65 protein-coding genes are annotated in these 44,559 nt (G+C 40.6%); 24 read left to right on the top strand and 41 right to left on the bottom strand.

Annotation, left to right across the window (positions count from 1 at the left end; genetic code table 11):
* From ACTH6U_RS19410 to ACTH6U_RS19245, 34 genes are all read right to left on the bottom strand, one after another.
* Positions 1-2,614: phage tail tip protein J-related protein (locus ACTH6U_RS19410; protein ID WP_441832965.1), on the bottom strand; the 2,614-nt coding region annotated here is incomplete at its 3' end.
* Positions 2,614-3,012 carry a DUF6950 family protein gene (locus ACTH6U_RS19405; RefSeq protein ID WP_441832964.1) on the bottom strand — a complete coding sequence of 133 codons (399 nt, stop codon included), beginning with the start codon at positions 3,010-3,012 and terminating at the stop codon, positions 2,614-2,616. The genes ACTH6U_RS19405 and ACTH6U_RS19410, both read right to left, overlap by 1 nt.
* A gap of 91 nt (positions 3,013-3,103) precedes the next feature.
* Positions 3,104-3,943 (bottom strand): hypothetical protein, encoded by an 840-nt coding sequence (locus ACTH6U_RS19400; RefSeq protein ID WP_441832963.1) that lies wholly within the window; start codon positions 3,941-3,943, stop codon positions 3,104-3,106.
* A 106-nt stretch (positions 3,944-4,049) separates the two neighbouring features.
* Positions 4,050-4,631, bottom strand: a complete 582-nt coding sequence (locus ACTH6U_RS19395; protein ID WP_441832962.1) for a hypothetical protein — start codon at positions 4,629-4,631, stop codon at positions 4,050-4,052.
* A complete protein-coding gene (locus ACTH6U_RS19390; RefSeq protein ID WP_441832961.1) occupies positions 4,631-5,227 on the bottom strand; it encodes a hypothetical protein in 597 nt (198 codons plus the stop codon). The genes ACTH6U_RS19395 and ACTH6U_RS19390 overlap by 1 nt, the downstream gene beginning before the upstream one ends.
* A gap of 2 nt (positions 5,228-5,229) precedes the next feature.
* On the bottom strand, positions 5,230-8,337 hold the full coding sequence (locus tag ACTH6U_RS19385) for a tape measure protein (RefSeq protein ID WP_441832960.1): 3,108 nt from the start codon (positions 8,335-8,337) through the stop codon (positions 5,230-5,232).
* 34 nt (positions 8,338-8,371) lie between these two features.
* On the bottom strand, positions 8,372-8,647 hold the full coding sequence (locus ACTH6U_RS19380; RefSeq protein WP_441832959.1) for a phage tail assembly protein T: 276 nt from the start codon (positions 8,645-8,647) through the stop codon (positions 8,372-8,374).
* Positions 8,648-8,652: 5 nt separating this feature from the next.
* Positions 8,653-9,045: a phage tail assembly chaperone gene (locus ACTH6U_RS19375; protein WP_441832958.1), complete on the bottom strand. Its 393-nt coding sequence runs from the start codon at positions 9,043-9,045 to the stop codon at positions 8,653-8,655.
* 5 nt (positions 9,046-9,050) lie between these two features.
* On the bottom strand, positions 9,051-9,500 hold the full coding sequence (locus tag ACTH6U_RS19370; RefSeq protein ID WP_441832957.1) for a phage tail tube protein: 450 nt from the start codon (positions 9,498-9,500) through the stop codon (positions 9,051-9,053).
* Positions 9,501-9,559: 59 nt separating this feature from the next.
* Positions 9,560-9,886: a hypothetical protein gene (locus ACTH6U_RS19365; RefSeq protein ID WP_441832956.1), complete on the bottom strand. Its 327-nt coding sequence runs from the start codon at positions 9,884-9,886 to the stop codon at positions 9,560-9,562.
* A 24-nt stretch (positions 9,887-9,910) separates the two neighbouring features.
* A complete protein-coding gene (locus ACTH6U_RS19360; RefSeq protein ID WP_441832955.1) occupies positions 9,911-10,246 on the bottom strand; it encodes a hypothetical protein in 336 nt (111 codons plus the stop codon).
* On the bottom strand, positions 10,243-10,692 hold the full coding sequence (locus ACTH6U_RS19355; RefSeq protein ID WP_441832954.1) for an HK97-gp10 family putative phage morphogenesis protein: 450 nt from the start codon (positions 10,690-10,692) through the stop codon (positions 10,243-10,245). The genes ACTH6U_RS19360 and ACTH6U_RS19355 overlap by 4 nt, the downstream gene beginning before the upstream one ends.
* Positions 10,685-11,011: a phage head closure protein gene (locus ACTH6U_RS19350; protein WP_441832953.1), complete on the bottom strand. Its 327-nt coding sequence runs from the start codon at positions 11,009-11,011 to the stop codon at positions 10,685-10,687. The genes ACTH6U_RS19355 and ACTH6U_RS19350 overlap by 8 nt, the downstream gene beginning before the upstream one ends.
* Before the next feature lie 8 nt (positions 11,012-11,019).
* Positions 11,020-11,346 (bottom strand): head-tail connector protein, encoded by a 327-nt coding sequence (locus tag ACTH6U_RS19345; RefSeq protein ID WP_441832952.1) that lies wholly within the window; start codon positions 11,344-11,346, stop codon positions 11,020-11,022.
* On the bottom strand, positions 11,346-11,531 hold the full coding sequence (locus tag ACTH6U_RS19340) for a hypothetical protein (protein WP_441832951.1): 186 nt from the start codon (positions 11,529-11,531) through the stop codon (positions 11,346-11,348). Before ACTH6U_RS19340 ends, ACTH6U_RS19345 begins: the two co-directional genes overlap by 1 nt.
* 46 nt (positions 11,532-11,577) lie before the next feature.
* Complete coding sequence (locus ACTH6U_RS19335; RefSeq protein WP_441832950.1) at positions 11,578-12,792, bottom strand: phage major capsid protein; 1,215 nt, start codon at positions 12,790-12,792, stop codon at positions 11,578-11,580.
* 14 nt (positions 12,793-12,806) lie between these two features.
* A complete protein-coding gene (locus ACTH6U_RS19330; RefSeq protein ID WP_441832949.1) occupies positions 12,807-13,658 on the bottom strand; it encodes a head maturation protease, ClpP-related in 852 nt (283 codons plus the stop codon).
* 5 nt (positions 13,659-13,663) lie between these two features.
* The gene (locus ACTH6U_RS19325; protein WP_441832948.1) at positions 13,664-14,977 is read right to left on the bottom strand and encodes a phage portal protein; all 1,314 of its coding nucleotides are present in this window, start codon (positions 14,975-14,977) and stop codon (positions 13,664-13,666) included.
* Complete coding sequence (locus tag ACTH6U_RS19320; RefSeq protein ID WP_441832947.1) at positions 14,977-16,494, bottom strand: terminase large subunit; 1,518 nt, start codon at positions 16,492-16,494, stop codon at positions 14,977-14,979. The genes ACTH6U_RS19325 and ACTH6U_RS19320 overlap by 1 nt, the downstream gene beginning before the upstream one ends.
* 9 nt (positions 16,495-16,503) lie before the next feature.
* Positions 16,504-16,980: a terminase gene (locus tag ACTH6U_RS19315; protein WP_441832946.1), complete on the bottom strand. Its 477-nt coding sequence runs from the start codon at positions 16,978-16,980 to the stop codon at positions 16,504-16,506.
* A gap of 122 nt (positions 16,981-17,102) precedes the next feature.
* Positions 17,103-17,315 (bottom strand): hypothetical protein, encoded by a 213-nt coding sequence (locus tag ACTH6U_RS19310; protein ID WP_441832945.1) that lies wholly within the window; start codon positions 17,313-17,315, stop codon positions 17,103-17,105.
* Position 17,316: 1 nt separating this feature from the next.
* Positions 17,317-17,655, bottom strand: coding sequence for an HNH endonuclease signature motif containing protein (locus ACTH6U_RS19305; RefSeq protein WP_441832944.1), 339 nt, complete (start codon positions 17,653-17,655; stop codon positions 17,317-17,319).
* Entirely contained in the window at positions 17,652-18,443 is a 792-nt protein-coding gene (locus tag ACTH6U_RS19300) for a hypothetical protein (protein WP_441832943.1), read from the bottom strand. Before ACTH6U_RS19300 ends, ACTH6U_RS19305 begins: the two co-directional genes overlap by 4 nt.
* 171 nt (positions 18,444-18,614) lie before the next feature.
* Positions 18,615-18,803, bottom strand: a complete 189-nt coding sequence (locus tag ACTH6U_RS19295; RefSeq protein ID WP_441832942.1) for a hypothetical protein — start codon at positions 18,801-18,803, stop codon at positions 18,615-18,617.
* A 472-nt stretch (positions 18,804-19,275) separates the two neighbouring features.
* Positions 19,276-19,749, bottom strand: coding sequence for a lysis protein (locus tag ACTH6U_RS19290; RefSeq protein WP_441832941.1), 474 nt, complete (start codon positions 19,747-19,749; stop codon positions 19,276-19,278).
* Positions 19,746-20,177: a structural protein gene (locus tag ACTH6U_RS19285; protein ID WP_441832940.1), complete on the bottom strand. Its 432-nt coding sequence runs from the start codon at positions 20,175-20,177 to the stop codon at positions 19,746-19,748. Before ACTH6U_RS19285 ends, ACTH6U_RS19290 begins: the two co-directional genes overlap by 4 nt.
* A complete protein-coding gene (locus ACTH6U_RS19280; protein ID WP_441832939.1) occupies positions 20,174-20,542 on the bottom strand; it encodes a hypothetical protein in 369 nt (122 codons plus the stop codon). The genes ACTH6U_RS19285 and ACTH6U_RS19280 overlap by 4 nt, the downstream gene beginning before the upstream one ends.
* Positions 20,542-20,958 carry a putative holin gene (locus tag ACTH6U_RS19275; protein WP_441832938.1) on the bottom strand — a complete coding sequence of 139 codons (417 nt, stop codon included), beginning with the start codon at positions 20,956-20,958 and terminating at the stop codon, positions 20,542-20,544. Before ACTH6U_RS19275 ends, ACTH6U_RS19280 begins: the two co-directional genes overlap by 1 nt.
* A 22-nt stretch (positions 20,959-20,980) precedes the next feature.
* Complete coding sequence (locus ACTH6U_RS19270; protein ID WP_441832937.1) at positions 20,981-21,229, bottom strand: hypothetical protein; 249 nt, start codon at positions 21,227-21,229, stop codon at positions 20,981-20,983.
* Positions 21,230-21,837: 608 nt separating this feature from the next.
* The gene (locus ACTH6U_RS19265; protein ID WP_441832936.1) at positions 21,838-22,170 is read right to left on the bottom strand and encodes a hypothetical protein; all 333 of its coding nucleotides are present in this window, start codon (positions 22,168-22,170) and stop codon (positions 21,838-21,840) included.
* 173 nt (positions 22,171-22,343) lie between these two features.
* Complete coding sequence (locus tag ACTH6U_RS19260) at positions 22,344-23,147, bottom strand: antitermination protein Q (RefSeq protein ID WP_441832935.1); 804 nt, start codon at positions 23,145-23,147, stop codon at positions 22,344-22,346.
* Complete coding sequence (locus ACTH6U_RS19255) at positions 23,147-24,124, bottom strand: DUF7146 domain-containing protein (protein ID WP_441832934.1); 978 nt, start codon at positions 24,122-24,124, stop codon at positions 23,147-23,149. The genes ACTH6U_RS19260 and ACTH6U_RS19255 overlap by 1 nt, the downstream gene beginning before the upstream one ends.
* Complete coding sequence (locus ACTH6U_RS19250; protein ID WP_441832933.1) at positions 24,121-25,686, bottom strand: DEAD/DEAH box helicase family protein; 1,566 nt, start codon at positions 25,684-25,686, stop codon at positions 24,121-24,123. Before ACTH6U_RS19250 ends, ACTH6U_RS19255 begins: the two co-directional genes overlap by 4 nt.
* Before the next feature lie 258 nt (positions 25,687-25,944).
* A complete protein-coding gene (locus ACTH6U_RS19245) occupies positions 25,945-26,199 on the bottom strand; it encodes a hypothetical protein (RefSeq protein ID WP_441832932.1) in 255 nt (84 codons plus the stop codon).
* 325 nt (positions 26,200-26,524) lie between these two features.
* Between ACTH6U_RS19245 and ACTH6U_RS19240 the strand changes: the two genes are divergently transcribed.
* The 21 genes from ACTH6U_RS19240 (at position 26,525) to ACTH6U_RS19140 (ending at position 34,542) form a co-directional block, all read left to right on the top strand.
* Positions 26,525-27,181 (top strand): LexA family protein, encoded by a 657-nt coding sequence (locus ACTH6U_RS19240; protein WP_441832931.1) that lies wholly within the window; start codon positions 26,525-26,527, stop codon positions 27,179-27,181.
* Positions 27,182-27,321: 140 nt separating this feature from the next.
* Complete coding sequence (locus ACTH6U_RS19235) at positions 27,322-27,804, top strand: helix-turn-helix domain-containing protein (protein ID WP_441832930.1); 483 nt, start codon at positions 27,322-27,324, stop codon at positions 27,802-27,804.
* Positions 27,805-27,814: 10 nt separating this feature from the next.
* A complete protein-coding gene (locus ACTH6U_RS19230; RefSeq protein ID WP_441832929.1) occupies positions 27,815-28,054 on the top strand; it encodes a host cell division inhibitor Icd-like protein in 240 nt (79 codons plus the stop codon).
* Positions 28,033-28,227, top strand: coding sequence for a hypothetical protein (locus ACTH6U_RS19225; RefSeq protein WP_441832928.1), 195 nt, complete (start codon positions 28,033-28,035; stop codon positions 28,225-28,227). Before ACTH6U_RS19230 ends, ACTH6U_RS19225 begins: the two co-directional genes overlap by 22 nt.
* On the top strand, positions 28,220-28,399 hold the full coding sequence (locus ACTH6U_RS19220) for a hypothetical protein (RefSeq protein ID WP_441832927.1): 180 nt from the start codon (positions 28,220-28,222) through the stop codon (positions 28,397-28,399). The genes ACTH6U_RS19225 and ACTH6U_RS19220 overlap by 8 nt, the downstream gene beginning before the upstream one ends.
* Entirely contained in the window at positions 28,399-28,794 is a 396-nt protein-coding gene (locus ACTH6U_RS19215) for a hypothetical protein (protein WP_441832926.1), read from the top strand. Before ACTH6U_RS19220 ends, ACTH6U_RS19215 begins: the two co-directional genes overlap by 1 nt.
* Before the next feature lie 2 nt (positions 28,795-28,796).
* Positions 28,797-29,069, top strand: a complete 273-nt coding sequence (locus ACTH6U_RS19210) for a hypothetical protein (RefSeq protein WP_441832925.1) — start codon at positions 28,797-28,799, stop codon at positions 29,067-29,069.
* Position 29,070: 1 nt separating this feature from the next.
* Positions 29,071-29,493, top strand: coding sequence for a hypothetical protein (locus ACTH6U_RS19205; protein ID WP_441832924.1), 423 nt, complete (start codon positions 29,071-29,073; stop codon positions 29,491-29,493).
* Between the two features lie 74 nt (positions 29,494-29,567).
* A complete protein-coding gene (locus ACTH6U_RS19200) occupies positions 29,568-29,909 on the top strand; it encodes a hypothetical protein (RefSeq protein ID WP_441832923.1) in 342 nt (113 codons plus the stop codon).
* A complete protein-coding gene (locus tag ACTH6U_RS19195; RefSeq protein WP_441832922.1) occupies positions 29,906-30,040 on the top strand; it encodes a hypothetical protein in 135 nt (44 codons plus the stop codon). Before ACTH6U_RS19200 ends, ACTH6U_RS19195 begins: the two co-directional genes overlap by 4 nt.
* A 71-nt stretch (positions 30,041-30,111) precedes the next feature.
* Positions 30,112-30,327 (top strand): hypothetical protein, encoded by a 216-nt coding sequence (locus ACTH6U_RS19190; protein WP_137021757.1) that lies wholly within the window; start codon positions 30,112-30,114, stop codon positions 30,325-30,327.
* Between the two features lie 2 nt (positions 30,328-30,329).
* Positions 30,330-31,160 carry an ORF6N domain-containing protein gene (locus ACTH6U_RS19185; protein WP_441832921.1) on the top strand — a complete coding sequence of 277 codons (831 nt, stop codon included), beginning with the start codon at positions 30,330-30,332 and terminating at the stop codon, positions 31,158-31,160.
* Entirely contained in the window at positions 31,160-31,732 is a 573-nt protein-coding gene (locus ACTH6U_RS19180) for a hypothetical protein (protein ID WP_441832920.1), read from the top strand. The genes ACTH6U_RS19185 and ACTH6U_RS19180 overlap by 1 nt, the downstream gene beginning before the upstream one ends.
* Before the next feature lie 12 nt (positions 31,733-31,744).
* A complete protein-coding gene (locus ACTH6U_RS19175) occupies positions 31,745-32,278 on the top strand; it encodes a hypothetical protein (RefSeq protein WP_441832919.1) in 534 nt (177 codons plus the stop codon).
* Between the two features lie 192 nt (positions 32,279-32,470).
* Positions 32,471-32,734 carry a hypothetical protein gene (locus ACTH6U_RS19170; RefSeq protein ID WP_441832918.1) on the top strand — a complete coding sequence of 88 codons (264 nt, stop codon included), beginning with the start codon at positions 32,471-32,473 and terminating at the stop codon, positions 32,732-32,734.
* Entirely contained in the window at positions 32,724-32,933 is a 210-nt protein-coding gene (locus tag ACTH6U_RS19165) for a hypothetical protein (protein ID WP_441832917.1), read from the top strand. Before ACTH6U_RS19170 ends, ACTH6U_RS19165 begins: the two co-directional genes overlap by 11 nt.
* Positions 32,930-33,115 carry a hypothetical protein gene (locus ACTH6U_RS19160; RefSeq protein ID WP_441832916.1) on the top strand — a complete coding sequence of 62 codons (186 nt, stop codon included), beginning with the start codon at positions 32,930-32,932 and terminating at the stop codon, positions 33,113-33,115. Before ACTH6U_RS19165 ends, ACTH6U_RS19160 begins: the two co-directional genes overlap by 4 nt.
* Positions 33,115-33,291 carry a hypothetical protein gene (locus ACTH6U_RS19155; RefSeq protein ID WP_441832915.1) on the top strand — a complete coding sequence of 59 codons (177 nt, stop codon included), beginning with the start codon at positions 33,115-33,117 and terminating at the stop codon, positions 33,289-33,291. The genes ACTH6U_RS19160 and ACTH6U_RS19155 overlap by 1 nt, the downstream gene beginning before the upstream one ends.
* A complete protein-coding gene (locus ACTH6U_RS19150) occupies positions 33,288-33,605 on the top strand; it encodes a hypothetical protein (protein WP_441832914.1) in 318 nt (105 codons plus the stop codon). Before ACTH6U_RS19155 ends, ACTH6U_RS19150 begins: the two co-directional genes overlap by 4 nt.
* 5 nt (positions 33,606-33,610) lie before the next feature.
* Entirely contained in the window at positions 33,611-33,862 is a 252-nt protein-coding gene (locus ACTH6U_RS19145; RefSeq protein ID WP_441832966.1) for a pyocin activator PrtN family protein, read from the top strand.
* Positions 33,863-34,248: 386 nt separating this feature from the next.
* Positions 34,249-34,542: a DUF5339 domain-containing protein gene (locus ACTH6U_RS19140; RefSeq protein ID WP_294110731.1), complete on the top strand. Its 294-nt coding sequence runs from the start codon at positions 34,249-34,251 to the stop codon at positions 34,540-34,542.
* 76 nt (positions 34,543-34,618) lie between these two features.
* Here the strand turns inward: ACTH6U_RS19140 and ACTH6U_RS19135 are convergent, their stop codons facing one another.
* The 6 genes from ACTH6U_RS19135 to ACTH6U_RS19110 form a co-directional block, all read right to left on the bottom strand.
* Complete coding sequence (locus ACTH6U_RS19135) at positions 34,619-35,056, bottom strand: universal stress protein (protein ID WP_294110732.1); 438 nt, start codon at positions 35,054-35,056, stop codon at positions 34,619-34,621.
* A 171-nt stretch (positions 35,057-35,227) separates the two neighbouring features.
* The gene (locus tag ACTH6U_RS19130) at positions 35,228-35,566 is read right to left on the bottom strand and encodes a hypothetical protein (RefSeq protein ID WP_294110736.1); all 339 of its coding nucleotides are present in this window, start codon (positions 35,564-35,566) and stop codon (positions 35,228-35,230) included.
* 140 nt (positions 35,567-35,706) lie between these two features.
* The gene (locus ACTH6U_RS19125) at positions 35,707-36,135 is read right to left on the bottom strand and encodes a universal stress protein (RefSeq protein WP_294110738.1); all 429 of its coding nucleotides are present in this window, start codon (positions 36,133-36,135) and stop codon (positions 35,707-35,709) included.
* Positions 36,136-36,295: 160 nt separating this feature from the next.
* Positions 36,296-36,745, bottom strand: coding sequence for a glyoxalase (locus ACTH6U_RS19120; RefSeq protein WP_294110941.1), 450 nt, complete (start codon positions 36,743-36,745; stop codon positions 36,296-36,298).
* Between the two features lie 16 nt (positions 36,746-36,761).
* The gene (locus tag ACTH6U_RS19115) at positions 36,762-37,676 is read right to left on the bottom strand and encodes a Gfo/Idh/MocA family protein (RefSeq protein ID WP_441832913.1); all 915 of its coding nucleotides are present in this window, start codon (positions 37,674-37,676) and stop codon (positions 36,762-36,764) included.
* Positions 37,677-38,049: 373 nt separating this feature from the next.
* Positions 38,050-38,829, bottom strand: coding sequence for a YaeF family permuted papain-like enzyme (locus tag ACTH6U_RS19110; RefSeq protein WP_294110742.1), 780 nt, complete (start codon positions 38,827-38,829; stop codon positions 38,050-38,052).
* A gap of 376 nt (positions 38,830-39,205) precedes the next feature.
* On the opposite strand from ACTH6U_RS19110, the gene ACTH6U_RS19105 reads away from it, so the two are divergent.
* The gene (locus ACTH6U_RS19105; RefSeq protein WP_441832912.1) at positions 39,206-42,460 is read left to right on the top strand and encodes a M66 family metalloprotease; all 3,255 of its coding nucleotides are present in this window, start codon (positions 39,206-39,208) and stop codon (positions 42,458-42,460) included.
* 56 nt (positions 42,461-42,516) lie between these two features.
* Here the strand turns inward: ACTH6U_RS19105 and ACTH6U_RS19100 are convergent, their stop codons facing one another.
* Complete coding sequence (locus tag ACTH6U_RS19100) at positions 42,517-42,927, bottom strand: hypothetical protein (protein ID WP_294110852.1); 411 nt, start codon at positions 42,925-42,927, stop codon at positions 42,517-42,519.
* A 212-nt stretch (positions 42,928-43,139) separates the two neighbouring features.
* On the opposite strand from ACTH6U_RS19100, the gene ACTH6U_RS19095 reads away from it, so the two are divergent.
* Positions 43,140-43,835, top strand: a complete 696-nt coding sequence (locus tag ACTH6U_RS19095; protein WP_441832911.1) for an aspartate/glutamate racemase family protein — start codon at positions 43,140-43,142, stop codon at positions 43,833-43,835.
* A gap of 347 nt (positions 43,836-44,182) precedes the next feature.
* Positions 44,183-44,425, top strand: a complete 243-nt coding sequence (locus ACTH6U_RS19090; RefSeq protein WP_294110855.1) for a helix-turn-helix domain-containing protein — start codon at positions 44,183-44,185, stop codon at positions 44,423-44,425.
* The last annotated feature ends 134 nt before the right edge of the window (positions 44,426-44,559 follow it).

Genomic DNA, 44,559 nt, shown 5'->3' with positions numbered 1-44,559 from the left:
CAGAGTTAGTTTCATTCACCTGTGCATTGGTTTGCATCAAGGCTTCAGTAAAGGCAAATTCAGCGTTAGTCAGTGATGTTTCAACGTGAGTGATATAGCCGCGCATTTCGCCAAATTCAGCGACTGTGGATTGCTCAAAACTTGCTTGCGCTTTTTCGAGATTAACTGTGGCTTTTTCAACTGTCGTCACTCGGCCTTTAATAATACCGACTTCTTCATTGGTGCTATTAATCTCAGCGCGAACTTGACCGATTTGTTGTGCAAAGGCTTCATTGGATTCCGCTAACGATTCCTGAACAGTTAAAACATCCGCTGCCGTAATCTCAAATTTTGAGGCTACTTCTTGCTGGAACTTGGCGTGAGACTCTCTATCATTCGCTTGCACTTGCTCAAGTCGAAAGATTTCTGCTTTTCCGTGGGCTGTTGTTTCGCTAAGTTTGAAGTGAAGTTCAGTAGTAAATTGTGTATTAGTCATTACCGCTTCGTTAACGGCTTCTATCTCGCGATCGATACCGATAATTTTTTGCTTAAAGTCATAACCATCAATTTCTAAATCAGTCACTTTGTCTTTATTAAAGTCGATTTGCTCCTGCATTTGTTGACCAGCTTCATTGCTGAGGAACTCATTTTTTAACTCATCCATCATGTCCTGTGGCGTTCCACTGGCTTGCCCTACCGCCTCAACGAACTGTGACTTTCCGTAACTGTTAACCGTGCGAACATAAAACCAATAATTGGTACCCGGCTTTAGATTATCTTTCGACCAAAATTGCCCCTGACCTTGGCGGTTTGCTTTTGTTGTTACATCAATATCATTGGTGCTGGCCAGCTTCTTGTCGCTGAACCAAAACTCAAACGTATAGCCGTGTTGTGCGGTTTCGCCACCATGCGGAATACAAGTTAATGAGAACATGCCGCCAACCATTTCAACGCTAACCGGTTGAGGTGGCGCCTGAATATCAAAATCTACAATGGCAGGGGCAGACATCGCGCCAGCGGCATTAATTGAACGTACTTCGGCACGATATGCGCCACGCACCAAACCGGATAACTCTACACGTTGCCCGGGTTCAGGCACCTGAATAGACTGAGCAACCTTACCGTTTTCAATAATGTTAACGGTGTTATAGCGAACATCTGCGGCGGCTGGTTGCCAGCTGAGATAGCCCTGAACCACTTCACCGATATTGGTCGGCATAAACGTAAGGTTAAGCGGTGGTGCGACGCCACCGGTTGGCAAGACAGTGAATGGCGGACGAACAAAAGGCTTGCCGATAATATCTTCATAAATATAAGCGCCGTCCTCCTCGAGGAGAATATCAACCCCTTCTTGCGGGTGAAACTTCCACTCAGCAACACGAAACTCAAGGTCTTGAATACCAATGTGTGGCAGATTTAATAGAACAACATCTCCTGGTCGATATGCGTAACCGTCCATGTTCATTTTTAATTGAACCCGACGACCCGCGCGCTTTTTACGTAAATATAAATTGGCTAATCGACTCGCTTGGTATGGACTAGTGACAAAGCGATAATCCATGTTCTCTTTAATCTCTAACCCGTCCTCTTCTATCCATTCATCAATGATGACCGGTTCAAAGTCAGTTTTAATGTATTGCTGTTCTGAATCAACAAATGTGCCATAAATCGCATTAGTGGCATCACGTAGCCCAAGTTCTGGCGTAATATTGACAGTATCGATAATTTGATTAGGCTCAATACGTAAAACAGCTGGTCCATTATAAGCCTGCATCAAAATACCATGTTTACCTGCCACATAGGTCGGCTCGGCTGCAATGCATTTATGCATGTGATCAAGAACGGATGAGGGCGATTCCGCTAATTCATACGCTCCATTAATGGTGTATCGAGGTTCGCTTATTCCCTCAGGTGACGTCACTGGCTCAGCACATAAATCAGCTGCAGCTTTAAATGCATCAAAATTGATATCGGAATCAGGGACGCTGAGGTAGCTGCGGTAGAAATCTAAAATAACTAACGCACCGTTATTGCTCCAAGCCGTCTTATCTGAACGCGGATCATAAATTTGCTTTCCCCACACTTCAATTTTCACATTAGGCACACCGTACGGGAACTTTTCAGCGTCATATTTTAACGCTAAGCGTAGCCACGCCAGCCCGTTTCCTATCATGTCCTCTTTCCAAGAGGGCGCATTTTTCAACATATAAGGGTCACTGTCCGTGCGGCCGTTATGAAATTCATAACTCGCTTTATCACCAAAAGTCCCTATCAAATCCTCGTTTAACCAAATCTGGCCAATATGATCGACCTTATGGGCGGCAATCGCTAACGCCATGAATAGCCGTTCATTCTCAGTCTGATCGCCTTTTTCCTCTTCAGCAAAAAATAGAAGCCCAGAACAGACCGTTTTACCCACTATAATCGTTTCGGGTGCAGTTGATGAGCGAAGCATCTGTTTGCGTTCGGACTGATCGCGATACTGCATTGAGGGTAATTTATCTTGAAAAATAAACGCACCGGCAGCCTGAACCGCAATACCTGCGACAATCAAGGCAGTCCCTAGCCCGCCCGTAGCAATAACACCCGCCACCATTAACCCAGCGGAGACAATGCTTGTTACTGTCTTACCCATTACTCCACTCTCCATGCTTTAACTGGTTGATGATTAACAGGCATTGCGCCACTTTCGGTCACAGCCCAGACTTTATTTGCCCAGATAACACCTAATGTTTTTCCGTCATCGCCATCAAACATGACAATGTCACCTCGCCCCACTTGAGCCACTGGAACTTCAACAAAAAAGCTCGATAATGCCGATTCAATATCGCCGAATTCAGATTTCAGTACACGCGCTGCGCCTGCACGGGTTTTGTATCTACCGCGAACATTTTCGCAGGGATCAAAATCACAGGCCGCAATCACACAATCGGCAGCAAATAAACAGCAATCATGCTCACCCCATGAAAACGGCTTTTGCATGGCTTTTTGTAATGCTTCAGGAAGTCTTGTTGTCCAATTTGGGTGTCGCATTTAATGATCTCCAGGCATAAAAAAACCCGCCGAAGCAGGTTTATGTATTAAATTGATTTAAAAAAAGGTTATAGGTGTTATCGCCCAGATCTTAATTGCATAAATCATTCCATTCATTGGCAAAATCTTTTGTTCCATCATCTATTAATGATGCAGTTCCTATTTGCACAAAATTCTTATGGCCTGTGTATGCACCAAAGCTATTTTTTGCATTTACCTGTCCGCATACCACCCCTGACTTTCCAAGCTTACTATTTCTTATATCTGCAGAGGATGGATCTTTAAGCGAGTTTTTCAATCGTTTTTCACCAAACGATATTTGATTCATTTCCTCTATAGCTTCTTTTCTTATTCTATCTTTATAATCTTCAGCCTTAATCCTTGCTTCAAATTTTTCACCAAATATAGGTGTAGATGAATTAACAAATATCAGACTAAAGACACAAATAACAATAACGCCGATAGATGAAGCTATAGCTCCGACCTTATCGCAAAGAGCCGCAACCATTAATGACAACGGTATAAGTAATAATAGAGAGATTGGTGATCTAAAAAGAAAATAAACGGATACAAGAAAAATAATTAGCGCTAACAAAGCGAAATATTTCCCTGCGCCATTTGATTCTTTTTTATTATATTTAATTTGCGTTCTGGTATATTTACTTGCATTGTTTATTGCCAAAAAATCACTATGAACATATTTATCACTAACTTTATATACTCCATTATCACTAATATCACCTACTACCCCATTAATGACCATTGTGGTGATAAGTTCACTGCAGGTATATTCGTCCAATTCAAATACTTTGCATAGCAATTCACTATCAAATGTTTTTCTATTCGAACAATACATAACAACGTCATCGTAAATTCGCTCTATGTGACTTGCCATATCACTATCAATATTTTTTGTGTTTGACTCTGCCACGGCTATCCATCCCATTAATTAGTTTTAATATATTAACTTAAGTAATAACCATACCAAACCAATAAGAACAATAGAATAGATGTAAACTAAATAACAGAGACACAGATCACTTATAGATAAATGTTGGGGCATCTTTTTTGCTCCCCCAGTATATAGCACGCTCAGCCATTTGCGCCACATAGCGAAATACACGATCGCCTTTATGCCGTTTTGTCCACGATTCATCCGTAAATCTATCTGGCAAGCCCTGAGACCAACGTTCAAAACGATTTGATACCGTAACAGCGATTTCGCACTTATCACCCACGCTAACGCCAATATTGCTAATCTGACCCGCAAATAACACCTCAGCGAGAATAGGCTGTCCATCCTCATTGAGCGCTACCATCATCAATCTCACGTCACGCCCTCGGCTGCGCTCATTCATCACATCACCCAATAGCGAGGAGTCAAAGCCGCTGAGCGACAAAATAAGTTGCTGCGGGCTAGTTGTATTTTCTTCTGATACGGTTTCGATTGCACCAAGCTGACCTACACCTTGATAGACCTCTCCGGCGATAACCAAATTACCGGTTGAGGTGTGTACTCTGGTTACACCTGACTTAAGCTCTAACTTAGCTGCTGCGACAATATAACAACCGTCATTAATTGCCTTGGTCATTTCATTTGAAAAAGGGTGATAAATCATTAGTAAAGCGCCTCCTCAAACGAAAGGGTCGTCGATGTAAATACGCCGGGAACTCGCCTTAGTCGACCTTGATTATTATCGGTTAATTTGAAAATGCCATAAGGATTTGCTGCTTCGATTTTTTCACCCATTACAGGGGAATAGCGCAACATAGGGGAAAATAAAAGCATGGCGTTTCCTTGGCTATCGCTCGTAATATCAGCGGTAACTTTTTTCAATTCATTGTTAATAGTGAAATTGTCTGCCGCTCTTAATATTAACGTATTGGGCTTCCAACCTTTAGTTTGTAGAGATCTTCCCATCTGGTTAGACAGACTTACCGTAGGGTCTCCCATTCCAGTTAAGCCGGTTCGAACCCAGTCAAACAATTTAATGCGCCCAGACTCTCCATCCAACTGTGCAAGAATAACTTCAAGCAGCCTTGATTTTTCATCCGTTAAGTTATTAAGGGTTAAATCACAGCGCCATCGACTACCGGGATAACGCACGGTTTGTGCGCTTCCGGTAAATGTAGAGACAAAGGTTTTAGAGTTGCTCATCAGTTGCCAGTCCATAGCGGAAGGCTCAAGTGCTTTAGGCCACGTTAAAATATCCATGGTTATTTTCCTAGTGTTTTTCGTATCTTACCGTTTGTCTGGAAGTCTCGCATAATATCAGCCTTAGCCTTTGCCGCACCGTCCTCTGCCCCTTGTCTAGCGGCTTCCCTTAGTGCAGCCTCCAGTGCCGCATCCCCATTACCGTGCACGTGAATTTCCTGCTGAATAACCGTGCCACCAGCAGACTTATCATTGACCGGCATATCTATCTTGGGAAGCTGTGCACGGACGCCTAATGAACCATCTTTACCCCGAGTTAGAGGCATAATCGCCTCAGGCCCCGCCTCACCCATTAGCCCGAGTGATGGAACTCCGCCCTTTGCAAACGGGAAGAATGTCGGCGCATCAACAACTTGACCGCTGTAAGCGCTTAATCCGGGGGTATTATATAGCCCACCTTTCGCGTTTGCGGTGTAACCCTGCCACCCCGTAGGCATTCCCATTGCACCGGTACCGGAAGTAGCAGCACTTGCACCCGCCCCCGAAGCTGCGCCTCCAGCAATGCCGCCAAATAAACCCGTTAAAGCATTCGTGATCATCGCTTGCATGGCTATGCGGACTAGGTCTTGAATGATTGACTGTGCGAGTGATGCAGAAAGCTCTTGTAACGTTTCAGAGAATGATTTTGAGCCGGTTAAAATGCCCGTCAACGCATTGCTTGTGCGTTGCTCGACAGTTTCAAGGAGATTCATTTGCATTTGCTGCCAGTTACCCTGAGCGGCATACAATTCTTTAGCAGCATCAAGTTGCGCATTTTTAGAGCGATTAGTGGCTGCTACCATTAGCTCTTGATAGCGTTCTTGGCTAATTAAGTCATTGTTACGGTAGGCTTCATATAGGGCTCGCTGTTCACTTAGTTGATTTTGAAGCTTAACGACAGGGTCAATTTCACCGGCTAAATCATAACTCGGTAGCGCCTTTTGGTTCGCTTCTTCATTCAACTTTTGCTTTGCGTAGTCATTGTGCAACTGCAAGCTAGCCGCATAATATTGTTGCTCATTGAGTAGTTTAGCCTGTCGAAGCTCGTTAAGCTCGCTGGCAATTTCACGTTCCTTGCGCACCAAAGCTGTATAAGGATCGTATTTTTCAGCTAAATCCAAACGCTTACGCTGATGATTTTCTTCATTCAATAATACTAAGCGCTGCATTTCGGTTTGGCTGATATAGCCTTTTTTATACAGTTCCGCTATTTTATCAATATTCTCTGACTCGCCTGACAGTATTTTTTGTAGGCTAGACGCGCTCTCGGACTCAATGGACTTCCTAAGTTGCTGATAATCATTAAGTGCCTTAGCTTTTCCTTTATCGCCTTTATCGTTATCGCCGATTAGCTTAGGTGGAGGTAAATTTTTCGGATCCGCTTCAGGTGGCGCATTAAAGATATTTCCCTTTAAAACTTGCTCCTTATTGGCTATTTTCTCCCTTAACTTCTGGAGTCCTTTTTCTCCATCCTCCATATCAGATAAAATCTGATCTCTTTCCTTTCGGTAATCGTTGGGATTTTCATAAGCACCAGAAAGCCATCCCTTGCTGCGCCGTTCTAATTTAGCTAATTTTTCATCAGAATAGTTTTCTAGTCGCCTTGCGTCATTTTTTTGCTGATCAAGTAGTTTTTCTAAGCTTTCCTTATCCTCATCTAGCGATAACTGAACCTTTACTTTCGATAGTTTTTGCAGCTCTGCAATAGTTTCAACAACTGAGTCTTTTAATGACAGTGCGCTCTGTCGAGCTTCATCTGATTTTTGAGAGAAATAAAATAATGCCCCACCTGCTAGCATTGCTGCGCCAACGGGCCCACCTAATAACGCCAACGTTCCTCTTGCTGCTCTAGCGGCAAAATTCAACCGCTTTTGTGCCTCAGTCAGTTGATTGGTACTGGCTTCTTCGGCTTTGTTGAGCGCTATAATCGTCGCTGAATTTTTAGCCATTTGCTGACGGATAGCGTTACGTTGAGTTTCAGTTTGTGCCGCTCTTAACTGCGCCGCTAATGATTCTTGAGTTGTGATGGCAAAAGCTTGCTCCGCCCTGATCTTGGAGAGGGTGATCTCCAATCCCTTGGCTTGCGCCGCATTTAACACATAGTTATCTTTAGCTGTACCGAGCATCTTCTTGCCAGCATCATAAGCACTTAGCGATAAATTACCCATGTAGCGCGATAAACCAAGTGCGCCTATCGCAGCACCTGCTACTGCAAAGCTACTAAAATTCTCCGTGACCGTCGCCAGCGTTGCAGACATTGAGCGAGTGATCCCCATGCTCGCATTAATTTCACCAAAATAAGACTTGGCAGCATTCGCGGCTTTGGCAAAACCATCCGCTACCGTATTATCCATGCTGTCCGCTAACGCATTGTTGGCTTCTTTCGCGTTAATCAATGAGTTAGTGAATAACGTCATTGAAATACCCGTTTTAGCTGCCATCTGTTTAACGTCATTTTCGGTAACTTTGACGCCGCCGCTCATGCGAGATAACTCAGCCGCAATATCTTTCACCACAGAAGGCATCGCATTAAGCACAGAGTGCCAATCATTACCTTTTAATTTTCCGATGACCATTGCACGATTTAATGCGGTAAAAGCCGATTCGGTTTGTTGTGCGCTCGTGGCGTTCGCCGTGAACGTCGACGATAGCGACTCGATGTAGTCCAGTGTGTTTGCCGTTGAATAACCTAGCTCTTTCATGGCTGAGGCTGAACCCACATACAATTCTTGAGTAGTTTCTATGGCTTTACCGTTTCGGTTACTGACCGTTAAAAAGCGTTGCTGGAGTTCTTCATAACGACTGACATCACCTTCAACTGACGTTAACGCCATTTTGATACGCGCGGACATTTGCCCCCAGTCATCAACGGCAGTGATCAGGGTTGAAACCGAAAAGAAACCGGCTAATGCACCCGACATCATCTTGGCGGTACTGGTCACAGACGCTAATTGATTATTGATATCATTTAATGCTTGCTTTTGTGATCTTAATTCTCGCTCAAAACGACGGCTGTTTGCGCCCATCGTTTTATAATACTCATTACCCGTACGGGACGCCTTGGCTATTTCTGCCTGATAGCTCGTTGAGTTAGCGGAGATCTTAATAATAAGTTCGCGGAGTGTTGACATGATTGACCTGCGCCCTGCTGGGTATTGATATTAATTATGTTAAAGAAGCAAAGAAATTCTCTAACCCTGATCCGTCGCTCTCTCCTTCCTGCACACTCTCAGTATCCCATTGGATCAATGTGTCGTTAATGGATGTTTTCACACCTTGCGCATTAAAAATAGCCGCAGTGACTTGTGCGGCATGCACATCTAAACGCGCATCGCCAATGGGATTTATCGAATCAAACGCCCACCAGAGCTGTAATTCACTGGCGGGCAGAGTGCCGATTTCAGAGAGGGTTTTTCCTAGTCGTAATGCTAGAGTGAGCAAGAATTTTAGTGCAGGTTCACGGACTTTTTTTCAGCATCATTGGTGCCGGTGATTAATTCAAAAGCCTGATGGACAAGCCGAGCATGGACAGGACCATAAATCGCCAGTACTGTCGCCTTATCTTCTGGTGTGAAAACAGGTTGATGCTTCTCATCCAACAAAACGTTAATGAGAAAATCGACGTCAGTATCAAGGTTACGCTGAACCACTTCCTCCGTGCTCAGCTTCTCAGCGTCACCGAGGTCGCGATGCTCTTTTAACCACTTCAACCACACCGTCACGGACGGCTCACGCAACACCACATCAGCGCCCCATTCCGGAACGGTGACTTTCTTTGTGCGAAATGATTGTGCGGCATTCAATGCGATATCACGTAAATTCATTGCTTTTTTAGCCATGGAGCTTATTCTCCTGCTGCTTTGATTGGGGAAGGCTTACCTTTCATGCGTAATGTAAAGGAAGCGGACACTATGCCATTACCAGCAACCGACCAGCTGTTTTGACGTACTTCAGCAAGGAAGGCGTAACCATTACCGGACGGAAATTCCACTTTAAACGCATGAACGGTGTCATCGTCATAGGCTTGGCGTAACACCTCTTGCCCTTCGGCATCAGCTGACCAGTTACCGTTGATTGTCACCTCGCCGGGTGCGGGTAAACCGTTGATCATTTCCTGTTCGGTAGAACACAATGTCGTAACATCAATATCGGCCTTCTGACCGCCCGTGTAGCTAATTTCTTTCGTTGTGCAATCAATTGACAAAAAGCTCGCGCTTGCTGGATTAACTTCTGTCGCAGGTAATTTCGAAATGCTGATTTTGGTACCTTGCGTTTTTTCATGTTTAGCTGCCATATCAATTTCCTATAGAGATAAAAAAAGCTGCCGAAGCAGCTAATGTGGTTTGAGAGTGATTAATATTCGATGGGTTTAATTAAGGTGATTTCTTTAATATCGGCTAATTTTGCTTGTTTGTTGTATTCATCAACTAGCGCCATTAACTCAACATCAGCGCGTTCGAGCTCATTCATGGCATCGCGAAGCTTGGTGACGTCAATATATCGAATGCGAGTAATATCATGTTCATTACTGGTATAGTGATTACGCTCAATATCACTCAGCGCCACGTTGCGCGCTTTGGTCGCTTTGACAATCTCAGTCTGTAAATAAGTACATCGACCGAGCGCCTCATACTTTTTATCGTTTGCTGTATAGCCCTTTAATGCATGATGAACTGACATGGCTCATACCTCTTATTAGTTAAATTATTGCCAGACTTGGCATTCGAGAGTAATACGTCGGAGCTTTTCATCCGGCTCGTACGTTGGACGCTCGGTGATATTGGCAGGGTAAAGCGGCTTGATGGCTGACCGAATTTTCACCATTAATTCACGCGCAGCTTTTAAAGTGTCACAATAAACATCAATTTGAATATTGATCATCTGCTCAGCCTGACCGCTCAGAACATCACCATCAATACGATAGATTGATAATATGCACCAAGGTGGCTTAATAGGCGGCGATTCCAGCGGAACAACGTACGAAAACACCTTGTCCGGCAGTACCGACTCTAGATACGGTAAAATATCCGCTTCGGTCATTTGCGTAATACCTCGTCGATAGCTTGATTGAGTTTACTAATCGCAAAAGCAGCCGCTTCATCCGCTTTGCCGTCGAATGCCGGTCGAATAAAAGGTTGCGGCGGCATCTTTGCCGTACCATTCTCCAAAAAACGCCAGTAATAAGCATTGTTAGGATTAACCGCCTTCATGCTGTTATCGCTATTGGTGCCGGCTTTATTCGTGCCGCGAACATAAACACCCGAAGACACTTCACCCTGCTTGCGATTGCGCCGATTACTCACCACGATATTTTTAGCCAGCTTACCCGTTCGTTTAGGCGCTTTAGCTCTAGCCTCGTCACGCAAAACACTCGCCGCTGCATACGTCGCTTGCCGCAATACTTTGTTACTTTCTGCCTTACTGAGTAAATCAAGCTCCTTGCTGATATCCAGTAGACCACCAAAATCAAGGCTCATATCAACCATCGGCAGAGACTCCTTGTTTGCACAGTAATTCGAGGCGGGTGCACTTCACGTCGGGGATCACGGATTGGATATCATAAATAAGCCCACGATAAATCATGCGGCACGTGGAATTAATATCCAGTCGATAACGCATCCACGCCCGCACCGTAATTTCGGACATTTCAGCCCCAGCCGAAAGCAGTTCTCGCCCGCTTATCGCCTTAACCTCAGCCCGAGTCACGGTTATGTTTGCCCACACTTTCTCTCGCTCACCGTATTCATTCTTAACCATTTCAGTGCGTTGAAATATCACTCGATGCCGTAAACGTCCTGCCTGCATAATCCCTCCTAGAGCCCATAAATACGGTAAGGTTGAAGTAGCGCCTCAGTCGCAAACGGCAATGCGGAGGTGATATTACCAATATTGGTGGCTTCACGGTTTTCATACCATTGACCAATCAGCAATAACATGGCGTTTTTGACATCATCACCTAGCAACAACGGTTCGGGATCGACCTGATAACCTTCTGATGATCCGTTTTCATACAGCGTTCGGCGCGTGTAATTTTCCACATACTTGACCGCAGAGCCGGTATAAATGGTGAGTAACTTGTCATCATCAGTAAAATCAGCATCGATATTGCAATGCTGTTTAACCAATTCCAGAGAAAGCATTATTTCTCCTTTTTAGCCTTAGTGGGCTTTTCGTCTTGCTGCTCTTCAGCGTGATCGCCTTCTACTTCAATTGCATAGCCTTTTTGAATTAATTCACGCCCATGCAGATCGCCCGTTTCGATGATCTCGCCTTCAACAGCGACGTGATTACCGAAATAAATTGCACGTTGTACCGTCAATTTCATATTGCACCTCAAAAGAAAAAGCGGCCACCAAGACCGCTTAGGGAAATTATTCGCCGGAAGTTGGCGCGGTAAAATCACCGTACACAAACGCTTCGGGACGTTTAACGGCTAATGCGAGACGCTCTTCACAACGAATTGAAATCATATTCTTTTCAAAGTCGTCGGTGTTTTCGGTGGAGATCACTACATTGGTTTCTTCACGGTCAAACAGCTGAGCACCCGCATTAAAGGCACCGGTTAAGAACTTACCTTTGAATGCCGCTGTTTCCGTCACCACAATTGGCAAGCCCCACAATGTCGGACCGGTTAATGCGGATGGATTCGCCAGAATGTAGCGACCCAGTGAATCTTTCAACAGCTCAATCTTCGCCCAATCAATGAAGTGCAGAACGTGACCGGTGGCAGGGAAGCGGGCTAATTGCGCTTGCAGCATCGCTAAACGCAAATCATCGATGCCGCTTTGCTTATCGACAGCAAACTCTGCTTTGTACTTCGACGCTTGCGGAATAATACCGTGCAAGTGCGCACCGGTGCCGTCACCGAACAAAATTTCTTGCTCTTCCACAAACTTCAAGCCATAGCGCATTTCAGCATCCACTAACGACTGCAGTTGTGCAAAGTCATCTAAAATTTGCTTAGAGGCTTTGAACATGTGCGCAATCGTGGAGACGGGGGTCATTTTGGTCGCAAATTCAATATTGCTGTACGGCTTGGCGGTATTTTCCGGTACCACTTTCGCCGCATTGGTGAAACCGGTTTGCTGTACCCAGAAGATAGCCGGCGAGGTCGTTTTTCCCGGTGCGATTAAGTCGCGGATGAACAAACGTTGTTTTGGTGCGACATCAATCCCCGGTAAACGCTGGGGCTCAACCACGCCTTGCGCTACATCAACTGAGGTCAACGCCGCTTGAACCGCAACCGAAATACGCTTGCTCGCCTGCATGCTGGAGTTGATATCTTTCAGTACATCAGCAGAAATGACCTGCTGACCGATAGACTTCGCAGCATGGACTGCATTTTGCAGCGGCATTTGTGCCACGTGCTGCTCTAAATCACCCAACGACGCTTTCAGGGTTTTTTCAGATTCACGCAGCGCATTCAGTTCCGTTGCCATTTGGTCAACAGCGGCTTTCGTTTCGGTGCTCAAGCTGCCCACTTTTTGCGCTTCTTTCAGTGCTTCTTCAGCCTTCGCATTAAAGTCACCGTTCGCTTTTTCGATTTTAGCGGATAGGTTTTTCAATAGTTCGTTTGTATCAGACATAATAGCTCCAACAATTAATGAGTAACGGAAAAGGCACTAACGGCTTTTTCCAGTTCAGAAAGGGTTTCAGGGTTAATTTCAGAGGTAGCGCTTGGCGTACCCTTGGATTGAGAAGTAGCGCTCGGCGTACTTCCGGTTAATGCGCTAATTAATTTTCGACGCTCAGCGCGGGGAGTGTTCGATTTAGCGAGCAACGCATCCAGCTTACGTATAGCGGCTTGTGGGCTTTCGTCACCATCGTTAATGACATCCGCTGACAACAAACTGTCCGCAAAGCCTTTTTCAATCGCATCGTTAGCGCCAATGTAGGTTTCGTTGTCCATCATCTGACTGATAGCGTCACTAGCTTGACCGCTGCGCGCCATGTAGATATCGCACATCGATTTATCAAAGGGCTCCATATCGAGGGCGAGTTTGGCAAGATCATGACGGTTTCCGATACAAACGCCCCAGCAGTTATGGATCATCAAAAAGGCTCCACGGCCCATTTGAATTTCATCCCCTGCCATTGCGATAATAGAGGCTGCAGAAGCGGCAATACCCAGCACATTCACGGTCACTTTGCCGCTGTGGGCGCGAAGTTGGTTATAAATCGCCAGCCCCTCAAACATGTTTCCACCGGGACTATTGATGTTCACCACTACGTCGTTATTGCCAATCGCCCGTAATGCAGCGGCAATGCGTTTGGTGGTCACGCCTTCACCCCAATAATCCTCACCAATCACATCAAGGATAGAAATTGTATTGTCGGTACTGGCGGCTTTAATGCTCCCATCCCACTTATCTAAGGCGTTGGGGGTTAATTCATAGCGGATTGACGCGCAGGGGTTTCCCTCCAGTGCAACCGGCAGATGACTCTTTTTCATTCAATTTACTCCTCGGGTTGAGGTTTGGTGGGTGGTGCTGAATTACCTTCGGGGAATAACCAGTTAGCCAGCTGTGCCTTGAGCTTTTCAGACTCCGTGCCGGTACTTTCGCTGCCGAGCAGTTCAAGTGGTGTCAGGTTCAGCTGAACCGTATGAATATCCCCTCCGTCAATCGGCGGGTAGTTTTCCAACTTTCTGACATCATTTCGGCTCATCCAGCCGTTTTGTAGGGCAGTCGTGTAATACGCCGCACGTCCTGCACTGTCAGCCCGAAGCAAGCCTTCAACCGAAAACTCGGCATAGTGATCGTCGTCGTCATCCAATAAGCAACGATTGATTTCTTGCTCGATATTCACCAGGAGGGGACGCAAAGTGTTGGTGAGAAACTGCATGTTCATTCCCTCAACACTTGACGCCCAGCTACTTTGCTTATCGGCGTGACCGACCATAAACGGTGGTACCCGAAACCAGCGACAAATCTCTTCAATACTCCATGCACGACTTTGCAGCAATTGTGCATCTTCGGGGTTCATGGAAATGCCGTTATAGGTCAGGTCATTTTCCAAGATCATCAACTTGCCGGCATTTTCTGAGCTGATAAACGCATTCAAATAACCGCGCAGTTTTTCACGCTGTTCACCGGTTAAAGCGGCTTTTGAGGATAAAAACCCCGAAGCGAGTAACCCATTGCGGAAAATTTTTGCGGCGGTTTCATCTGTCGCGATGGCTGAACCTAAAATGTCTTTACCCACTTGAATGGGGGTCAATCCGCTAATCCCGTCTGTTCCAAAGCCGCGTATGTGCATCATGTTTTTCACGTGGATTGTCCGGTTCGCGCTGCCTTGTTCGGTATACTTGTATTCAAGAAGCCCACTGTCTAGCCGCTTCACTGTCATTGACTGCGGATATAACGGTTGTAAAGAGACTAATTTAGAGCCAATGTAGCGCTTTTCAATATAGGCATTACCCTGCAAGCAGAGACTCGACACCACCATCAACATAAACCGCGAAGGTGTCATTTCCATATTGGGTTTTCGGCACAGCACCCGATAGGCCGGATGCTCTTTCGCGATCACGCGCGAGCCATCAGCCTGATATTGATAAATCCGTAAAGGCAAGGTTGAAATTGATTCACTCAACAGCCGAATGCAGGACCATACCGCCGAAAGCTGCAAGGCCTTATCGACTGAAACTGATTTACCACTACTGCTAAGTCCACCGAGCGCCTTGAGTAAATCTTGACTGTCCAATCCTGCCGGTGTCGTTGGCTGACTGGCGTTAAACCGCTGCGCTTTACGCGCTGTTTTTCGTCTGGCCATTAGAAACCTACCATGATGGGATTATCAAAAAAGCCGTCAATATCGCCATGTTCAACTTCAACACCGTTCGACGCACCAACCGCCATCGCAAACGCCACCATGCCATCCATGCGACCTGTCGACTTCTCTTTAGTCAATTTTCGATTAGAAGCAGCATCTTTAACCGTGATCGCATTCGCCGCACACATATTCATCACCGGATGATTACCGTGCCGAATTTGGCCATTCAGTAACATCTGCTCCATTTTATCCAGCGCAGGGGCCATATCTTTAAAACCCTGACCGAATTCAACAAGCGGCAAGGTAAGCCCGATACTTTCAGCAGCCTTTTTAAACATCTCTATGCGCCAGCGGTCAAAGGCGATCACCTCGACATCAAGGTCAGCCAAAATAATGGCAATATCATTGACGACATAATCATAATCAACCATTGAGCCCGGCGTGGTACGTAATAACCCTTGCTTTTCCCAAACGTCATACGGCACTCGGTCAGTTTTTGCACGGTCTAACAAAGTTTGTTTGGGTGTCCAAAAATACGGGAATAGGTTCCACTTACCATCGGCAGATTGGCCGATCACCACAAGTGCGGTTAAGTCTTTCGACTCTGATAAATCCAAACCGGCATAACATTTACCGACAATCGGTTGTATCGGTGCGGCGCAGGATTCCCACACCGAACGCGAAATGAACGGCGATACAATAGAGACTCGCTGATTCAAATTTAAATTGCGGAACATGTTTTCTTGGCTGGGCATCCGTGACGCCATTTCCGCTAACCGCTTCATGTCATCCAACGAACGGAAATTACCTAACGCTGGATTCGATGCTCGCCATGCTTCGGGATCTAAAATATCCGCATCTTTTTCTGCTTCATAAACATGTGAAACAATGTGCGGGTCTTTGGAGTTCTTCGCATCATCAAGCCAAATACTCAGCAAGTCTGCATCATTGGCGGCTTGTGTGCTGATAGCAATCAAGAGTGGATCTTTATGCGCCCCTTGCGAGGTGACAATCGCATCCACAAACTCACTGCGAGGACCCACAATTTGCCCGACCTCATCGAGAATAGCCAAGACGGGCGAAAGTCCGTGTGCCGTTTTACCCTCAGCCGACAAAGCACGGTATTCCACATTGCACGGTTTACCTACGAGGCGTTTACCGCTAGGGATAATATGGACAATCTCCTGCAATCGTGGGTTGAGGTTAATCATCTTCACTGCCAGATTGAATACAATCGCGGCTTGCTCTCGGCTCATCGCCCCACTGATAATTTGCGAGTTTTGAACCGCTTCGGGTCCGACTAAATGCGCCAGTAGAATGCCAGCAATTAAACCGGTCTTGCCATTTTTACGGGCAATACTCAGATAGGCTTTGTCGGTACGGTGTGGATTGTCGTAAACCGCCAGAATGAAATGCTTTTGAAATTCATCTAATCGCATCGGCTTTCCAATCAGCTCCCCTTCGGGAACAATACAGAAACGCTCAATAAACGCGATAACACGTTCACCTCGTGTCATGGTTCCTCCTTAATGCATGGGAGCCGCCAATAAATCATCATCCTGAATATCGCTCAGGGTATCTCTGGCTTCGGCATCGTTTTTATTTCGGTTGCGTTGGTCACGGCTTTCGCCGTTCGTCGCATGGGAGTGGATTTGCAAATCTCGACGCTGTGCAAGGGCGGTACGCTGTAGCTCGACCACTTGCTTACGCAGATCTTTAATCAACCCTTCGTTGCGTTCTTCGCCGCGAATACGTTCATTTTTGCGTAATTCTTTGCGCAAAAGCGTTATTTCTAACTGATTATTGGCTAATTCTACCGCCGCCAAGAGGTCGGAGGGTGTCCAACTGTCAAGAGCTTTTGAGCGGATATTGTCATGCCAAAATGGCTCCGCTTTTTTCTCCAAACCTGCATGGCGTGGCGGTTCGATGGTATCAGCGGCAGCATTTTGCATGGCTTGAATTTCGGCGCTCACACTGTCAGAGCGTTTACGTTTTCCGGCCATTCGTGCCTCGTAAAAAAGGAAAAAAATCGGGTTAGCGTTATTTCAAAGGGTAGTGGTCGGTAATTTAAGTCATTGTTTTTTAACTTTTTACCCGCCCCACCCCTGATAGTTTCAATTTGTTACTATTTCAGATGGATATCAGGTGCGTCAGTGACCATGTTATTAGTGCAGGTTAATTTAACAGTAATCTCCACTGAATTAGTTAGCCCATCGGTAGGTGGAAGAATGAGAGAGGTTTGATTGCTCAATAGCAGACCATCCACGCTTAATGCATGACCGACGAACCGACCATTTCGAAATAGCTTTGATAACTTCACTAGCTTTTGATGGCTCATATTATTTATTCCAATGTGAATTGGGGTCGAGTGGTATGCCATCCCGACTACAGCCGACGACGACACCACTCTTCTCCATGCGTTGTTTAGTTGAGTTATGATGTGATGCGCACAAGCTTTGATAGTTGCTGGTGTCCCAGAATAGCTTTTGAGCCTTCGCTATCTGCTCAGAATCCTTTGACGCAAGCGCATCCTTTAGTCGGTGTGGGATAATATGGTCGACGACTGTCGCAGCTGTAATGCGCCCCTGTTCATCACACATTACGCACAGTGGGTGCTTAGTGAGATAGGCGAGCCTGACCTTTGCCCATCGACCGCCATAGACATTTGTCTTCTTCATTGCAGCCCACGAAACATCCGACCACCTCGCGCGATATCCTTAGCGATAGCTTTCTTCATCGCTTCGATGAGTGCTTCTTCTTGGGCTTTTGCTGTTTCTACTGCATTGGTGATACTGTCATTAGTTACTGCTATCGCTGATTTGATGCCGGTAACTTCACGCTGTAATCTTGTGAGGTTCTGAGCTATTGCTTGCTCACTAGCAGCTTGCGTACATTGCATGGTTGTAATTGAAGCCTGCAATTGACTAAACTCAGATTCAACCTGTTGCTTATACTTATCGAATTCTGACTCTTCATGAGATATTGTCTTATCTAATCGAGTGATGGTGTCTGGTGATTTCAATGCGATTGCGGCATCGGAGTTTTCACGCCCCATGTATCCCTCTGAACCAAACAAGATTGAGCCATCACGCATGATTGACATGCCACAAATTCGGTGGGCTACCTTTGCGTCAAAGTCTTTTGATTTAATGCTATCGGGGTCAAGCTGAGCGCGGGTAAACTGTTGCTTATCGTCATAATGAACGCCAGTTCTTATTGTTGTGGTGGGTGATTGTATTGCTATCTTTTCAATCACCGCTTTGTCAATGAATGCCTCATCAATAAATACCTGACCATTTGTAATAAAGAACTTATCAGCAACAAACCCACCTTTCGCTGGCTCCTTCAGTCCTGTTCTTACCATCAGCCCAGTAATGCGCTTTAGCTGTGCTTCTAGTTTATCTAAATCAGTGCTATCGACTGATATCTTTATAGATAGGGTGGCTATTTCTTTTTTATCTGACATAACTGTCTCCACAAATGAAAAAGCCACCAGTGATTAGCTGATGGCTATTTAGAATATTCTTCTAGGTGAATTTATATAACTGCGTGGTACCGAGTGACCACCAGCATTCAAAACATATATAAAATTCTATCAACGCCACTCAAGGAATGACGTTTGCAGAACTTTATAAAGCTAATGCTGTTGATTAACTGGTGACAGCTCACCCTCTTCAAACCATGCATTCACCGCACGACCATCCGCTGACAAGTAATGAACATAATATTGATTAGCATCGTTCTGATATTCAGCACGACCTTTAATGTGACCTTCTTCACCACTAATAGTGATCTGTACTACCTGACTTAATTCATGTTTAAACATATTGACCTCGTATAGACGTGGAAGATTAAATATCATGCTTGGTTACAATTTGTAGCAACACGTTACTCTTAATATTGGTATTATCAATTCATAATAACTAAAAATATTGCGTAGCCCTTAGCTCATCTCTGGTGGGCTATTTTTTTGCCTATTAAAAAGCTCCCTAATTGGAGGCTCGTTTCAAATATCTACCAAGCTGGACACGTCTGTGCCATCCTCTAGCTGATATTTTATAGTAATACTTGGAAACACCCCGACTAGATAACTTTCATATCCGCATGATTCACATATATGCTGGTATTTAGGTGGAAATGTTAGAGAAACACTACCATCCGTTTTTTGATACATATTGCCATTGCCGCAAGAGTCACATTGATAATATGTTAGCTCATGAAATACATTAACTGGCACTGGGCTTAGTTTCATTTCATCACCTGTTGTTGTTCAATTTCCCGTATTGCTTTCTTGTCGGCTAACGCTTGCACTCCGCAAAGTACCAATCCCTCAAGCCAAGGAATTGCTTTTCCAGTGTTTCAAGTTGCTTAAGGAGATTGAAATAATCTTCTCTAGTGTCTCCCTCCAAGGTGGGGGATCTGCCAGCATCCACGCCGGAGGTGGAACTACTTTCGGGCTTTGGACATTTGGCGTTGACGTACACGCGCTTAGTGCCATTACTAACATCAATACGCAACTGGTCGATTTTAGCTTTTGCATTTGTGAGCTCCGTAGTGTGTTTAGTGTCGAGTTCGTGAAGGGAGTCAATGCGTTTTTCGTAGTCGGTAGTAATCGCTTTTTGCTCATCGAGGGCGTCACTTAAAGACTTTTTTTCTTTTGTAAGGCTGGTGTTTTTATCTGCTAACTTTTGATTCTCACTCACCTGCCAATTCAGTAAACCACCTAGGATAAGTACCCCGGCAAACGCTAATACTGACATTTTCCAATTCACAACAAGCTCCACGCTTTTTCGAACGTAGCCTCACTATAAGGTTGGTAACCTAACTCAACGCCGACAATCGCGGTAGCTAGTGCAATGCCTGTTTTCTTATCGAGAGTATTGATATGGTCGTTAATACCCACTCCGATACTTGCCGCTGCACGATTAATGTAACCAGAAGTATTATTTTCAATCGGTGGTGCATACTTATTGATAATTGCTGAAACTGAATTTAATCCATATTTACGCTGATAAGTTTGAAGCAATTTATAGATAGCACGAATGCCATATTCAGCCATTTCAAAGCGACAGAAACGAGGCTTATCGACACCTATTTCAATACCTATCTGACCTTGCCATTTATTTGCAGGGTTATAATCAATATTGCCGGGGTTATTGTTACGCTCACCGCGTGCTATTTTTCGTTGCTGGTTATTCATTTATCCACCTTAAGAGTAAAAGGCCGCTTCATGAACGACCAGATTGATTTGAGTCGAGCAATTAATTTACTAATAACTACTACTGACATGATGTTACCGCCAGCTGAGAAAATGACGATAAATAGCACAGCACTAAATAACACATCTGATGGCGCCGCTATTCGGTCACCTATTGCCGTTTCATAAATCTTGTAAACCCAACAAATAAATAATGTAGTGCCTACTATGGAATCTCGATGCCTTGCATATCGACAAAGGAATACGGTCACGGCCGACGCTGACATAAATGAAATATCTACCGCATCTAAGGGGTGTTGGTGAAACCAGTTCACTACGTCATTTAACACGTTAAGGAAGGTATTCATTAGCCACCACCCCCTTTATTTCGCCAGTCTTTAATAGCCTGTACGATGCCGCTGAAGTTCCGGTCTATTGATGCGGCAATTCGACTAAACAGCTTTCTGAGGTTATCTTTGTTTGCCGCCAGCACGAGCACTGGAATTAACAATGCAGAAATAATAATCGCTGTTATTTTAGGGCTAACATCCCACTTCCATACTTGAGCAATAAACTCAGACGCCTCTTTAGCAATGAGGATCCCCGCACCAAGCGCAAGAATAAAATGCAGTATCTTTCGCCGGTTATTATCTTTAGATGCAATGACGGAAGCAGACGCGCCAATAATAGCTCCCAGCACGACACCATAATCGGCACCAATAAGGAACCCACCCATAGCACCGCCGCCAGCAGCACCTAGGGTTATCCCTAATGATGTGCTCATAAATTATTTATTCTCTTAACAGTTAATGAGAAGGCGTTTTACCTCTGCAGATAACCCGAACCGTATCACCCGTTACCGTAGTAACGTAAGCATGATCAGTTCGCTTGATATCAAACGCAGGGACACCTTCTTTCGTTGTGTATTCCAATCGAGCAGCAATATCAGGGTTATCAACTACTGGATAAAACTCCAGTCGGTACATATTTCCCAAATAATGTGACTCTTCAACTTTACGGCCTTCACGTTCTGTTATTAATTTAAGTGCGTACATAGTTATGTTCCTTTTTTCATAGGTAATAGAAAGCCACCAGCAACGTCATTGCAGTAATTAAACATGTTGATAGTGATTTGCGGTGGCTATATACGAAAAAGGCCACGCAACGCGCAGCCCTTAGAATAATTTTGGAATATTTTGTTGCTTGAGCTAGCTGGACCGCCATCGAGGCATCGAACCCCGACTCTTAGTTTCGCTAAGACTAAATACTCTTCCAGTTGAGTTAATGGCGGGTAGGTATTATTTAAACCAGTAAACTAATGCGAAGGTCGTCAAAGTCAATACAGCGATAGTTAACATACCTTCTGCAATTGATAGAATTCGGTGGTATAGCGCGTTCTGATCCATAAGGCTTTCCTTTGGATACCGCATCTATTGTTTAGATAAAAGCTCGCGGGTGCAAGATTTGCTGTTTATAGCAATGGGGTATGGTGACCTAAGCACTATAGCATGTCGATTGTGAATTAGCGCAATTAATAACCAAAAAGCAAAAAACCCCGCATTGCGAGGTCTTTGGATTCATTTAATGCGACTAGGTATAGAATGTCCATTATTAGAAGATAATAAGCCAACTTTATGCAAAAATCAAACTAGCTTTGTATGTATCATTTCCCAATATTAGTTTCGAATACCCATGCCCCATTAATTTTCCCTACCGCCTTAATTTTTACTCCCTCTAAAAATGCAGAAAAAATAAAAATAGAATGAGGAAGCCAACCTATATTAAGTATTAGCTCAAATTCTGACTTTAAATCGTATGAGTTTTTATTATTGTAACTTTTTAGCTTATTCCTACTAGCTATTAATTTTCTACAAGGTTCTATTGATTCCGCTCTTTTTTGAATGTCTGTAGCCAATGACTCGAAATCATTAAACAGATCTATTGGGCCATAACCACTCCATAATCTCTTTAGATCTTCTTCATAAACATTATTCATAAAACACCCATTTTTCAAAAAAAACAAATTCGAATATAAACTCATATAAATCATATGTCTACATCTTAAAAATATGCTTGACAGATTACTAATTTAGTTCAATTTTCACGCAAGAATATAACCAATAGTTACATTAAATGTTAATGGACTAAGAGCATCACCTCTTATTATGTTTATTTGGTTACTTTTCTAAATGCTTGTTCTGCTGCACTTTCTTCAATAAAACATTTACTAGCTAACTTTTCATAAAATGGCTTCCAATTACGTGACCATGATGATTGTGTTAAATCAGGTACTAAATGCCTTATTGCATTATATGCCACCGACGACGGTACACGGTTGAACCCTCTACCAGCACAACGAGGACAATCTTTATAAACTGGTGCCCCTTGTAATTCGCTCTGTGCCTCATCTAATACTTTACCTCGCCCTTTACAACGACAACGGTGTGTTAATTGGCCTTTGCCATTGCATGACTCACAGATCACTTTTTCAGTGTCGACAACATCGCGTTCTGTGTTGGTATAGCGCTTAAGCTGGCCTTTAGAGAAAGATGAGAAAATCGCGGCTCTACTGGAATATTTTTTTGTCGTTATCTTTTTATCAACCATCCCTTTACCGCTACATGCTGAACACTGACAAACCGAACCAGCTGAACGGGCATAATCTTCAAATGCCATCTTGGCCAGAACAATTAGACAATAACCCAGTTTATTACCTGCAGCTTTGCGTACCAGTTTAGGAGTTATTTTTTTAGCATACTGCATTAAGGCTTCAACAGTAGAAAACTTATCCTCTTCGCTGACATCATTTTTAGCTAGGAAAGCTGTCATGCCAAATTCAGCCTGTGACTCCGTCATCCCCATAGCTGCCATGATATCCGTACCTGTAATTCTATCAGGGGATGTGCAACCTGCTACATTACCGAACGTAGGTGACTTAGGGTGAAAGTTTTTCAGTGCATTTTCGAGTTTCATTAAGCCGCCTCTCTTTGTTTCCGAATAAAAACACGCTCTCTTGCTTCACAGCCTTGAGTCAGTAAATCGTTGAAGTCACCGAGATCGGGATATCTCACGCTCACCTTTTCGATATCATTACTGGCCACGAGGTTTTTTCTAGCACATTCATAAGCTGCCGCCTCACCGGTTGCGCTCCAATCGTTATCCGCAAAAATAATCAGGTGCTTAACGCCTTTTGGTGCAATGAATTTTTCCATAAAGCCAGCATTCATCGTTGACCATGTGTTAACGCCGTAAATTTGATGACATGAGAGTGCCGTCTCAATACCCTCTGCAATGCCGAGCGTTGAAGTAACAGGAAACATTCTGATAGCGACAGAGGCGGCATATTCGAGATAGTTTTTCTCTTGCAGCCCATCCATCTTTTTAACGACTTTGACATTGGCTTTTTTAGCGCCTTGCAGATAAGTACGATGCAAATAACACAACTGCCCTCTCGCATCCGTAGCAAGTGCCCATATTGCTTGAAATTCGCCTGTATGCTTAGGGATGGGCTGATTAGCACAAAACTTAACTTGCTCTGCCGGTAAAGAGAAAATACCTCTACCCTGTAGGTATTGTGCTGCTGTGGTGTCTCGGAGTGATTTGAGGGTTGAATAACAGTTAACCACTCGCTCCCTTAAGTTTGATACCGAATTGTCTTTAGGTTGCTGAGGGGCTGGCTTTTCACGCTGATTATTGAGTAATACGTCCAACTCATCCGCTAATGTTTTAAAATCTTTCCCTGTCGCCTTTTCGAGCAACTGAATACCATTGCCTGAACCACAAACACAAATCCATGTACCGCGCCCCTCTCTGTCATCAATTCGAAACTTGCCCTTTTGCTGGCAGACTGGACACTTCCCCTTAAAGTGCTTTTTGCCCGTAATCGGGGGTAAACCGTATTCCGCAAATATTTTCGCCCATTGTCCTTTTGCAAAATCAATCGTATTCACAGTAAAGCTCCTTGTTGTGGGATATTTGAAATTTGTGTGCGTAATGTACTTATCTGTTCTGCTGCCTTTTTACGGGATTTCGCCCAGGCTATTTGTTTATGCTTAATAAAATTGCTCACCTCTGGGGTAATTTCTTGCGGTGTGTCGTGCAGACCTTGAGGCCATACTGAAAATTTATCGCGGTAGGTATTTGATACCCATCCGTCACTCACAGGCTTACCTTTGGCAGCTCTGACGTTCTGGTAATATTTCAATTGAGACCACCAGCTTTGTTTTTCTTTTTGGGTATAAACCTTTTCAGTCTTGCTGATTTTTTTGATATTGCGGCTTGTATCGACCTCAACGTCTTCCCCTGCTAGTGGCTTGAATCCACACTTAGGGCAGACATAAACACCAACTGGTTTCATGTAATGGCATGAGCTGCATTCCTTGGGGGTTTTCTCGCGCCTTTCCTGCTCACGAGCACTGTTAGCCTCTTTCATACCATCGTCTTTGCTTGGCAACTCGTCATAATCAATATCATCGGGATAGCCCAAGCGATGAACAGACCCCGAATGGTCGAAGATTAAACAAGTATCTTTGCCCTGTGCTTTGCGTAAGCCGCGACCAATCGCCTGACACCATCTGATTTCTGACTTGGTCGGACGGGCGTAAATGATGCAACGAACATCACTGTCAAAGCCGGCGATCAAAGTGCCAACGCTAACAATTATCTTGGTTGCACCCTGTTCGAAATGATGAATGGTTAACTGACGGTCTTCCTGTGGGGTTTGAGCGGTAATTACTTCCGCCACAACGCCTGCACGAATAAACTCCATCGTCACAAAATTGGCATGACTGACCGTGACACAAAAACAGATAGTCGGTAGGTCTCGACCATTTGCAAGCCAGTTACTCACGATATCGCCAACGAGATCAGCGCCACTCATAATCTCGGAGATTTCAGCCTCTTTGTAGTCGCTGCCATATTCCGCTGAGGTAGCCGATTTAACGCCGGTCAGATCGGGTTTAGTCGGTGCGTAGAATTCGTAATTACTCAGGTCACCGCGCTTAATTAACTCTTTTAACGTTGTTGGCTTGATGAGGCTTTCATAGTAATTGCCCAGAAACGTAGAAAATGGCGTACCCGATAATCCAATTACCTTGATATCCGTATCACGAACAACTTCTAAAATCTTTTTGCGGCGTAGGTGAGCTTCATCAATGATCAAGAGGTCGATATTGTCTGGGAATTCACGACGAATGACTGTATCAGCGGAGGCGATTTGAATTAATCGAGTAGGATCATAGTTAGGATTATCAGCCCACACGAAACTGATTTCATTTTCAGGCAAGCCATAGTCCATAAAGCGCTTTGCCGTCTGGTTCAAAAGCACCGTATACGGAGCTAGAAACATCACACGTAGACCCTTTTTGACATAGCCGTGAGTAATGAATGCTGCTAAACCTGTCTTGCCGCTACCCGTAGGACTGTAAATCATGAATGTGCGGTTCTGCTTCCAGCTCTGACGCAACATAGCTAAACCGCGTTCCTGTGCAAAATTAGGTGTGATATTTAACATCTGACCCTCACTTGATTAATTTGCTATGCCAAAGGAAGACCTTTTACATAATTCAATTTAGCCATCTAAACGGCTGGCGGCATTTGTAACCCTATAGAGATCTATCTTTAAGATCTGAGTTCTTCCTTGGCTGTGCCTTCCCTAACACCCCTTTCAAAGATCACCCCCCTTTATCCCCCCTAGAAAGTTTTCCCCTCTTCCCCAAAAAACAGCATGGACGTCTAAACGTCTTAACCTCCGAATATCCCTTTAGTAAAGTTACAGGCCAACTAACAACGGCGCTGAGGTATAACCTTGCATCGCCTTCGAATAACGTCTTGTGTACTCTCGAAGTCGCTTATTAGCCTCGTGACGCGCTTTGTTATCCCTGCGATATGAAACAGGTTCTAGCTCCCAATGCTCTTGATACACCTCTGAATATGCCGCCAGCGCCTTATTTCGTGCACTTGGCGACAGTTGAGTTAACATTTCCTGAATCCACTTGGCATCATCAGGAAAGTGGTGCCTAGGCATCGGTATGTTATGTATCTGGTGCATTGACTAGCCGCTCGTAGGTGTATGGGATGTTAGGATCGTAGTGACACCGGATTGCTACATCCTCTGGAACGCCTCGCCATTTCCATTTCCCAACACCTTGACTGCTGCGAGTTCGACCTTTTAGCGGATAGGCTTTTCCGATGGCGGCATTTGTTTTATAAATGCCTTTTAGAATTTCGTATAAATTCATTCAAAACCTCTTGAAAGTTTTCTTTCGTTAAATCATAGTAAAAAGCAACCTAGGTTTCAAGTTAATTTGATATATTAGTTTCGGAATAAATTTAAATAGAAATGGTGGATTATGAGCACATTCGGAAAAAGACTTCTCAGCAGGCGAACAGAGTTAGGAATGTCACAGGATGATCTGGCAAAATTAACTGGCGTTTCGCGCGTAACCATTAGTAAAATCGAGCTAGGTGACTCTCAAGATACAAGATCTGCAAATCTGTTCAAAATAGCGTCAGCTTTAAAATGCTCGCCAAGGTGGCTTTTGGACGGTAGCGAGCCAGTGAGTGAGGAGCCCATAGATGAGCCCAACGTATTAAATCCAAGATCAAATGACCCTGCAAAATACACATATCCAAAACTTAACTGGATTAGCGCAGGCTCTTGGAATGGATGCGAAACCACTATCGCACCAGATGAATGGATTAGCACGAACATATACGCTGGAGAAAATGGCTACTGGCTTGATGTTAAAGGTGATTCAATGACCTCAGCAGGTGATTTTTCAATATTTGAAGGAATGCAAGTACTTGTCTCTCCGATTGAGGAAGCCAGATCAGGTAAGTTTGTCGTCGCAAGAATCAATGGATCAGATGAATCAACTCTAAAGCAATACGTGGAAGATGGAGGGCAGATATTTTTGAAACCATTAAACCCAAGATATCCACTCATTCCATTCACACGAGACTGTGTCATTGAAGGGGTCGTGATGGAAATCAGAATGAAAGTGTGATTCTCCCCCAAAAAAAAGCAGCGCTAAGCCGACGAAAGTCGGTTTTTTTATGCCCGAAACTTTTCTTTCATTTTTTTATTGACAACTAATTACCCAATATGTAACCTAGGTTTCGTAAACTGTTATTTAGGAGGCATTAAATGAACACTTTAAATCACTGCGGTACAAAAATTCAGCTATTGAGTAGCCAGATATCCACTTTGTTATTTTGTGCGATTGAGTCAAGCTCCACAGAGGAAATTCAAGCCTTGATAGAAATGGCAATTGAAAAAAATGAAGTGATTAAATCAGAGTTAAGTTGCACTCAAACTAAGCCTGAAGCAACAAAACACGACTTCACGCCGCTAAACTCATTCGCAGCACGCTTGAAGATGGCTCTTGTCCATACTAAAACAACTCAAGCAGCTTTAGCGTGGGCTATTAATGTGTCACAAGGCACGATTAGCCAGATAGTGACAGGGAAAGTGAAAGAGGCAGGCATTGTACGCACAACCGCGATAGCAGAGGCGTTAGGAGTGAGAGTTAATTGGTTACTTTATGGTGAAGGTGAGATGTACAGCAAGCAACCGGAAAGCCTTGAATCACAAATTGCTCGCCTTAAATTTTCTGGCTCAAATCGCTGAGGTTTAAAAAATGCCGACTATACATTATCTGTCAAATAACGATTTATCGGAAGTGGACATACATACAGGTCTATTTCGATTCTGCTTTCTTGCAGTTAAGCGCATAGACCCAGAGGCTAAGTGGGAACGTATTGAAGTTCAGGCGTCAAGCCTTAAGGCTGCAAAGTTACAACTTGTTCGCGATTACGTTTTATCACTGGCATCACAAATACCAGCAGGAGCAGTGACATGTCACACGAAATTAAATTAAGTGTCGCCGCAAAAAAAAGCGCTCAATTGAATGCGGTACTGTTCCAACTCAACAGTCAATTTGCAGGTGATCCAGTTGTAGATAGTTTAATTGAATTAGCTTACGAACTATCAAACCCTATAGCAGGTTGGTTAATTGAAGAAAATGCACAACGGGATAATGGACATGAGTAAGATAGCCCCCCCCCAAGTACAAGTTAGTGAATGTATGGATGTATTTAATCGAGTGAAAGCATTTTTAATTGCAGCTCAATATTTAAATCGAGATAACGCCGAAAAATATATAGCCAGTCAATTAATCGCTCAATGTGAAACCGAGGTCGATATTATTCTGGAGAAAGAATAATGAATAACACCAAGCTAGTTGAAAATACCATTGATGAATTAACCTATGCCTCATCAATTTTAAATATGATAATTAATAATGATATCCAATCAGATGGTAATTTATTTAATTCAATTGAATCAGTCGTTGAGAATATAGATAGAGCAAAAAAAAACGTTTGCAATTTAAACACTGATAAAAATTACAAGCCTATAGGCGAAGTTAAAATATCCAAAGACCAAACTATAGAGACGGCTATAGGATCTATTTTAACTACGCTCGAAACAGCAATTAATTTAAAGGTAGCAGAAGAGAGTGGGTATCTAAAGAATCAGGATGAATATGTTATCAATTTAATTACTTCGGCTAAATTAAATCTAGATATAGTTTATACCAAAGTTAGCTTTTCGGATTGATTATGAATACTGCAACTTATAACGCAATGGCTATTTGTAAAATGAACAATATGCCCCCCCCTAAGTACATTGATGAATTTTGGCAGCATCACGGGGAGTGGGAATGTAAAGTATATAAATTGAAAAAAGGAGCTAAGCATAGATTTGATGGGAACTATATATTAGTTGATTCATTTTTCGAATATGAAAAAGCATCAAAAGAAGCCAAAGAAATAATGAATAAGTTACTAAAAATGAAAGAGCGAATTATCGCATTTTTAAATCTAAGGAAATAACATGTGTAACAAAACAAAGCCAGTAGAACTAGCAACAGGACACGATATTCAAGTCATTACTCGTGAAGTTTATCTTGTTCAGCCTTGCGGTAAAAGCTACTTCACTGAGGATGCTGCTATTAATAAGTATGCTCACATTCTTGCAAGTGATGAATTCAGCAAGCTAGGCAAGCTAACCAATGAGCCTGATATTGAAACGCAACTACCCGACGGCACTCCCGCACTTAAACGTGGCGCTATGCTGCCAGAGTATATTGATAGACAGGCTGATATATATCGAGAGATAAAACAAAAACTCAAAGATGAAAAACATATATTACGGTTAGAAAAAGAATGGCAGAAAGCAAACAGTAAGTTTGAAGATGCCCGAGAAGATGCAGCAATAAAATACGGAAGACTACAGGAAGCAATAACCAGCAAGTAATAAAAAAAACAATTTAAATTTAATTCAGCGCCAATGCTGAGGGGAACACCTTATCTAAATTCAGGAATAAGAAGATGGAAAAATTAACTTTATTAGACAAAAAAAGAAAACATTTTATTGATGCAATCTTTGATTATCTAAAAAGAAAAAAGAAAGCTTCAACATTCGAGCGAACTGTTGATGGCATTAAATACCGAGTTGATTTAGATGCAGAGATATTAAAACAGTCATTAATTAATTTATATGAAAATAACATTTGTCGTAAAGAAGCCAATGCAACTGACAAACAAATAATGGAAGTTTATGACAGTTTCTACGGTAAATACGGAAAGCTAACAGATGAAGGTAAGGAATTCATTAATGATATCACTCCACTTATTGCGGAGCACTTACACAATAAGGATGTAAACAAATGAATCGCTTTGAGCAGTTAATGAAGAAAGGGAAAAACCTAGAAGCAAAGAAATTATATCGACGTGCAGCAAATAAATATAACCAAGCCTTTTCTATTTCCGAGCAAGGTAATTCATCTGGGTTAAGTAAGTAGGAAAAAATAAGCAAGGAAGCTGCCGACCGTTGTTTATCTAAAGCGAAAATTAAAATAACGGAGAGTTATATATGAGCAAAAACAAATTAAGTAAAACAGCGCAAGGTTTTAGAGGAATGAATATAGCTCAAGCCATACAAATGGAGCGTAGCGAAAAGCAGAATTACTTAAATTCTAAGAAATTTACCAGTCAGTATCAGGTCGATCCCGATACCGTCAGTATGCCGCTTAACCGCTCAATGCGTCGTTATGCGAAACGAATGAAAATTAACATTGAAAAGGCTTAATTATGAACGAATTAATCACAATTGATGCTAACGCCCTACCGCTCATTGAATGGAAAAATGTTCGCGTTGTCACCACGGAAACATTAGCGACTGGTTATGGCGTTGATGATAACAATATCCGCAAAAACCTATCTAACAATCGAGATCGATTTGTTGAGGGTGTACACATCCATACCTTGAAAGGTGAGGAGCTAAAGCAGTATAGGAACCTAGTGAAAGATATTCACTCGGTTAATAAACATACAAGCCAGCAAATTCTATGGACAGAAAAAGGCGCGGCTCGCATGTCAAAAATTGTCGATAGCGATGAAGCCTGGTCTTTCTTTGAAAAAATGGAAGATGCTTACTTTCGCCCAGCACCAATTAAAGTTAGTCCAAAACAGCTTGCACAAATGGTTATCGATGCCGAAAACCGTGCAGAGGCTTTTCTACTTGAAAATGAGCACCTCAACGCGACAGTTGAAAGTCTTGGAATACATTTTAGCAAAGGTATCACGGTCACTTCATTTTGCAAGGCACTCAACGGTGTGAATGTTAACAAAATGATGTGGTGGGCATCAGAGCGAAACTGGGTATACAACTCACGTCGTGATCCTGAAAAATCACCTAAATGGCGAGTGGCTTCATACGCTCGAGATAAATATCTCACCGAGGAAGAAACCAAGGTAACTCCTCACGGTATGGATGAGTTTATAAAAGTAACACCAGTCTTATTGGAGAAAGGCTGCCATCGTTTATACCAGCTCTATATGAAAGGTGAATTACCCATGAAAAAAACATGGAACGGTGAGTTTTCACACGACAAGGCTATCTACACACCGGAGGCTAAATAATGGCTTATTTTACTGATACTGGTAATGGCGTTATTGCCGACGATGGCACCTTGATTACTTATGCTGACGCAGTTAGTGCGCTTGAAGCTGGGCAATATGATGAAGATCTACTGAAAGGTTTGTATTTGGCTGCTGCCGTGGTGGGCAAGTTAGCCGATAAGCCCGACACACTAACACCAGAGCAGCGTGTTTCTGTCTGGCGCTGGGTCGTTGCTGCTTGCTTTATCCGTGAGCAGCAAGAGAAAAACGGCACTATGGAGGTGCCCAATGACCAAGGCGGCACTGATGTAGCAACTATCTACAGTAATGGCAAATCGACGCTAAGTATTTATCCTGCACCTTTACGTCTCGGGCTAATTGAAAATCTCGAAGGCATCATGATCGAGCAATTCGGTAGGGATTATTGGGCTGATTTCACCATTAAGGCCTACATCGATTTTCTGGATATTTCGGTTGAGCACGGTCCTTGCCTATCGAAGATGGGGCGTGAGGGTCTTTGTATTCTTCATGATGACTATATTCGCATGCTGGAAGCAAATGGCGGATTTCCATCAATGCCAACTATGCATTAAGGGCGGTAAAAAATGATTATTCAAACACACTTACTACGAGCAGCTTTGGTTTGCGTTGCCAAAAATGACCCTCGTTATTATCTGCAAGGCGTTCACATTAACAGTAAATACATTGAAGCCACTAATGGGCATGTAGCGCTACGTATGGAGCATGGTATTAAAACTCGACGCGATACAATCCTTGAATTCAGAGGAGCAACACCCGCGAAAGCGGTAACAACAGAAATTTGCTTTACCAAAGAGCCCTATGCGGTACATCGCGATGCTAGCAATAATCGAATTGGTTTTGCCGTGCTTCTTTCATATGACAACGCCAGATTTCCTGACTTGGACAGAATCATACCCAGTAATTTTGAGTCTTGCTTGCCCCACTTTCAGGCGGCTTATCTGGCTTATCCTGAAAAAATGTTTGGGATCAGTCGGGGCGTTAATCCAATATCGTTTCATCCGTCGGGGATGACAACGGGGTGCTTATTTAAATTTAGCAATGTGATTAATGAAAAATATGGCAATCCACAATTTATCGTTATGCCATGCAGAGCGTGAGGTCAAAAATGAAAATCGAATATATCGCCAGCAAAACAGGCAGCACAGCAAAAGTAGTGATCCTATCTTTCATTACCGAACGCAGAAAACTAAACAGATTAATTGATAAGGCCCTACTTCGCGCTCCCGTTCACGAGTCAACAGTCGGTTTCTTTTTCCGAGTGACTACGATTTACGGACTTATAGGGGTATTTGCAAGGAGGCAAACAAGTGATTGAACAAGATAATGTTGAGCATGAAATTAACGAATATGACTCACCAATTCTAAAAGCTGTGCATCACATTGATGATGGACGTGATTATACAGCCCGAATTATTCACGGTATTAGGCAGCGCTGTTATATCAGGATGGGGATCTATCTTCCTATGCCACCAGCGCCACAAGTAAGTGAGCCAAAGTTAACACCGAAAATGAAAAAGAAAAGGCGCACAAGGAAGGTGAAAGATGATGAGTAAATTTGCCATTTTTATTCTACTGGCGTTATCTGCCACGGTGTACGCAGAAAGCCCACACTGCATATCTGAGACCAAGAATAGCAGCTTAGTTACTCAGTGTGATGATGGCACCGTAACAATAGTAAATAGCAGCAATGGATCATACTCCGTCTGTAAAGTCATTGGCACTGAGATAATTTGCAAGCAGGGGCGACTATGAAAAGGATTGATCAAATTAAATTAATTTCAGCAATAGCCAAGGAAATTGACCGCCAAACAAAGGGAATTGAAGTAACACCTGTTCAATTCAATGTGATCATAAGCGCGGCGACAAAAATTACCAACGCTATCAATGATAAACAAAATGATGAGCCTGTTAGCTTTATTATCGGGAGGGAGTGATGAAGCGAATAATGATATCTGCTATGGCGATTGTAGCATCTGCCCTGTCAGTACAAACGACATCGTGGGCAATTAACCACAATAGTTACTGGTATGATTACCCTCAATCAACCAAGCGTGTTACGGGTCACGCAAAGATAAACCGAGCAGCCAAGAAGCGGAGGGCGAGAAAATGACAACACTTGATTTTAACCTCGTCAATATCATTAAAAATGCAGGTGGTGATCCGGGTGATGTAACCGACGCGGTGTGGAGTGCAGGCTATCAAAAAATGGACTTTACTACTGAGCAAATTATTGAAATGACCACCAGCCAGATTGTTGATTGTGTTTATTATGATGTTCCGCAAAACGTATGGCCAACAACAGTTGAGGATGTCAGTAAGGGCTATTTGAATTTCATTATTGACGACGCGCTAGGGATTAGCACTCCAGCTGAAATAGCCGCTGAGGTATTGAGGAACGGGTATCAGAAAGGGGGTGGAAAATGATTACAATGAACACGGCATTTTTGCTCATGGCTGAGTTTGGCACATCACAAATACCTCTCGCCGATATTGCGGAGAAATATTTAAAGATGAATCAGACGACAGTAGAAAGAAAAGCAAATGCAGGGGAGTTACCAATACCGACATACAGACTCAATGATAGCCAAAAATCACCGAGAATGATCCACGTTAACGACTTGGCGACATTCATAGACAAACAACGTGACGATGCCATAATTGAATTCAACCGCTCAAAATAATATAGGTGCTGGTTTTCCAGCACCCCTATAGCACCCCTTGATAATTTAACTCATTGTTTTTAATCACACTCTCCCCCATAGAAGATGGGAAAGAATTTAATGTACATATAGGCCAATTATCCGTATTGACAATAACTTTATTCGACATGGTGAATCCTAAAATCACAAAAATGTACTACACTGTACACTTTTGTGATTTCAATAGTCAATAATGATTCTCATTTAAAATTTGCAATTTATGCTATTTGTGATTTTCTTTTAAGACAGAATATTCTTAATATGTTGTAAATATTCATCACATAAAACATTAATAATGGCTTAATGATGCGTTTTTTTATACGGAATGTTATTCTGACTCTATTATGTCTTTATAAAGTGAAAATATTATGAATAAAATTTTTCCTGTGGTATTTGGATTAATCATGGCAATAACTGCATTTAATGCAAGTGCGGGTAAAACATGTGATACCTATTTTCAAGAAATGAATGAACTCGTCAAACAAGCTGAAGCGCAATACAAGAATGAGCCTAATGCGGGAGAGCAAATTACGATGATGAAATCGCAGTTAGAAGAAGCGAAGAAAACATTAGCAAGCTATCCTGAAGATGCTCAAGAACAAGCATGTAGTCAAGCTCTTAAAGCTATTGCACAAGCTAAAGATGCGGTAGAAACAAAATAGCCATGCTCTGTAGAAAACCAAATTTATCAATAAATACAGCCTGATATTTCAGGCTGTATTATAGAAATGGATTATTTTAACGAACAACTAGTACTGATATTTTCGCGTACGAAACAATACCTGATGCATTTGATCCTAATAAATGGGTCGAAAAACTCGGATTTCGTGAACCGACAACAATTAAATCTGCATTAATATTTTCTGCTTCCGACAACACTTTATCTCTTGGTGACCCAATTTCAACTCTGTAGGAAATTTTATCTGATGGGTAATCAATTTTGTCGATAATTTCTTGTAATTGCTCTTCAGAACGCTCAATTGCCTTTTTTGCAAAAGAGGCTAGTAGATCGTAATGATAGCTATAGCTCATCGAAAATCTTGAAACATCAGGTATTGAATGGAATAAATGAATTGTGGCATCAGAAATTTTCGCTAAATAAATAGCATGCTTAAGTGCATTATCTGTTAACACATCTTCCGATATATCCACGGGAACCAAAATAGTTTTATACATATGATACCCTCTTTATTAGATTTTCTTTCTTTTCAAACCGTGACGTTATTAGTTTTACGATTCGACAGTTTAAGAATGGCTGGTGAATGTTTGTTATTTTCTCTAAAAGTATAAACCTAAGCTTATAAAAATGTCGTGAGCATTCCAACGTTATTTCAATACGCCTCAAGCTTAACTTTCTTCCAAATGCCATTTATGTAATAAGCGATGAATAAATGGAGTGACTATCAGACCGATACTAATGATAAAAACGCTTTGTAGGAACAAGCCATAAATTGCGATAAAAAAACGTCCACCACGGGTAATTGGGGCTGGTTCTATTGCTTGTCCACTTAACATTGATAACGCATTCAACATCGACTCTACAATTGAATGCCCTTCTATAAAGTAAAAACCAAAAATACCCGGCAATAGACCAAGGAAAAAAACCAAAAGTGCGATAAGATAAAAACGTAACACTCGAAGAATAAAATACTCAACTCGTATTAATTCTTTTGAAAATTTTTCCATAAATAACCTAATAACACGTTATTACTCATACAATTGTTCGATCAAGCTATACAACAATGAATATGCAGCTACACATACGCACATTTATGATACTAGAAAAGAACCTACATCATAAATCGATATAGGCCCTATTTAATCTGTTAGCGTACGACTAAAACCGATGTTTCTGCGTAACGTACGATCCCAGCAGCAGTTGAGCCTAAAAGATGAGTTGTAATATTTGGTCGACGAGAGCCAATCACAATAATATCTGCATTAATATCTTTAGCTGTATTAATGACTTCATCACGAGGTGAGCCAAATGTAATGGTATAACTCACATCTTCATGAGGTAAATTAATTGAATCCATTAACATTTTCATATCTTCTTCCGCTTTCACCGTTGCTCTATCTTTTATTTCCATATAGCCAAGAGCATAGGCATTAATAATTGCTGAAGATATTGGTAATACGTGGATCAAGTGAATTTTAGCACTCGATTGTTTTGCTAAATTAACCGCGTGACGAACAGCTTTACTCGTTAACTCTTCTTCGGTTAAATCTATAGGGACCAGAATCGTTTTATACATAACCCCTCCTAAAAAATTAAAAAATAATGTTAACGATAAAATTATAAACAATTAGCTGTGAATGTCTCTCATTCAAAAAGATAAATGAGATCTCTAGCCACAAAATATTAATTATTGAACAGTTTTTATCTTTATTTTTTAATATCAATAACTCAACTGGTTATTCTCTTAGCCATGGTGTAACCGTCAACCCAACGAGCATACCTTCAGGGCTTAATAATCGGGTTACCGTTTGCCCCCAAGGCTCAATTCTATTTTGAACCAATAATAAATACCCCTTATCAGTTAGATTTTGAGTCATCCTTGCGAGATCAGAAACTTCAAATTCAATCCAACTTTGTGGGATTGTTAACTCTTCAGGCCATTCATCACGCAAAAAACAAGATTGTGCAGCTTGGTTTAATGGCCAAAGAGCAAAATGTTTAACGCCACCTAATGTATCTTGCTCACAAACTAGATAGTCACTATTTTCTTCCATTGGTTTCAATGGTAAACCAAGTGTTTTAAGATAAAAATCGCTACTATTTTGGGTATTTAGCGTCACAGGACCAAAACCGGCGACAAATAATACATCAGAGTTATCTTGTAGATTAAACATTGAATATTCCATTTTAGTTAGAAAGTTATTAATTTTTATCAAACATTTTTTCAATAATTCTTTGAGCGGCAATCGCGTTTTCACCACTGGTACACGGCTGAGATTGGTGACTTACAGACTCAATAAAATGACGAATTGCACCATCAAACCCACGCTGTACCAATATCGAATCCCAACTTGATGGGTATTTATCATTAATACCCCGAAGATTTTCACTACGCCACTGATTCATGTTAGTTATTTGATAAATAGCATCTTCATCCACGGCAATGACTTGCTCTTGCTGACTACCCGCTTTTCGGTGCATCGATGTTGTTACCCAACCATTTTCCGTTTGGAAATGATGTTCTGCATAAAACAATTCGCCTTTCTCAGTCGTTTTTACCCCACCGCTAATTAATTTCAACTCAGTCCCAGCTATCCATAGAACCGTATCAACGACATGTAAATAATCATCGAGCAAAGTAAAACGCGCATCTTTAGGCCCTACACTGTCACTTCGATGCTTATCCATCCTCAAAGAGGAAAACTGTGTCATATTTTGTTTTAACGAAACATAAAAAGGCGCGAATCGACGGTTAAACCCCACCATTAACATACGCTTTTGTTTTATTGCTAATTCAATAAGTTGCTCTGATTGTTCAATATTATCAGTAAGCGGTTTATCGACATAAACATGAAGTCCCATTTCTAATAGCAACTTAACAATTTCGAAATGAGTGGTCGTTGCGCTATGAACAAATATGGCATCACAGTGGCTAGCAAGACTTTTAATCTCTGCAAATAGTGGGATCCTATAGCTATCACAAACTAGTTTTGCTTTGGATTGATTCGGAGAATAGGCGCCAACGAACTCCCAATCATCTTCTTTACAAAGAATAGGCAAATATGCTTTTTGAGCGATTGAGCCTAAACCGACAACACCGATGCGCAATTTTCTCATGTTATGGAACTCTTCTAATATATTGATAAGGAAATTATTGAATATATTTATATAAATAAAAAATATTTTTTCTAAATGTATGGCAATAACAGAAGAATAATGAGGAAAGATATAATTTAACACCTTGTTTTTAATAACTTTAGTAACCTAAAAACAATCTTTAGGTCAAAAAAAGCAGCATAAAAAAAGGGGTTGATTTCTTAAATGAGAATGGTTATCTTTTACCTCATGGAATACCTGAGTAAATTACTCAAGAATTTCATAAACGACATTGCTCACATTGCTTCCAGTTTAGCAGGCCAACTTTATAAGTTGGCCTTTTTTTTATTCTCAATATTATTAAACGATTACCAAATATTACGAATTTAATCGCCTATTTATTACGTATTGCGCTCGCAAAACTCCATGATTTTAAATGACCAACATAGGTTAATCTATGTGTCGGTTCAAATGTAGGCACATCCCCAGTACGCATATGCAAAATATCAGCCGGTGTTATCCATGATGAATTACCTTCAAACAAAGGCATTCCTGCATATTTATAAGCATCTAGGACAAACTGCGAACAAAAGAATCCATTCGCTTGATCTATATCATCACCTAATTGAACAGTAGCAAGTGCTTTTAAACAAAAATTTCTAACCGTTTCACCAATTAGAGGTAACTCACAAATTCGTTTCGTGAGCATCCATGGCGCGATCATAACAATACCTTTATAATTATATTTATTACCATCATTTTGTACGGAAAACTCACGTAGCTTGTCAGCATGTAAAGACGTTAATCCTGACTGTCTTAAGACCACCATATTATTCGAGTCACCAATTGCTTTATCTAATGGTATAATTCGAACACCACTGCCAACTGATTCAGCAACCTCTCCTAACCCTAAATAGATTGATGCATGACTCACACCACTCACACTGAATAAACGTATCCCCCAAGAATTAAGACCCGTCGCAGACGATAACAAAATATCGCCAGGCAACATATCAGAAACTGAGAGTACTTCCACTGAGTCTTTTATAGGAATTGTATTTGCTTGCTGCATACTGAATTTTAGGCGATTTGTTTCTGCATCTGATTTAAATTGAGTTGAGCATCCCGCTAAAAAAAAGAATCCAAAGTACAACAGCCAGATTTTAAAGTTCATCCCTAAATTACTCATCTAATTACACCAATTATATTTAATTTGATTGTATACGGATTTTATCTGCTCATTCCCGTAATGACTACCATTAATTTACTCACTATCAATATGAGTAAAAATACCTTTTCTATAAAAAACTCGAATTGTCTAGCTTTAGTCTAATAGACAAGAAAACGCTCAACTCATGTGATAATTCCAATTAGTTTCACTATAAATTAGAGAAAACTAAATTTTCAGACTAATTTTTACTGATTTAAATATAATTAATATTAAATTAATACTAGATTAACTAATGGTGAAATAATTAACTCACCTAATAAATACAGTTAATGTTTCAATTATAAAACCCAATAAATAAATTGCAAAAGGAAAAATACATATGGACATAACCAATCTAAATAGGGAATTCATACATCATGAAAACTCAGTAAATATAAATAATAAAAACATAATAGATGGTAGTGATGTTTCCATTAGTTTTAACTCTCTTCCCAATATGACTGAGACTTGGCATATTATGAATGAATACAATCATAATATGGACGAAAACCATACAAGTTATCATGTTAGTAAAACACAAGCAGACAAAACAAATCATACTAAAAATATTTATTTCAATGAAAACAACTTTCCAAGTGACTTACAAGGTGAACTAAAAGGCAATGTATTTTATGCACAAAGTAGTATTATTCCAGCAATAAACAATATCAAAGATGATATTCATCCTAATTTGGTCACTGGTCGTAAAACTTTATTATTATTTAAGCCCCATGATATTATTAAAAGTGATACGGAAATTAAATTAAACGTTTATGATAATAAAAACAATCTGCTACATTCAAGTATTATGCTCTCCCCTGAATATTTACCTAAAATTGCAGGAGTAGTTCCATATTATACTAATATTTCGCCCGAATATTTTGAGCGGCCAATATCATCAGATATATGCATTGAGGAAAAACATGAGTTAGAGCAAATAATAAATGATAAAATAAAGCTAAAAGAAATAATTAAAATGAATGAAACTGATATAACTCACATTATTTTTTCTGATGTTATATTAAAAAAACCATTTATTTTAAACTCTGACCCTGATCTTTCGAATAAGTCAGTTGCATTAACATCTTACATTAAGGATGAAATAGAAATCAATTATGGTATAAAAAAAATATTACTACCCCCTAATGAAACAATCCATTTTGTTTGTGATAACTCTGGACAATGGGTGACTTATCAAGATGCATTATTATCAAAGCAACATTTCTCTTCATTATTAGCTAGCTCAAAATCATCAGTTAAGCCTTCATTACATATAAATGAAAAGACAGAAATTAAAAAAATATCAATAAATAATTGTTATTTAAACAATCTAATTTCAGATAATGACACAATAAAAATATCAATTGATAATTTCAACTGGGTTAAAAATATAACCTTAACAACAAATAAAAACTTTAGTTCAAAAAAAATTATATTTACCTCAAAATCACAATCTGTAAGTGAAATACTCCATAACAATAAAATCACTCACTTAAAATATAGTGATGAGATATTATTTGAATGTGACTCGAATGGTAAATGGTTAAAAATTGAGCCTAATATTAATGAGCCTTCTATTATTCTAGATATTGCATACCCCGAAAAATTCTCTTTAACATTAGATACAAATGAAAAAATAAAAAAATTTGCTACTATTAATAGAACTTTCATTGATTTATTAAATAAGAATAACTCGATTAAAGTTGCCACTAGCAATTATAACTGGGCAAAAAATTTCTCATTAACAGAAAACGACTCTTTTCATAACAAGAAAATATTATTTACATCTACCGCAGCCTATACTAGCACTATAAAATATGGGAATAAAAATATAAATCTGAAAAGAAATGAAAGTGTGCTTTTTATTTATGACTACTATCATAAATGGATGACCATTAATGATTATTCAATAATGCGTGAGTTAGCGAATATTCAATATATTGAACATGGTTGGAGTACAACCCTACCTGCTAACATTATTAAGCCTGGTATTAAATTTGAATTTAACTCTCAAAATAAAAAAGGAATACTTAAGAATATTCAAATAGATGCACCACATGAATTATTAATGAATACTATTGATATTGGAATGCTAACCCCTCCAAGAAATAATTTTAAATTTCAAGATAATCCAGAACTTAATCGTCAATATTTTCAAACTATTCCTGTTAGCCAACTTATAGTTTCGCGTTTTGAACCACTCCATATTACCAAAGTAGTAATGCCTGATGGCTCAATATTCACTGAAAAATCAAGTGGAGATGGTGGTTATCATTCTGGAAACATGAGAGAATCTATTGGTAAAAACCTTATTTCTGATGGAATTAATCTTGCCAATTATGGGATAAATAGCTCTTCTTCCTTTTCAGAAACATTCTTACCTACATCTCAAATTACACTCCATAATTCAATTGGTTCATATAAAAATGGAATTATTGTACATGGTCTATCAGGCGGAGGCGGTAAAGCGACATTAGAAGACTCGGATGGCAATGAGTTTAGTCATGAAATCGGTCACAACTTTAATTTAGGTCATTATGAAGGGGGATTCAATGGTGGTATCCATTCAGCTCCAGATAAGCGAAATTCAACCTGGGGTTGGGATTCTCTCTACAATAACTTTATACCTAATTTTGAAGTTAAAAAAACAGACAAAGCAACATATCTTGAAGTAAAAAAAAACAATAGCCAAGCCCAACCACCTTATAGAGGTCGGTCTTTTAACCGTGACGCCATGTCAGGAGGCAAACCTTATGACTTTAAATATAATCGCTATACACTCTATACGCCATATACTCTTGCTTCCATTCAAAAAGATATGACTAAAAGACATATCTTTAGCATAGATTCTAATACCGGCTTTAAAAAATGGAATTATAAAACTGCTCAGATGGACGATAGTAGTTTCGATATCACTGATCTTGACAGCCTAGATATGCATTTCAAAAATGGAGTAGATATACAAAAAAATGATCTTGAAAAACTTTTAAGTAAAAGCAATTTAATCCGTATCACCATCGGTAATGGTTATCATACCTCAAATATTTACATTCCAAATGCAAATGAAAGTAATAAAAATTCAGTGATAAAAATAAATTCCTATGCAAGCTGGGATAGCCAAATACATTTGACTAATGGTATTCAAAAAACATTAAAACAAAATGACCAACTTTTTTATATTTCTAACGGCTTTTCATGGCTGGAAATTAATGAATTCCGTACTTATAAAAAGCCGGATAAACAAAGTATTCCTATTGTTACATTATTAGGTTATTACGACCCTGAAAATAAAATAGATAGTTATATTTATCCTTCCCTATATGGGTCTTATGGCATGACATATAACCCTAATAAAAATGCTAAAAATAAAAATGTATACATCGATGTTACTTATCATGATAACACTCATAGTCAACATCAACTTATAGGATATCGGAAAGATAAAAATTTAATGAATAAATTTCATATTAATTTGGAGCGAGATCGTAAACCCACCAAAGCAAATCTTTATATTAATGGAAAAATAATTTATAGCCGCGATATTGAAATAAAGGAAAATAGACTCCCTACAACGATTAATGGAATTATTGTATAAAATACGTCCACAACATGCCCTATGGTCAATGTTGTGGGCCATTGATTAACTCCAATTTATTCAATTGGTGATGCAGGTGTTGAACATTTTTCATCCCATATTTGATTAACTTGTGTAGGAAGTAAAATTTCATGGCCACCTTCCACAAACGGAATGGATATATCGGATCGCCCATTATCATTGGTGTATGCTTTAATAATAAAACGCTTAAAACCATCAGGTTTATCGCCTTTATATCTGAATACTTCACCACAAACGTATCCAACCTTTCCATTATCGCTTGTGTATTTTGAAAAATGATATTCAATATTTTTAAACTCAGCAGCTTGTGGATATGCAAGAACATCATTCACATTTTTTTTTACTTGCTCAATCAAACTTAATGAAGGCGGCTTCATATATAATGCACCTAACAGAAATGCTGCACCAAAAATAAGTATTGCTATGATTATTTTAAAAAAATTCATTCAAATCACCACTATAATCGTACATGAAATATCAAATTCTAATAACAGATAATAGCTTTATATTCATCAAAATCCACCTTTAAAAATAATTTATAACAATAACTATTAACAAAAGAAATTCACAGTCTGTTTAGCCTATTCTTCATGTTGACTCTGAATAAATAGACTCAGTATAGTAAGATAAAATTCAGACTAAATTGGACGGTTAAAAAATGAAGACTATTGGGTTAATTGGTGGAATGAGCTGGGAATCAACTCTACTTTATTATCAGCAAATTAATGAAGGTATCAAAAAATATTTAGGTGGCTTACATTCTGCTAAAATTGCTATGTATAGTGTTGATTTTGCAGAGATAGAGCATCTGCAAGCTACAGGCCAATGGGAACAAGCAGCCGACTATTTAGCTAAGGCAGGAATAAATGTAAAATTAGCAGGTGCTGATTTCTTAGTACTTTGTACAAATACCATGCACAAAGTTGCTGAGCAAATTGAAAATCAAACAAAACTACCTTTACTTCATATTGCAGATGCAACTGGTGAATGTATAGTGAATGAAGGTTTTAAAAAGGTAGGTTTATTGGGTACAGCATTTACAATGGAACAATCATTCTACAAAGACAGACTCATAGATAAATTCAGTTTGACTGTAATAACACCAAATTCTAAAGATAGAAAAATAGTTCACGACATTATTTACCAAGAACTCTGCTTAGGTGTGATAAATGAGCAGTCTAAAAAAGAATATCTGCGTATTATAACGGAACTTATCAGCCAAGGTGCTGAAGGTATTATCCTTGGCTGTACAGAGATAACGCTACTTGTTGATAAAAATGACGTTGATATTTGTTTATTTGATACAACAGCTATCCATGCCCAAAAAGCAGTCGAGGTTGCATTAAGTCTCTAAGCTATTACATTATAACCATCTAAAAACTAAGGCTAATTATTGATTTTCCCTATTAGTAATAGCCTTAAATTCAATTTATTAGTGGTGATTAATTGCTAACTCAAATTTAATTTCTATTTTTTATCTTATTAGATTGCTTAATTATTCAAATTCACTAAATTAAAATTTATTGATTACTCATGAAGTGTATTGTTAGGGTTTTATCCTGTAAGGTTCAAATACTTAATACTTTATTATATTTTAGCTATCAATGTACCTTAATCTTGCATTTACAGATTTTTTACCATTGAATATAAAATTTAATCGGTGATAATTTACACTATAACTTTGCCTCAGAATTGGATATTATGAACGGAAAAAGATTAAATAATGAAACATTAGGACAATTTATAAAAAAGAATAGAATTGCTCTTAATCTGACAACAAAAGATGTTGCAAGTGCTGCATCTATTCCTGAAAGTACATATATTCAATACGAAAATGGTACTGTATCAGTATTTATTGATCATCTCGTGATTTTTACAAGAATATTCAATGTTGAGCTAAGAACTTTTTTCGATATATATATCAACCCAGAAAAACACGGCTAAAACATAGCTTGTTATTTTTAGTTAAATAAATCAGCAATAAGATGAGTTTTTATTGCTGATTTTTTAACATACATCAAATTGAAAATGAAATTATGATAACCGAAAATTATTTTTTATTAATTAATAACTTAACA

It is taken from the genome of Providencia sp., assembly GCF_052096715.1.
GTDB lineage: Bacteria > Pseudomonadota > Gammaproteobacteria > Enterobacterales > Enterobacteriaceae > Providencia.
Note: the sequence above shows the minus strand (reverse complement) of the source record. Positions and strands in the feature narration are given on the sequence as shown.

Excerpts from the sequence above, each read along its gene's own strand:
- ACTH6U_RS19405 (WP_441832964.1), bottom strand. The coding sequence starts at position 3,012 with ATGCGACACCCAAATTGGACAACAAGACTTCCTGAAGCATTACAAAAA.
- ACTH6U_RS19395 (WP_441832962.1), bottom strand. The coding sequence starts at position 4,631 with ATGATTTATCACCCTTTTTCAAATGAAATGACCAAGGCAATTAATGAC.
- ACTH6U_RS19390 (WP_441832961.1), bottom strand. The coding sequence starts at position 5,227 with ATGGATATTTTAACGTGGCCTAAAGCACTTGAGCCTTCCGCTATGGAC.
- ACTH6U_RS19385 (WP_441832960.1), bottom strand. The coding sequence starts at position 8,337 with ATGTCAACACTCCGCGAACTTATTATTAAGATCTCCGCTAACTCAACG.
- ACTH6U_RS19375 (WP_441832958.1), bottom strand. The coding sequence starts at position 9,045 with ATGGCTAAAAAAGCAATGAATTTACGTGATATCGCATTGAATGCCGCA.
- ACTH6U_RS19370 (WP_441832957.1), bottom strand. The coding sequence starts at position 9,500 with ATGGCAGCTAAACATGAAAAAACGCAAGGTACCAAAATCAGCATTTCG.
- ACTH6U_RS19365 (WP_441832956.1), bottom strand. The coding sequence starts at position 9,886 with ATGTCAGTTCATCATGCATTAAAGGGCTATACAGCAAACGATAAAAAG.
- ACTH6U_RS19360 (WP_441832955.1), bottom strand. The coding sequence starts at position 10,246 with ATGACCGAAGCGGATATTTTACCGTATCTAGAGTCGGTACTGCCGGAC.
- ACTH6U_RS19355 (WP_441832954.1), bottom strand. The coding sequence starts at position 10,692 with ATGGTTGATATGAGCCTTGATTTTGGTGGTCTACTGGATATCAGCAAG.
- ACTH6U_RS19350 (WP_441832953.1), bottom strand. The coding sequence starts at position 11,011 with ATGCAGGCAGGACGTTTACGGCATCGAGTGATATTTCAACGCACTGAA.
- ACTH6U_RS19345 (WP_441832952.1), bottom strand. The coding sequence starts at position 11,346 with ATGCTTTCTCTGGAATTGGTTAAACAGCATTGCAATATCGATGCTGAT.
- ACTH6U_RS19340 (WP_441832951.1), bottom strand. The coding sequence starts at position 11,531 with ATGAAATTGACGGTACAACGTGCAATTTATTTCGGTAATCACGTCGCT.
- ACTH6U_RS19335 (WP_441832950.1), bottom strand. The coding sequence starts at position 12,792 with ATGTCTGATACAAACGAACTATTGAAAAACCTATCCGCTAAAATCGAA.
- ACTH6U_RS19330 (WP_441832949.1), bottom strand. The coding sequence starts at position 13,658 with ATGAAAAAGAGTCATCTGCCGGTTGCACTGGAGGGAAACCCCTGCGCG.
- ACTH6U_RS19325 (WP_441832948.1), bottom strand. The coding sequence starts at position 14,977 with ATGGCCAGACGAAAAACAGCGCGTAAAGCGCAGCGGTTTAACGCCAGT.
- ACTH6U_RS19320 (WP_441832947.1), bottom strand. The coding sequence starts at position 16,494 with ATGACACGAGGTGAACGTGTTATCGCGTTTATTGAGCGTTTCTGTATT.
- ACTH6U_RS19315 (WP_441832946.1), bottom strand. The coding sequence starts at position 16,980 with ATGGCCGGAAAACGTAAACGCTCTGACAGTGTGAGCGCCGAAATTCAA.
- ACTH6U_RS19310 (WP_441832945.1), bottom strand. The coding sequence starts at position 17,315 with ATGAGCCATCAAAAGCTAGTGAAGTTATCAAAGCTATTTCGAAATGGT.
- ACTH6U_RS19305 (WP_441832944.1), bottom strand. The coding sequence starts at position 17,655 with ATGAAGAAGACAAATGTCTATGGCGGTCGATGGGCAAAGGTCAGGCTC.
- ACTH6U_RS19300 (WP_441832943.1), bottom strand. The coding sequence starts at position 18,443 with ATGTCAGATAAAAAAGAAATAGCCACCCTATCTATAAAGATATCAGTC.
- ACTH6U_RS19295 (WP_441832942.1), bottom strand. The coding sequence starts at position 18,803 with ATGTTTAAACATGAATTAAGTCAGGTAGTACAGATCACTATTAGTGGT.
- ACTH6U_RS19285 (WP_441832940.1), bottom strand. The coding sequence starts at position 20,177 with ATGAATAACCAGCAACGAAAAATAGCACGCGGTGAGCGTAACAATAAC.
- ACTH6U_RS19280 (WP_441832939.1), bottom strand. The coding sequence starts at position 20,542 with ATGAATACCTTCCTTAACGTGTTAAATGACGTAGTGAACTGGTTTCAC.
- ACTH6U_RS19275 (WP_441832938.1), bottom strand. The coding sequence starts at position 20,958 with ATGAGCACATCATTAGGGATAACCCTAGGTGCTGCTGGCGGCGGTGCT.
- ACTH6U_RS19270 (WP_441832937.1), bottom strand. The coding sequence starts at position 21,229 with ATGTACGCACTTAAATTAATAACAGAACGTGAAGGCCGTAAAGTTGAA.
- ACTH6U_RS19265 (WP_441832936.1), bottom strand. The coding sequence starts at position 22,170 with ATGAATAATGTTTATGAAGAAGATCTAAAGAGATTATGGAGTGGTTAT.
- ACTH6U_RS19260 (WP_441832935.1), bottom strand. The coding sequence starts at position 23,147 with ATGAAACTCGAAAATGCACTGAAAAACTTTCACCCTAAGTCACCTACG.
- ACTH6U_RS19250 (WP_441832933.1), bottom strand. The coding sequence starts at position 25,686 with ATGTTAAATATCACACCTAATTTTGCACAGGAACGCGGTTTAGCTATG.
- ACTH6U_RS19245 (WP_441832932.1), bottom strand. The coding sequence starts at position 26,199 with ATGCCTAGGCACCACTTTCCTGATGATGCCAAGTGGATTCAGGAAATG.
- ACTH6U_RS19240 (WP_441832931.1), top strand. The coding sequence starts at position 26,525 with ATGAGCACATTCGGAAAAAGACTTCTCAGCAGGCGAACAGAGTTAGGA.
- ACTH6U_RS19235 (WP_441832930.1), top strand. The coding sequence starts at position 27,322 with ATGAACACTTTAAATCACTGCGGTACAAAAATTCAGCTATTGAGTAGC.
- ACTH6U_RS19230 (WP_441832929.1), top strand. The coding sequence starts at position 27,815 with ATGCCGACTATACATTATCTGTCAAATAACGATTTATCGGAAGTGGAC.
- ACTH6U_RS19225 (WP_441832928.1), top strand. The coding sequence starts at position 28,033 with ATGTCACACGAAATTAAATTAAGTGTCGCCGCAAAAAAAAGCGCTCAA.
- ACTH6U_RS19220 (WP_441832927.1), top strand. The coding sequence starts at position 28,220 with ATGAGTAAGATAGCCCCCCCCCAAGTACAAGTTAGTGAATGTATGGAT.
- ACTH6U_RS19215 (WP_441832926.1), top strand. The coding sequence starts at position 28,399 with ATGAATAACACCAAGCTAGTTGAAAATACCATTGATGAATTAACCTAT.
- ACTH6U_RS19210 (WP_441832925.1), top strand. The coding sequence starts at position 28,797 with ATGAATACTGCAACTTATAACGCAATGGCTATTTGTAAAATGAACAAT.
- ACTH6U_RS19205 (WP_441832924.1), top strand. The coding sequence starts at position 29,071 with ATGTGTAACAAAACAAAGCCAGTAGAACTAGCAACAGGACACGATATT.
- ACTH6U_RS19200 (WP_441832923.1), top strand. The coding sequence starts at position 29,568 with ATGGAAAAATTAACTTTATTAGACAAAAAAAGAAAACATTTTATTGAT.
- ACTH6U_RS19195 (WP_441832922.1), top strand. The coding sequence starts at position 29,906 with ATGAATCGCTTTGAGCAGTTAATGAAGAAAGGGAAAAACCTAGAAGCA.
- ACTH6U_RS19190 (WP_137021757.1), top strand. The coding sequence starts at position 30,112 with ATGAGCAAAAACAAATTAAGTAAAACAGCGCAAGGTTTTAGAGGAATG.
- ACTH6U_RS19185 (WP_441832921.1), top strand. The coding sequence starts at position 30,330 with ATGAACGAATTAATCACAATTGATGCTAACGCCCTACCGCTCATTGAA.
- ACTH6U_RS19180 (WP_441832920.1), top strand. The coding sequence starts at position 31,160 with ATGGCTTATTTTACTGATACTGGTAATGGCGTTATTGCCGACGATGGC.
- ACTH6U_RS19175 (WP_441832919.1), top strand. The coding sequence starts at position 31,745 with ATGATTATTCAAACACACTTACTACGAGCAGCTTTGGTTTGCGTTGCC.
- ACTH6U_RS19165 (WP_441832917.1), top strand. The coding sequence starts at position 32,724 with ATGATGAGTAAATTTGCCATTTTTATTCTACTGGCGTTATCTGCCACG.
- ACTH6U_RS19160 (WP_441832916.1), top strand. The coding sequence starts at position 32,930 with ATGAAAAGGATTGATCAAATTAAATTAATTTCAGCAATAGCCAAGGAA.
- ACTH6U_RS19155 (WP_441832915.1), top strand. The coding sequence starts at position 33,115 with ATGAAGCGAATAATGATATCTGCTATGGCGATTGTAGCATCTGCCCTG.
- ACTH6U_RS19150 (WP_441832914.1), top strand. The coding sequence starts at position 33,288 with ATGACAACACTTGATTTTAACCTCGTCAATATCATTAAAAATGCAGGT.
- ACTH6U_RS19145 (WP_441832966.1), top strand. The coding sequence starts at position 33,611 with ATGAACACGGCATTTTTGCTCATGGCTGAGTTTGGCACATCACAAATA.
- ACTH6U_RS19140 (WP_294110731.1), top strand. The coding sequence starts at position 34,249 with ATGAATAAAATTTTTCCTGTGGTATTTGGATTAATCATGGCAATAACT.
- ACTH6U_RS19135 (WP_294110732.1), bottom strand. The coding sequence starts at position 35,056 with ATGTATAAAACTATTTTGGTTCCCGTGGATATATCGGAAGATGTGTTA.
- ACTH6U_RS19130 (WP_294110736.1), bottom strand. The coding sequence starts at position 35,566 with ATGGAAAAATTTTCAAAAGAATTAATACGAGTTGAGTATTTTATTCTT.
- ACTH6U_RS19125 (WP_294110738.1), bottom strand. The coding sequence starts at position 36,135 with ATGTATAAAACGATTCTGGTCCCTATAGATTTAACCGAAGAAGAGTTA.
- ACTH6U_RS19120 (WP_294110941.1), bottom strand. The coding sequence starts at position 36,745 with ATGGAATATTCAATGTTTAATCTACAAGATAACTCTGATGTATTATTT.
- ACTH6U_RS19115 (WP_441832913.1), bottom strand. The coding sequence starts at position 37,676 with ATGAGAAAATTGCGCATCGGTGTTGTCGGTTTAGGCTCAATCGCTCAA.
- ACTH6U_RS19110 (WP_294110742.1), bottom strand. The coding sequence starts at position 38,829 with ATGAACTTTAAAATCTGGCTGTTGTACTTTGGATTCTTTTTTTTAGCG.
- ACTH6U_RS19105 (WP_441832912.1), top strand. The coding sequence starts at position 39,206 with ATGGACATAACCAATCTAAATAGGGAATTCATACATCATGAAAACTCA.
- ACTH6U_RS19100 (WP_294110852.1), bottom strand. The coding sequence starts at position 42,927 with ATGAATTTTTTTAAAATAATCATAGCAATACTTATTTTTGGTGCAGCA.
- ACTH6U_RS19095 (WP_441832911.1), top strand. The coding sequence starts at position 43,140 with ATGAAGACTATTGGGTTAATTGGTGGAATGAGCTGGGAATCAACTCTA.
- ACTH6U_RS19090 (WP_294110855.1), top strand. The coding sequence starts at position 44,183 with ATGAACGGAAAAAGATTAAATAATGAAACATTAGGACAATTTATAAAA.